This is a genomic window from Chryseobacterium sp. FR048, assembly GCF_056844665.1.
Genome location: NZ_JBXDSE010000012.1, coordinates 57672 through 113251, shown reverse-complemented (window position 1 = coordinate 113251; position 55580 = coordinate 57672). Strand labels below are relative to the sequence as shown.

Sequence of the window (55580 nt, the reverse complement as noted above, 5' to 3'; positions counted from 1 at the left end):
AGAAAAAGGAGGAGAAGAAAGCTTCAGCAAAAATGAAAGTGACAGCCAAAGAGTTAAACTGGTTTGAAAGAGCGAAAAATTTTTTCGCCCACGCTCCTCAGTAGATTTTTATCTATATGAGGAGCTGGATTGGATAAAGCTTGACCAAGAGTACAATAATTGTTGTATTCATTTAGCCAATCAAAAACAGCCCGATTGGGCTGACCTTTTAGCTGCTGACTTTGTTAGCCTTATTCGGGATGTGTACAAAGGAAGAGACATTCCGGAACATGGATATAGCAAGCCTATGGTTCAGAAAATGGCAGGCAAGTTTTCTGACAATATAGATACTACCATTGATTGGGACAGCCCAGATGAAGAGTTTAGGAAGATCCTGAAGAAAAATGTATGGAAATTCTCTGTAGCAAAGAACCATAATGATTGTATAAGACTATCCAATTTATTACTGGATGATAACGGTAAGCTTCGTTCATGGTCTGAATTTAAAAAGGCTGCTCAAAATGTTGTAGGAGATTCAAACCGCTATCTCAAAACAGAATACAACACAATTATTGCAGCAGCGCAAATGGCAAGGCTATGGCAGGAGATACAAAGGGATAAACATATTTTCCCATTTGTTCAGTTTGATGTGGTGGTAGATGGCCACACGTCTGATATATGCATCACTCTGGATAAAGTGATTATGAGTGTTGATGACCCAATGCTTTTGATTTATTTCCCCCCAAATCATTTTAACTGTAGAACTACTGTACGAAAATTAAGAAACGGAAAGCCCACTGAAAACGTTGTTTATCCTGATATACCGGAAGCTTTTAAAAATAATGTAGGGGTGAATGGTGAAATTTTCACTAATGACAATTCCTATATTGCCAATACACCCAAAGAAGTTTTTGCCTATTCAGAAAAACACGCTGAACGATGGTTTAAATATTATGAACTTCAGAAGGATAAAAACTATGAAGATGTTGCTTTCAATATGGATAATTTAGGAGTAAAAGCTACCCATAAAGATCACAGCTTCCGGGCAAAAACGGCAAGACATGAAAAAGAAGCAAGAGACGTTTTATTTGAGCATGGCAATGAAATTATTATGCTTTCTGAAAAGGCTGCCGAAGGAGTGAAAACCCCTGATGCCACACTCAATGGACATATTACTGATATTAAAACTGTTTTGGGGGAGAGCGGAGTCTTGGGAAAAAATAACATTATCAACAAAATTCGTGAAGGAAATAAGCAAGGATCTGAAATTATTGTTTTACAGTTCCCCAAAGAAAGCGTTCATTTCTATGCCAGCATAAATATGCGGCTTCAGATCTCCTCAGCTAAAAAATTGATGAAACAAAACAATCAGGAGATTGTAACAAAAGAAATTTGGGTAATGGTTGACCATGAAATAATAAAGTTCAGCCTTGATTAAAGACTGAACTTTGGAGGATACAACAGAAAGATTTCTGCTAAATCCTATGACAAATATACAACTTTTTTTAATATCATTTAAACAATGTTTAAAAATGGCTAAATCAGTAGAACAAAAGCTTCGTGAGATACAGCAGAACCTTGCTCAAACCTTCCGGGAGCTTCCGGCTATCATGGGTGAAGAAATGGTCAATTATTCATTAGATGCATTTGAAAAGGAAGCGTGGAATAATGAAAGTTGGCCGAAAAGAAAGAACCCTACCAAGTGGGGAAAACCTGACGATACTTCACGCAAAATTCTGGTAAAAACTTTAAAGCTGAAAAGGAGTATAAGAATATCGCAAATGGTAGAAGATAGGATCACAATGAGTGTGGGAGGAGCTGACATTGATTATGCACGGGTACATAATGAAGGATGGGCCGGCTCGATTACTCAAAATGTTGATGCACATATTCGAAGGGGTAAAAATGGAAAAATTACCAGAGTAAAAGAGTTTTCTCGAACTATTAATCAGAATATACCAAAACGTCAATACGTGGGAACAACACCGGAATTAAAAGCCCGGATCAAAAAAATAGTATTACACGAAATTTTTAAAAACTTAAAATGAAAACACTTTATTTAAAACTTATACAGCTACTTTCCGAAATACCGGAATTGAATTACATTGATCTGAATTGTGGACAGCTTCAGGAGGAGAAACCGCCAATATCTTATCCTGCGGTTCTGATCAATCTCAGCGCCAACAGTACAGATATTGACGGGCTATTTCAATTGTATACAGGAACAATTGAACTGACTATTGTCTGTAAGATCATTAGTGAAAGTAACAATAATGCACCGGAAGAAGTGAGAGAGAAATCCCTGAGATACCTGGAACTTACAGAGAATATCTGGAAGAAGTTACAAGGTTATAACGATGCTTATTTTGATAAAATAACACATTTGGCTGTGAGGGATCAAAACATAAGAAAAGGCTTGAAAACTTGCGTTCAAACCTTTGAGACAACCTGGAGGCAGAATGTTTAAAATATTGAATTTTGGCGAGGTTTGAATTGCCAATTTAAGAAAGGGTATTGCTGCTTGAGTTCATTCAAACCAATTTCTTTTCTTTCCAGTCCGGAAACTATCTCTGAATTTTCAGCGAGTAGGTCACAAATACGACTTTCAGAAATGTCAAATTCAGGAATAAGAAATTCAAGGCATTTAGAAAATTTAAGCCCAATAATACAACTGTAGAAGTAAAAACGTGCCGCTAATTTTTGATTGCGGTAGTTTATTAGTTCAGCATTTCTGCCTTTAGTTGTGTTATTTGGACTTATCATATATGCAAAAATAAAAAAACACCAGACTTTTTGCAAGTCGGTGTTTTTATTATTCTATTGATTCTACTGCACCTATTGTTTTTCCAACAGCATCTACAAGCAGTTTATATCTCCCTAAAACTTTATTACCATAGCTGTTGGCAGCGTACGTATCGAAGTAGACTCTGTAGCCAACTATAACTTTGCCATCATCCGTTGATAATTTAGAATATTCATCTGTGAGAGAGTCCTTTTTTTTCTTCCAATCGTCTCTCATACTTTTTGGAATGTTTTTATTATTTGCCACCAAATCTGCGGAGTTTATACTAACTCTCATATTCTCTTCCTTTGTGATAGGTTCTGACCATATTTTTTTTAACTCATAACTATATGGGTCTTTAAAATTATTTTGCACATAGTTGCTTTCAAAATAATTTCTTGCAATTCTTTCAATGTTCTCCTGGGATGACTGAGCGAATGAGTAAGAAGACAGAAGAAGGAAAAATAAGATCTTTTTCATAGTGAATAAATTATGATGTTCAAAATTAATAAAAAAGGATGTAAGTTTCATACTTACATCCTTGCCAAATTTTAAATGTAAAAGTACTCTAATCCTGTCCGGAGAAATATCCAATCCAAAAAATAAGATCAGGTTTCAGTTCTTTCCCTTCTTTTAAACTAAAATACAGTGTAGAGCCATACTCAAAATCTTTACGTTCAATATTCCAGTCTTCTTTGAAAGCAATACCTAAGGTGCAGGTTTCAATTGTTTCAAATATCTGGTCAATGATATGAGTTTGTGCATTTATTTTAAATATTGTCATACACAAATTTAAAGCAGAGTGAACAATAAAAAATACGGATTCCCTTACTCAGTTAAATTCTTTTAAAAGCTCTTTTAACTCTGTTTCAAATACCATTAAAAAAAGATTATTTGAGCTTTGCTCTTCCCCAGTTCTCGTGGCTGTGAAAGTCCACTGTTCATGAAGTGTGGTTCCATTCGGAAAGCTTGTATCTTCAAAAACATACAGCCAAGGCTTTATCTCATATCCTCTTTTCTGCAAAAATGCAAAAATACTATCATGAGGCAGGTGCATTTTGATTTCCATCTTTATGAGGTTTTCGTTTTCGTAACTTAGTCTTATCATTTTTAGTCTCTATTATTTCGGGATCATCTTCTGCCACAAATTTTGCCAGTCGGTTTTCAAATTCATTTTCCAGTATTTTATATACTTCCGGATGTGAATACTGAGAGGTGTTATCTAACATTGTTTTCAAGTGTTGATCGCTCATTTTCTTTGCAGCTTCTGGCAGGGTTTCGATATATGCCTTATAATCAAATAAAGGATTTCCCTCTCTCAGAACACCTGTATTTCGACTTATCGCGGTTATTTTGATACTTTTTGATAACTGCTCTAAATATTGCTTTGCCTTTTCGTTCGGAACGTGGTTTTTAACCGATTCATCCTCCTCTCTCTGCCGGATGTTCCTTTCGTTCTGTATTTCGTCCTCTCGGGCTGTTATTTTTAAGTCTAAATATTTATCGACCCATGACAATACTACAATAGAATCAAGACGGTAAAAATCCCCAAATTCGCCTGAACGTGCCATTTTGAAAAAGAGCATAATATCCTCCAAACTTTCGCCTCCGAAACGCTCGAATAAATCGGCAGATAGTGCGATCATCTGATCCTCATTCATTTTTTTTCCTACATTTACCAAATCATTGAATCGTTTTACGATTAGGAAAATAGATTTTATGAGTTCGGTTTCGTTCTCTTTTTGATTGACCAACAAAGGAGCAGACAGGCATTTTTCTACGGTGAGGCTGCGTTCTACCTGTAATACTGCAAATTTATCCTCGCTTGCTAAACATAGCATCAATTTTTGAGAACGCTCCGGCAGTGTCGTTTCCTGTGTAGATTTTATTAAGTTCTGCGTAGTAGGTTGCATATAGTTGAGGATTTTGTTTTACATTGAGCACCTGGTTAATATATTTATCAAAGTTACAATCCCTAAAAATCGTTACTGGGTTCAGATGATCGCTCATTTTTGCATCATTTTTCCACTGGATTGTCTTCAGTTGTATTACTTCCTGTATTTCATGCAGAGTATAGCCTTCTTTTAATACTCGTTTTATTCCAGTTAAATTCCCTTTTCCCGGGCGGTGTCGGTGTCCTGTGATCTGATTGAACAGATTAAGAACTTCTATTTCTGGTGTTATTGTTTCAGACTCTTCCATAGTAATTTTACTTATCGGTTTTATTCTGATTGCTTCACGCTCTGGGAAGAGAGCTCCTAAGGGTGATTTTCTCTTCCTAAGCATCAGTTCATATTAATATTTCCTTCTCCCTTTTTCCACCAAGCCTTTGTTAATGGTTTCTTTGCGCTCCTACTATTATTAAACTCAACCCCTCGGAGTTGAACATGTAACTGCTTAAGTTCTTCAATTGAATGAGCATTTAGATGTTTTTTAAACTTACTTTTGATATACATCCAGACGTTAAACTTTTCAAACCTTCCCACATCTTTAATTCCTGTAGTTTCGGCAAGTTTTAAAATTTTAGACACCCATTCATTTCTTACTAACTCCTCTTTAAGAACATTGTTTTCTTCTGCTATTTCTTTCTCGCTTGGAATATGTATGGAAAGAAGTTTGACTGCTTCATCATCAGTTAGCTCATCTACGACGGTGGTTCTGAAACCTGTAAAGCCGTTGATCTCTATTGCCAATTGTACAGGATTGCGCCCGGCAAATATTTTTTTTAATTCTTCTTTTGCTGTCATAATTATGTAAATTCTAATCGTTTGTCATTTTTCTTAATTGTAGTCTTGAAAGGAAATTTATCTTCAGGAACTTGACATATTAAATCCATCAGATTTTTTGAACCTGTGAATACCACTCTTTTATTTTCTTCTCTTTCTATTTGTAAAGTGAGATATTTCGTGCCTGCTTTTTTTGTTGAATCTTGAATTTTAAAGCCTTCAACTATAATTTCAATATTTAAAATATCATCGATCTCAATTTTCTTTCCTGTAAATATGTCCTGTTTGGGCTTTATTCCTAAATCTTTAAAATTGAACATCCTGCATTAGCTTTTTCATTAATTTTTTTGAATTACAATGTTTTGCCCAACCATAATAAGAAGCCATTGAACCTTTATTAGGATTCCGTTTCAACATTCTTGCAAACCTCTTTTTTATTGATTTTCTTAATAGTATATGTGAATGGTAATGTTTGTAGCCTACAAAGTCGATTCCTCGCTTTGATATTGGGAATACCTGCCAATTACTTTTAACCTCTAGTTCTAAATTGATTTTAAAATAGCTTTCAATACTATTTAAAAGCAAGTGCAAATAGGCTTTGTCGTGGTGTAGTATTACAATATCATCTGCATATCTGAAGTAATATTTAATGCTTAGTTTTTCCTTTATCCAATGATCAAAATAAGTCAGATAGAAGTTTGCTAGATATTGACTAAGATAATTTCCAATAGGTAGTCCAGGGGCACTATCAATTATTTCATCTAAAAGCCAAAGGAGATCAGCATCTTTAAATTTTCTACGTAGTAAAATTTTCAAAATCTCATGATTAACATTTGGATAAAACTTTTTTATATCCAGTTTTAGACAGTAAGTAGTTTCATTTTCCTTTTTTAATGCTTTTCTGAGATTGAAAGATGCTTTGTGAATTCCACGGCCTTTAATACAACTGTAAGAATCTGCTGTGAATACAGCCACGAAAATAGGTTCTAAAACGTTCATTATTGCATGATGGCATATTCTATCTGGAAAGTATGGGAGGCGGTAAACCTCACGTTCTTTAGGCTCAAAAACCTTGAAAATATCATATTGTGAAGTTTTATATGTTTTACTGATCAATAAATTGTGAAGCTTCAAAATATTTTCTTCTCTATTTTTATTATGAAGACCCACACCATACTGTCTTGATTTGCCTTTCTGCGCTTTTTCGTCAGCTTTCATCAGATTTTCTATACTGACGATCTGTGAGAATAAATTATTCAATCTTTTCATGGCCTTTGCTTTTAAAAAAGTCATTTTCGGAAATTCCTACCAATGCCCTTTGGAAAGTTTGTTATTTTTTACCAAGAGGTAAGGTTTGCAGTGTTTTTTATTTTTGCTACATAGGTGAGAGCTGCAATTCGAATTCGAGTTCTGATTATCGGAGTTGTTGAACGAGAACCGACCAGACGAGGACGAACTAAAACCCAAACACTGCACAACCGTATTTTTTTAATCTATTACGAAATACTCTTTGTAAAGTTCTTCAAATTGTGCCCCTGCATAGTCTGCCAATTCTTCAGACTTGAAGCAAAGGCGAGAGCCGCAATCCGAACCCGAGTCCCGAAAAGCGGAGCCGTCGAACGAGAACCGACCAGACGAGAACGAATCGTCCATATAAAACCAGGGATACCATTTATCCCACTCACCATTATTCCAATCATGTATATGACCTTCATTAAGTGCTTCACAAATTACAATAAGTTTATAATGTGCAATTAATGGTTTTCTGTCCTTTTCAGGAATCATACTGAAGTCCGGTAGCGTTGTTTCTCTGTTTAGAACCTTGCAAGCATCTTCGAAGCTTTTTACTCTTTCTATGATTGTTGACATAATGTTTATTATTTAATAATGAAAAATTCTCTATAAATATCTATGAAGGTTTTTGCTGCATACTCGCATAAGTCTCTTGATTTAAAGCAAAGGCGAGAGCCGCAATACGAACCCGAGAGCAGATAAGCGGAGTGGCCGAACGAGAACCGACCAGACGAGGACGAATCGTCCATATAAAACCAGGGATAATATTTCCACTGATCATCATTCTGCCAATCAGCCGTCCAATCTTCATTCAAAGCAGATACAATTAACTTTAGTTGTTTGTAAGCGATCTCATCATCTGTAAGCCCTTCACATTGTTTTTTGAATTGATCATTACTAATACCATGATATAATAAAACATCGTCGAAGTGCTTTATTCTTTCCTTGATATCCTTTGGTTTTGGTGCGAACTTTATTTCACCTGTGCTTTTATCAAAGCTGTCAATCTGAAATCCTTCCGGAATTTGAATTTTTACTGAATCCATGTTTGTATAATTTAAATTGTGAATGCTTTTTCATAAATATCAATGAATTGTTTAGCTGCATACTGTGCCAATTCTTTAGATTTGAAGCAAAGGCGAGAGCCGCAAACCGAAACCGAGCACAGATTAGCGGAGCCGTCGAACGAGAACCGACCAGACGAGGACGAACTCATATTGAACCAATTAAACCACTTATTCCAATTTCCATTGTGCCAATCCGGTGTCCAGTCTTCATTTAAGGCTTTTGTAATTACTACCAACATTTGAGTATGCAAAATGTGTCCGGAAATTCCGGCAGCTTCAAGCTTCAAATACTCAATAACATCAGGATCATTGTCTCCGAGTTCTTTTACTGCATCATCAATAGATTTAATTCGGTCTTGAATATTCGTCTGAAAAGTTTTTTTACCAAATAAGTTTTCCAGTAATGTTTTGCCTTTAATAGTGGCTTCATTGTGCGCTTTTAAAGCGGCTTCTTTAGTGATTTCTAATGTTTGCATAATATTTTTTTTTTTTAAATTGCCGAAAAGTTCAACTCAATTGCTTCATATTGTCCAGATTGGTTTTTAACCCAAATTTTATGATAGCTTTTACTTTTTGGTCGGGAAATGCTTTCATCAATCAGATTCATTGCTTCTTCCCATCCTTTTTTTATCTGTTGGTTTTTAATCCTGCTTGAGTGTTTCCGGAGACTTAATATCTTTTTAGCATCCAGTTTGCCTCTTGAGGTCTGAAAGGCATCTTCTACCAGAGATATGATAAAATCATCACCTTGAATATTATTTCTGATCAGATCCATAAGCTTCTCTTTGGCAGAAGCAATTTTTATATCATCAAACTTTATGGCTTCCTGAACATCTACCTGAATTTTGATTGATCTGTCAAAACTGAACCAAGTAAAATTTCCTTTGCCATCAAGTTTTACATTATTGGCCTCTCTTTCTGCGTTTAAAATTTCCTCTGTGGCTTCTGTCACTGCATTTTTAATATCCTGCAAAAACTCATTGACCTTTTGTGCTTTTTTTACGAGAGCAAAGGCAGATTTTTCTTTCTTTCGTTCTATTGTAGTGGTCCTATTATATGGGATCTTAACCCCTGCTTCATCTTGCCAGAACTGGTCCTTTGAAGTAAATTGTTTCATATTGTGAAATTTTTTATCGTTAATTGTTTTAGTTGATTTTCCCTGTATTTGATTTCCTTTATAATTTCATCAGAAATTGTATCATCAGGACTATACAATAATTGCTCTTTCAGGTCGGCAATCATAGTTTCCAAGTCGGTTTCATTTGGCTGTTCCATAGTATTGTAGTTTGTTTATTTGTTCGGTAACTTCAGGGTGATTTTTAGGATAATCTTCCATATCATGCCATTTTTGCTTTTCAAAATAATATCCCAATTTATCCTGTCCTGGCATTCGTTGAGGGGCTGACCATCCGCTTTTCGCTACAAAATTTGCAAGGGCTACAATTCGGGCGCTGGCATAATCATCAACCTTATCTATTCTGAGTAGGTGAAGCCAACAGCGCTCATACCAGCTTAAGTAGTTATAAAAGCTATCCAGAGCAAGTATATCGTTTATAAGATCTCGTTTCATATGTAAATATTTATGTTAGTTTTAGTTCTGCTGCTCTCGCTCCCTCTTCCCAGATAATGAAAGGCTCATTACCGCCGAATCTTGATTGAATATTAGCAACAAAGTTTTTGATATTGATTTTCACGTCTGCATCATATCGGATTGCATCTGCTACGGAGCCTTTTGGTTGACTTCCCTTTGCGTGGCTTATGAATATGAATAAAACATCACTGAAAGTGCTTAAAAGCTCTTTATATTGCTTCTCTGTGATTCTCAAATACTGAAGACTGTCTATGAAAACAATTTTTGCAGAACGCTTTTTGCTTAATCGTGCTTTCATCGTTTCAAAGTCCTCACTCTCAAAAGAAAACCGGGAGCCACAAGCTTCCATATTATTACGTATACATGCTAGTCTAAACGATTCCCTGCCTCTTTCCTCTAATGTGTTATAATGAACTTTTTGAAAGGTTGAGAAATATTTTGCCAATTGCAGTGAAAGATCTGTTTTCCCGTTTCCGGATTCTCCCCAAATTAACCAACAACCATTGGTTTCCGGTTCTCCAAAGCTTTCCCTGAAAGTACCTTTAAAATCAAATGTTTTAAAATTCTGCTTATACAGGTCAGTGATTGATTTTGCTTTTTTTACTTTGATCTCACTCATTAGGCAGCTCTTTTTTTCATGAAATACACCTGTACATCTTTTCTCACTCTTCTCAGATCTCCTTCACACATATTGTAGTACTGATTGATAAGCTCTTCGTCAGTTAGCCCATTTTCTCGGCATATAAGAGCAACATCATCAATGGTAATTGGATCTAGGTAAATAAACTTCTTACCTATGCGAGAGTAAAACTCTTTATATCCAGATTTATCACGTTGGCAACCTCTTAAAATGCGTTTTTTAAGTGCTGGAACCCCAGAAACCACAAAACCACAATAACCGTCAAGTACATTATAGAAATCCATAAATAGATCTAAAGAACTATCGTTTAGCTTATCCAACTGATCAATAATAACAAGCGGTTTTTCTAATCCTTCCAGGTGATTTGTCAATCTTTCAAACATTTCATCAATGCTCCCATCATTGGTAAGCCCAAAGCTTTGGAGGATATTTTTCATATATGCTTTACGAGTCCAGAATGTTTTACACTCTACATAAAATACATTATCAACAAGTCTTTCATAGTGAGTATATGCATGTGATTTTCCTGCACCTGCATCATGTGATACACCTACACTGATAGAAGTGGTTTTACAGTTGTCCAAAAGAGCCATCATCATTTTAAAATTGGTGGTTTCTGCTGTCTTCCAACTGAAATCTATTTTTAATGCCACAATCACTCTTCTCCACATTCTTTCAGCTATTAGAGACCAGTTATTATTGATCATTTGGGAAAGAGTAGCTGCTGAAATTCCACATCTAACAGCAAGACTGTTCTGGCTTTCGCCTTTTCTAATTCTGATTTTTAATTCGCCAACAATGGCTTTTTTTTCATTATCTTTCATATTGTAAATTTTAAAATCGGTTCAAAATTGACATTCCGGCATCCATTGCGATTGCTTCTCTCTTTGGAGCAGAACCTTTAAATTTAATTTCCATATCCTGATCCTCAATCAGCCTTTCTGGGGTTATTCCTGTTCGTTTTCTCAGCGCTTCTACGGCTGCGAGATCCCGTTTGTATTCTTCTTCTCTAACTTTGTAATCCATTGCCCAAACTTTCTTATCAATTTCATCCATCAGGATTGGGATATTCACCTGTTTACGTTTTGGCTCTGCATTGGCAATAAATACCTTTTGTTTATCAGCTGTAAGCTCATAGAGTTGTACAAATACATCCATATTTTCCGGATCGTAACGCACAATAAATTTTTTCCCAATGTTTTTCCTTCTAAACTCAGTATCAATACTGCGGTCTTGATTATATACCTCAAATTGATATTTTTCACCTTTCAGCTTCATTGTTAAACCATCATTTTTATACGTTATCGGCTTACTTTCATCAACCCACATATATGACAGTATCTCTGGAATGGTAATCTCTTCTTTGATAGTCATTGGATGGGCATATACAGCCGTTCTACTTTCATTAAAATGTGGATGCATTGCCGAATTCCATTTTTGTACAGCAGTTTCCCATGCGCGATATAGATCTTCTTTGGTCTTTAAGTGATGTTGATTTTCAAGGATAAAATCAGTATTTACCTTATTATCATCACGCTTTACTGTTATACTCTGACCATCAGAAAACCAAAACTTTGTTATAACCTCTTGCTGAAGCCTTTTAAATAGTCCTTCAGCAGGACTACTGTGACTTCTAGCTTTATGGGAGTAATGTGTTCCTTTTGATTCTTCATTCTGTGCAACTATATTACTGTACAGTTCCTGCATTCTTGCGGATTGGTGAGCGGACTGTTTATCATAAGTGAATAGATAGGGGCGGTAGCCTGCATGCTGAACTGCCATTTTAACTGCTTTGAAGTGGTCTGTATGATCTTCCGTTTCAGAGAGACTCCAGCCAATAATCTTTTCGCTGTAGACATCAAAAATTACGTTGATTCGTAGAGAAGCTCCCATTTTGTTTGATTTACTATCATCAAAATGTATCCAGTCAAGCTTAGTTCCGTCGATAGCCCAATAAATATTAGGAAACCATCCGCTTTTATCTATTGTAGTTTTGTGTTGGAACTTGTTTTTATAAGCTTCTTTCCCGTGTCTTGCAAGTGTCCAGATTCTTTCCTGCTCTGGCTCATATAACCATTTATAGGCAGCAGCTTCCGTAATTTCTGGGAAATTTCTTTCCTCTCGTATCTTGTTATACTCACTAATGACCATAGGAATTGTAAGTTTCACAGGAAGACTATAATAAGCCAGTAGAAAATCAGCTATTTCACCTTTAATCTTTGCTGTATACTGGTTACCTTCGTTTTTATGGATAAATATTTGGTATCCGTTTGTCAGATAATCATTATATCTTAATCTGAGATTTTTAGCTGCTGTCGGGAGCGTATGATCAAATTTTTTAAGATCTAGCTTATTGATAGCATCAGAAACGTTATCCCAGATCTTCATTTTACGCTTTCCAAACATTTTATTTGCTACCCCCTGATTTTTAAATATCGTTTGAACAGCATTTAAAATACAACAGTTCCATGTTCTTTGTCTCTGCTTTTCAGGACTTATTGATTTACCTTCTGGGGTTCTATGTTCAGAATAGAATTGAGCTGCTTTTTTATCAAATTCTATAAAAGGCTCAAGTAAGTTTATAACAGTAACATCTTCCGGCCTTCCTAACTTCTGAATACACACATCCTGTAAATCTGGAGGAAGGTGGTAAAAATTTAATAGTGCTTCATTACCTGCCCCCTTTCCTTCACGACTTCTTGTTAGCTGCCCTCTGTGACACTTTATATTATAATTCTTATAGCTCATTAATCCCCATTCTTTATATAAAAGACTGGCAGGAATAGAAAGTATATTGTTATGATATAAATAAGTTTTCATTTTAATATTAATTGTACAGAAAGTGGGATTCGAACCCACTTTGCAAGTATTTATCTTACATGTTCCCTGTGAACATTTTTCTGTGTTGGTTATTTACCTGTATTTGATTTTTAGAATAAACCCAAAAAACACACTATAAGTTGCTTTTTGCTTTTTACCTGTATTAGAATCTATAACATCAATAGTTACATGATAAAACAGGTACTGCTGAATAAATCTTCTTATCATTTTCATATTTATTTCATTAAAAGTTCTTTCCTTTTGTCTATAACTTGCTTTAATGCATCTACAACCTCAAAATGATGTTTCTGATAAACTCTAAAAAATGCCTGTTTTGCTGACATTGCCTTAATTCCAACTATTTCAGCTACCAGTGACCAATCACCACGCCTTTTATCTTTTAAAAGACCATCTAAAACCTCTAAATGCTTTTCTTCTTCTTCATTTTTTGGAGTGTAAGAAAACCTTGATATAGTAGGTATTTTTACGGTTTTTACGGTTTCGCTCATTATTTATATATTTTTTGTACTACTTTTGTCTCGTAATGAGTACAAATATCGAAACTTTTTTCGAATAAAAAAGAAAAATTCGAAACTTTTTTCGTTTAAAAACGTAATACATTGATAATGAGCACAATTAATTTTCGAATTAAACAAATGGTAGACTATTTTGCTAATGGAAACAACTCTGAATTTGGCAATTTAATAGGAGTAAATGAAGCAAATATTCGAAATTATATTAATGGGACAGAGCCGAAATTTAGCATTTTAGAGAAAATCGCAAAAAAATTCGAAATAAGTTTCGAGTGGCTTATTCTTGGAGTAGAACCAATGCTTCCTATTAAAGATCTTGTTAAGGTTACTAATCAGATAATTTCATTCGAAAATAAAATCCCTCAAGTTGTTACTATTGATGCTCATAATTCAGATAATATTGTATTAGTACCTGGAAAATTAAAAGCAGGGTATTTAGAGGGATATAATGACCCAGAGTTTATTAAAACCCTGCCTGCATATCGAATGCCTGGCTTGAATAATGGCGTTTTTAGGATGTTTGAGATGGAAGGAGACTCCATGTTTCCTACAATCCCTAATAAAAGTTACGTTGTGGGCCAATTTGTTGACAATTGGCTTACTGGAATAAAGGACAATCAAGTTTATGCAGTAATTTCTAATGAAATAAAGGATGGTTTACTAAAACGCTGTTTGAACAGAATTGACAAATACAATAATCTCATTTGTAAATCTGACAACAGAAGAGAATTTCCTACTCAAAATATCGATCCGGCCAGTATAAAAGAGATATGGGAAGTTAAACTACATCTTAACTTCAACCTTCCAGATCCAGCAGACATTTATGACAGAATGAACGATATTGAAGCTGAATCACAACAAATCAAAGAAGTTTTAAGGCAATTAGCAGTAAATCAGAATATTAACGTGAATTTATAGATAAAGCAAATGTCTTTACGGTCGCATTATAAGCCGTTTTTAATGCTTTAAGTGTACTTTTTAACGCTTAACAATTGTTTTTAATACGCTTTAAAATAGCTTTTTTGTAGTCCTTAATGTAGTTCTAATTGTAGTTTTAAGCAGTTTTTGATAATTATTTGCAATTTTAGAAAAAATAAGACAAAAACCCTTTACAATGCCTATGGATAGGTAACTGTAGTTACTTTATTATTTATACATTAATAAGACTTTAAAGCGGATTTAAATTTGGCTAAAATGGTATTTAAATAGTATTTTAGGGATATTATGTTTGGACACAAAAAAAGAGCCTTTTCAAGCTTTTTCTCTTTATTTATGGGCGTTTTCAGCCTTTTTTATTTTTCAAATTATTGCCCTTTTTGTTTTATGGGGGGTAAAACTTTTCATAATACAAAGATATATTTATTGATTAAAATTCAATTGAAAATATAAATCATTAAACAAAACACAATAATGATTTTAAAAAGAAGAGAATTAATTAAAAATAATTTTATTTTTATAAATATTTTTGATTGATATATTTAACAAAAATCAAAATTTTGTGAATTATTTTTTTCACTATGCAGTGCATTATAATGTAATCTCAAAAGATGATCTTCAAAAAAACCGTCTTTTTCTATTTTATGTTTCAATATGTGCTGATTATTTTGAAACAAAGCTCTGTAAACCTGTTAGGTTTGACTCTCCACATTTTATAGAATAAAAAATACTGTACTTAAAATATATCACAGGCCGTTTAGCCACTCATCCATTACATTCTCAACAATGATAAAAAAATGCTACCTCTCCAGAGATAGCATTCGTTTTTATTTAAATGTAAAATTATATAAGAATAAGCATCATTAACGTTTACTCGAAATCGGTGTTCTGAATTCTCCGTATCCTATCAGCCCATCGTAATTTCTCCCGAAAGGAGCATAATATAGAAATGCCTGATAAAGGTTTTCGGTCTGCCAGAAGTTTCCATTCACTTCTCCGAAATTTAAAGGTCCATTCCCTTCTTTGGTCACCAGAACATAGTTATAAAATCCCTGTTTAAGGAATATTTTGGCCACATACTGCTTGGTAGCGGCATCATACTGCATCTGATTTTCTTTACTTGGCAGGAAATTGTTGAATCCGCCCAAGACATAGATTTCTTTATCTACAGGATCAGATTCCAGATAAAAATGTACCCAGGAATAATCGGCTTCTCTTTCAGCATCTCTTTCTCTTCCCAGATCGTTTCGTCTGTAATACCAGGCACCGTTCACATCCGGCTGGTACTGATAATTTAAAGGAAATGCCCATACAGGGTGCAGATAAGTTTGGTTTACATCATCTTTAATCTCCGTGGCGCGCACCATATCTGCGGCCATATTCATATTCTTATTATCAAAATAATAGAATTCATTATCGCCTGGAAATACCAGATTCATCTGTTGGAAAAGCAGCTGATTTCCTAAAACTGAACTGGCCTTTTGATTGGTGATCACCATATTCGGGTTATTATTCTGCATAACATTCAACGTCATCGAATTGACATTGGAAGAAATATCTCCTCCTTTTGGCAATGCCTTCACTTCTACCCGCTGATTGATATTCGGATTTTTGGCGTCTGCGATTCTTGAAATATTCAATCCCAGAGAAACCATATCTTCTACCAAATAAAACCTTCTTTTGAAAAGAGGCTGATCAGCAGAATCTTTGTAAACGATCAATTCATAATTTCCTGAAATCTTCGGTTGAATCTTATCGTTAGGAAAGGTCAGTTTATAATGGGTATAAGCCTGTAATGTATTGAAGGAATACTGAAACTGATCAAGAAGTGCATTCATACTTCCTGTCGCAAATTCTGTATAAAACAGATTGTCATCATTCCAGTTTCTGTCATAATGTTTGATGGTGTACCGATAAATATCGCTTCTATTGGTAAGGTCATCAAAGCTTAACACCAATTGTTCACCGAATTTAATGACCGGAGTTTCATCATTGGTCTGGGGATTAAACAACTGGATACTCTGGATATTTTGTCCATAAACCAGTCCGCCTAAAGAGAGTAAGAGTATTCGCAAAGTTTTCATTATGACGAAGATAACGAAAAATAGCCATTTTCTTAATAATATTGTATTTTTGAAATAAAAATAATTCAGATATGCTTCAGATCCAAGGCTTCGTATTCAACTTTGCGAGCGAAAACACTTATATCATTTACAACGAAAATAAAAATGCATGGTTAATTGATCCGGGAAATATGAGTCCTCAGGAAACGCAGGCTATTGCCAACTTTATTACGGAGAAAAGTTTAAACATTCAGAAAATACTTCTGACTCACGCCCATATTGATCATGTATTTGGGCTTCAATGGGCTTTTGATACCTTTAAAGTACCTGTTAATATGCACCAGGAGGATCAGGAAGTATTGGATATGCTTCAGGCAAGCGGAGTAAGATTCGGAATGCAGATTGATCCTGTAAAAGTAGATGTAGAATATGTAAAAGAGGGAGATGAATTGGAACTGGATGGAGAAAAATTTAAAATTTACCATGTTCCGGGACATTCTCCGGGAAGTGTAGTCTATCATAACGAAAACCAGAAATTTATGATCTCCGGTGATGTCCTTTTTGAAGGCAGTATCGGAAGAACAGATTTGTATAAAGGAAATTATGATCAGCTGATCGATGGGATTAAAACCAAGCTTTTTGTTTTGGACAATGATACTCAGGTATTTTCAGGACATGGAAATCCTACTTCGATTGGGTTTGAAAAACAATACAATCCGTTTCTGAAGTAAAAAAATTTAAACGCCAAAGATTACAAATTTATATTTCCAAAAATTGAACCTTGTTGTGATGAAATATTATACATTTCTTTGAAACAAGGTTCTTTTGAATTATAATTTTGGAAATACAACCTACTACATAACCGTTCAATGGAAAATTCAATAAAAATAGGTAATCATGACTATGATAACAACAGCGAACATTTCTTGCTGAAATGGGGAGAATCTATAAGTAATATCAATGAGTTATCTTATCTGAATCAATTTCCTAATCTTAAATCGGCTACTTTTACCAGTACCAACCTCAACGATGAAGGTTTGGCCCATGTATCAAACTGCAGAGGGATTGAAAATTTAAATTTACAGGATACTGAAATTACGAATGACGGCTTAAAATATTTACAGAATCTGACACTACTGAAGTATCTTCGATTAAAAGAGAACTCACAACTTACAGACGACTGTATTCCCCATTTGATGGAATTGGATTATTTACAAAATCTGCAAATACAAGAAACATCAATTACTGAAAGTGGGCTGAAAAAATTAACGGTATTACAGTGTCTTGATATGCTTGTTGTTGACGTTTATAACAACAATTATACATTTGACGGTCTTTTACAAATATCTCGTGAACTTCCGGATTGTGAGATTTTAGCAAAAGGGAATGGATCATTCCGTAATGGTGAATTTAACGGAAAATGGAAGCATTAAAATTGGGGTTAGAAAAATAAAGTTGATGGATAAAGCATACAACATAAATCAGATTGATGCTGTATTTGATTTGCTGGTTTCAGATTCATCCTATTTGAAAAAAAATTGGGCTGAATATTACCATAAAGAATATAAAGACAATCGTGAACGACTTTTGTATTTTGATATGATGGCGATCAGTGCTTTCGTAATAAAGTTATTTCAAAAGAAAAAATCGAAAGACCTTCAATCATTTTTTGATAAAGTTGAGATTATTCTTAAAGACGCTGATTCCGAAGTTAAAAATTTAATTTTGGCAGGATTAATAGAGGGTATTCAACAAATATGTCCGTATGAAAATATTGATATGCGATACGAATTTGATACCTGGCTCTCACCTTTAACTAAAAAGAACTGGGATGAAATAACGGGCTTTTTTAAATTTGATTAAGCAGAATAATAGACTCATTCTGTATGCAACAAAGATTTTTACGCAAGACAATCTAGAAATCAAAAAACTTGTTCGAACAGACAAAATAAAACCGCCAGGGAAATCACTCCTGACGGTTTCGCGTTTATGAAGAAATAGAGTTTAGAAATCTAAAGTGATGGAAGCTCTGGCTGCAGCACCCATAATAGGTCTCGCCATTCTGATGTTTCCTACAGTGGAAGTTGATCTTGGGTCTCCTTCGGTAATTCCAATGGTATTAAAGATATTGGTTCCGTCTACAGCAAAACGGATTTTCCCCAGCTGATAAGACATTCCTGCTCCAAATTCGGTGAACGAAGGCAGAATATTATCATCGGTATTTCCTTCATTCTGGAAACGTTTTCCGTAATAGTTCATACTTACATAAGCTCTCCATTCTTTGGTAATATTCACAGCAGGAGAAATATTAAAATAGAACTTCGGCATTCTTCGTACTACATTTCCATCATAATCGAATGTAGAACCATCTGCATTTCTTCCTTTAAAATCTTTATACTTCGGATTCTGGATGGTCCCGTTAAAAGTAACTTCAAGAATATTGTTGAACAGTCTTGTGTATCCTTCAATCTCTACCCCGATATTGGTGGTATTGGCAAATTTATTTTCAGAAGTTCCGTCTGAGAAGACATCTGTGAATGAAAGATTCTTCAAAGTAGAGTAAAACGGAATAACGGCAATATCAAACGTACGGGAATAGTATTTATATCCTATTTCCAACTGATTGGTCAGTACCGGTTTGATCTGGCTCAGGTTGGTCATATTGTTGTAATACGCTTCTTCATTCGGGGATCTGAACCCACTGGAAAAACGGGCATATACCGCATTCTCTTTATTGATCTTATAATTCGTTGCCAATGTGTAAGAAACCTTGTTTACATCATAATACCAATACGTATACTGATTTCCCAAAACAGACATATTATCATCTGCTGTCGTCGTCGCAAAGCTATGCGTTCCGTCAGTGGTCAGCCCGGAATTATTAAGATTAGCCTTTGTGGTATTTACACCGTATCCTTTATAATAATCACGGCTGTAACGAATTCCTCCGTTAAAGCTCCAGGCATCTGTGATATTATAATCTAAATTCAGATATACATCGTTCAGACTTCCCTGAATTTGTGAATTTCTGAGCAGGAACGACATTGCTGTAACGCCGTTATATGTTTTGGAGTATCCTGTGCTTGACGGGGTAAGAGATGTATCTACCAGGTTCAGCAATTCCGGTCTGTCTGTTGCGGTAGTCAAAATATTACTCCAGTTCCAGTATTGGTTTGACTTCCAGTTTGATTTATAAAAACCGGCTGTCACATTTCCTTTATCAAATTTATAATTGAATTGAAGGTCATTGACGAAATTATTCATCTTCTTATCGATTGCCCAGAGCCCAAGTTCCTGTACAAACTGAGGGTTAACAATTCCCCCACCGCTTGCTAATGAATATTGATAATTACTTCCGGTAATGCCGCTTCGCTTCGCAAAATCTGAGGCTGTATACGGAGCTCCTGCAGGGAAGATCCCGGTGTAATTCATATCGATATTCGTATATCTTGTTTTGTTTAAAACTGTGAAATTGTTTCCGAGATCATATTTAAACTCTGCTCCTACCACATCCACTTTCGGATGAATTCCATTTTCCAGATCTCTGCTGAAAAATCCTCCCCCAGCCTGTGGAATGTTAAGCTGTCCGATATTTCTGTAGCTGTAAGTTCCGTAGTTTGCATCAAATCCGGGGAATTCTTTTAATGTGTTTCCATCCTGAAGCAAAGGGATAGGAAGATAGAATGTATTTCTGTCATCCAGTTTTTTATAGTAAACCTTCACATAGCCTTTATCAAAGACATATTTCAGATTCATTCTGATCTGTCCGCCATTATTGGCTTTAAAACCTGTCTTTCTGATCCCGTCATCAGTTCTGTAAAAACCTCCTACATTGAAGAACAATTTATCCTTCACTAAAGCACCTCCTACATTGAGATCTGTACGCATCAATCCATAGGTGCTGGTTTCAATTTTTGCAGTTCCTTTAAAATCATTTCCTCCTTCTTTGGTAATAAAATTGATAAGACCTCCCGGAGAATTGTTGGCATAAATAGAACCTGAGCCTCCTCTCAAAGCTTCCAAACGGCTCACTGAATTATCTACTCGGAAAAAGTTGTCTGCATTGGCAAACTGAAGTGCCCCGTCTTCAAAAACCGGAAGACCATCTTCCTGTACCTGCACAAATTCATAGGCACCGGCAGAAGGAATCCCTCTGGCAAACAGGTTATTTCCCACTTCACCTCCTGAAGTTTCTACCGCAAATCCGGGAACTCTCTGTAGTAAAGCAGCAGCACTTATCGGGTTCTGCTTCTGAATTTCCTTGGCACTGAATGTCGAAATTGCAGTACTGGATTCTATTTTTTTCTTCGGATTCGAATTTCCGGTGATGACAATCTGATCGATAGAAGAAACTTTGGCAGAATCCTGCGGAGTTTCCTGGGCATAAGCATTATTAAAATATAACGTAGCTGTAGCGGCGATTAAAAAGATTGATTTTTTTTTCATAGCCTTATTTTTTATTGTTAGTTTCAGTTTTGTTGTAATTGTAAATACACGCCATTCGTCCAACCGAATCCATCCTGATTGGGGTATTCCCCGCCGCCTGCTATTGTTTCTGTATCTAATGCATTGTATTTTTCCATCAGTTTTCCGGTGTTTTTGTAGACTCTTTCTACATTAGAACACCAGTTATTTTTAATTTTTTCTGCCAGCTCATGGAACCCGTAATTTTTCATGGCTTTGAAGCCCAGCCACTGATAAGGAGCCCAGGCATTGGGAAGATCCCATTGCTGACCTGAATTTTTGGTTGTTGTCACCAATCCTCCCGGATATAAAAACTTTTCAGAAAGACTCTGAGCTACCGCTTCAGCCTGTTCCTGATCTGCAATTCCGAGGAATAAAGGATAAAGAGCAGCAATATGTTCAGACGGTGTTGTTGTGTGTTTTTTAATATGATAATCTTTGTAAATCTCTATTTCTTCATCCCAGAAGTATTTCTTGATCATCTGTCTTCGCTTTGCTGCTCTTTCAGTAAAATAATTTTCTTTTTCGGTAAGATTCCGAAGCGCTGATGATTTTGCCAGTGTCATTTCCAAATGCCACAAAAGGCTGTTCAGGTCTACCTGTGCAAGGTTCAGCGTTTCTATAGTCTGTATATATTCGCCATCTGCAAACCATCGGCTGGAAAAATCCCATCCGGATTCGCAGGCACTTCTTATATTTCTGTAAAATTCTTCTCCAGAAGCATTTTCATGATCTTCAATATCGATCAGATAGCTTTCCGGACGGGGTACGTTTTCTGCATCATAATAACGGTTCAGAAGATCTCCATCCCCTGTTCTGATCACTCTTTTTATCTCTGAATTGTTTTGAAGCCCTTCTTCTCCATTCATCCAGAAAGCATATTCTTTTTCCAGAGTATCATGATATTGGATATAAATATCTTCCTTACCTGTGGTTTCAAAAAGAAGATCCAGCATCAGCGAAAAATAAGGCGGCTGTGAACGACTTAGAAAATGAGTTCTGCTGGCATTCGGGACAAACCCCTGTGTCTGAATCAGGTAAGAACAGTTTTCAATAATATTTTCCATCATCTCTATTCTGCCGGAAGCTTTTAACCCTAACATAATAAAGTAGCTGTCCCAGTAGAAAAATTCATTGAAACGGCCTCCCGGAACTACGTAAGGTTTTGGCAATTTCAAAAGTGTTCCTTTTTCTTCATAGGCTGTACGGGTCAGTTCGTCCCATAATTTTTCAATATGCTCCTCAATAGGAAGATGATCTTCTCTCTTAATAGAAACTTTTGCGCCCAGAAAATCAAAGTGAGCCATTACAAATTTTTTCAGATCAAACCCTTCCGTATTTTTGGCATTCTCATACTCTTCATTGATTTTGGTGATAGGAAACAGAGGAACTGCATCTGTCATCATTTTTTGATCTTCAAAAATCTCGGATCTCTGTACTGCATCAAAAAGATTCTGAATTTCGTTGATGTAAAGTTGATTACTCATTTTATTTCTTAGGATTAATTTTTAATTTATTCATGAAAACAGCTGACGTGATCAGTAATGAAAGCGGAATCAGGGAAAGGTAAAATGCCTGTTGCCCGCTGAATTCCTGAAATACAAAACCTGTGATAACCGACCCTATTGTTCCGCCAATCGCTGAGAAAACAACGATCAGTCCGGACATCGCACTATGCAGATATTTAGGAATGGAAGCCAGGATCACCGAATTGATACTCGGATAAATGGGAGCTAATAACCCACCCATCAAAGGAAATACATACACCACAAGAGGAGCATTCAGCCAGCTTGTATTGGCATCAATATGAATATTATGCGTCAGTGGTAAAACCAAAATCAGACTTATCGCAAAACCAATAACACAAAAGGAAACGACATAGATCCAGCTGAATGTCTTTGAGAAAAATCCGGATAAAAACCGCCCCAAAGCAAACGCTCCTGCCAGAACTGCCCCTGCCTGAATACTCATCGATGTAGGAACTTTTAAAATTTCTTTATAAAAAGTAGGAGTCCATGTCTGGAAGCTCTGCTCCACCAGCACAAAAAGAAAAGCACATAAGAGAAAGCACAATACTTTTTTATAACTGAACAGACTCACGCTATTTTTCAAATCACCAAGCAAGTCCGTTTTTTCACTTTTTGCTTCTTTTTCATTTAGTTTTGAAAAGAATAAAAATAAAAATGATAACGTTGAAACTCCGCCCAACACCCAATAAACGTTCAGCCAGTGGGTAGATTTCGGATTATGATCATCAATATATAAACTGAATAAAAGATTTCCAGCCAATACCCCGATCATGAAAAACCCTTCCAGAAATCCCATAAAACTGGAATGTTCTTTATCGGTTTCTGTCACCAGACCTATAGAAGTAAATACGGAGATCTTAATCAGTGCAAAGGAGATTCCTACAATCGCAAATAATAATTTGAAGAACCAGAAATCATTAGCAAACGGCATCACAAAGCACATACCGCTTACCAGAAACAAAGCCGTCAGCATTGAATTTTTGATTCCAATCTTTGGAAGAAAGGAAGCCAGAATGAAAGAACATATCGCAATAGGAAGATCTTTGAAGCCCTCCAGCACACTGGCAGAAGATTTTGAAATTCCAAAATTCTGCTGTACCTGCAGGATCACTGTTCCTACAGAATTCAGGAGAATGGCAAAGACAAAATAGTTTAAAAATAAAACTGCCTTGATGTTAATATTTTTCATTCAGGTTATTTCTTGTCGGCTAAGATAAAAGCAATTGTGTTCACAATAATTTAACACAGTAAATCAATATTTGAACTATATTAATATAATTAGTATTTTTAGTAATTAAATATGATTAATTAAATGAAAGTTACTTTTGAAAGAGTAATTCCTAATGATAAAAGCTCATTCCGCACGATTCACAATAACTCCCCTATTTCGGAATTCAAATGGGAGTATCATTATCATCCCGAAATCGAGCTGGTCTGTGTCATTTCCGGGAGCGGCACCCGCCATGTAGGCTATCATAAAAGTAATTACACCAACGGAGATCTTGTGTTGATCGGGTCCAATATTCCGCATTCGGGATTTGGCTTAAATTCTATTGATCCACATGAGGAAATTGTGCTTCAGTTCAAAGAAGAAATTCTTCAGTTTCCCCAGCAGGAAGTGGAAGCCAGATCCATCAAAAATTTACTGGAACTTTCAAAATATGGGATTCATTTTCATCATAAGGTAAAAAAACTCATGCTTCCCAAGCTGAAACTTATGCTTGAGTCGGAAGGCTACAAAAGGTATTTATTGCTCCTTGAAATTCTATTTGAACTTTCGAAATGTGAAGATTATGATCTTTTGAATAAAGAAATCATGCCCTACACCATTATTTCAAAAAATAAAACCCGCCTTGAAAATATTTTCACGTACGTAGAGCATCATTATGATAAGGAAATCGATATTGAAGAGGTAGCGCGTCTCGCCAATCTGACTTTACCTGCGTTCTGTAATTTTTTTAAAAAAGCGACCCAGATTACGTTTACGGAATTTGTGAACCGCTATCGGATCAATAAAGCCTGCCTGCTGATGGCTCAGGACAAATCTATTTCAGAATGCAGTTACAGCTGTGGCTTTAATAATGTGACATACTTCAATAGAATGTTTAAAAAGTATACTGGGAAAACACCTTCTGAATTTATCAGGAACTATTCGCACAATAAGGTGAATGTAGATTTAATGGTGGAAAAGGAAACTAAAACTAAGGTAAGTTTTTAATAATTAGTGGGGATTGTACTAAACGTTGTGTGTGTTCATACCGTGGGAATCCACAATTAGTTATAGACAACAATAAAAAAATAGCAATGTTGAGACTCCTACGGAGTGACAAAGTGTGTGAATAGACGATGCTTTCGTATTTGCCATTCTGTGGTAATCCAGACTTACTTATAGGAGTTTAAGGATTATAATAAAAAGACAACTACGCTGAAACTCCTACGGAGTGAAAAACTGTATGGATAATAGGTGAGCTATGTTGCGATCAACAAAAAAGCCACTCTAAAAGAGCAGCTCTATATTATAATGAGTAAAACCGGTAACTAAATAACCGGCAATTACTTATTTCCATTTAATATTACATCCCATGCTAGGTCTCTGAATTTCTTCCTGTGGTTCTCCAGCCAAAAGATTTTCAAAAGCAATAATTAAATCTTCTCCGGTCACATCTTTGTTATTTCCAGGTCTTGAATCATCCATCTGGCCTCTGTACACAAGGTCAAGTTTATCATCAAAGAAATAAAAATCCGGGGTACATGCAGCATCATAAGCTTTAGCTACAGCCTGGCTTTCGTCGAATAAATAAGGAAAATCAAATCTTCTTTCAATCTGGAATTCGATCATTTTTTCAGGAGAATCGGCCGGATATTTTTCAATATCGTTCGCATTGATGGCAATGAATTCAATTCCACGCTCGTTGTAATCTTCGTATAATTCATTGATCTTATCGATCACATGAAGAACAAATGGACAGTGGTTGCACATAAAGATCACCAATGTTCCTTTTTCTCCTTTCAGCTCTTCAAGAGACTGAAGTTCATTCGTTTTTGACGGATTAGGAAGTTCAAAAAATGGAGCTTTTGTTCCTAATGCCAGCATATTTGAGGGAGTATTCATATCCTATTTTCTTTAGTTCACAAAGATAAAGATTTCTTTGATTAATTAGAAAGAAGAGATTTTCATTTTTAATAGGGTAAGGAAGTCGGAAGCTGGAGGCGGGAAGATATTCAGGTCTCAAAAATAGTTATAGTCAAATTCTATTTAATTGTTTTTTTTACCTCAAATCAACTTTCAGCCCCTATTCTTTCAGCCTTTAGCCAAAAAGTTAAAGCTTCCCATAAACCTTCTTTTGAATTTAAATGTAGAATATCCTTTGGAAGTTATATTAAAAAGTTTGTAGTTTTGCTAACACTGTTAGTAAAAAAATATCATGGGCCTACATGAACGTCGTCAAAGAGAAAAAGAATCCATCCGTGCAAATATTTTGCAGGCGGCTTTTACTTTGGCGAAAACTGAGGGCTGGGGTTCGCTTTCCATTCGTAAGATAGCTGATGCTATTGAATACAGCGCACCGGTAGTGTATGATTATTTTGAAAATAAGGAAGCTATTTTATTTGAGATTTCTCTGGATGGCTTTCACAAGTTACATATAGAATTATTAAAAGCTCAGCAAAAGCATGATACTCCGGAAGAGCAACTGGTTGCCATTGTGGATGCGTACTGGAACTTTGCTTTTAACAACAAAGAATATTACCAGCTGATGTTTGGTCTTGGAATGCAATGTTGTGGAAAGGGGCAGATGAAAAAAGAATTTTCCTCTTTTCAGGAGTTGATCTATGAGTGTACTTATAATATTATTGAGAAAAACGGATCGAATACGGATAGTGCATGTCATATGTCTCATGCTTTGTTTTCAGCAGTTCATGGAATGATTTCCATTATGATGATGCGTACTGCAGATATTCCTTCTACGATGAACAAAACGACTTTGGACGAAACTGTTTCGGCTTTTATTAAGTCTTTATAAATTTTTTTTGAATTAAAAATTAACACTGTTAGGAAATTTAACACCAAATTAATTTAAAGAATTCTGTCAAACTGATAAAAAACTAAACCTGCTTATGCAAGATTTATACGCATTCAATTTTTAAAAGTACTCATTTTTTCTTTAAAAAATAACACTGTTAGCAAAATTAACACACCTTACACCTTCATTATATAGTCTTAAATTATTAAAAACATTGTCAATTATGGAAACAATCGACTTTATCGGACATTAAAAATTCTGTAATTTTTTTTGAACAATTCATTAACACTGTTAGGAAAAAAAACAGCATTTATCACAAAGAACATTACTTACAATCTAACACTTCATTAAAAAAATTAAACCAAAATGAAAATACCTGGAAAAACAAGGTTAATTGTACTTATTTCAAGTATCATTCTTTTACAGAGCTGCACCAAAGCTGCAGAAGGATCTAATGCCGCACCACCAGCTCCGGAACTTCCGGTTTATACCGTTATCACCTCACCCGCTACTACATATCAGGAATTCCCTACTGCCCTAGAAGGAAAAAGCAATGTGGAAATCAGATCTCAGGTAGATGGTTATCTTGACAGAATCTATGTGGAAGAAGGAGCTTATGTAAGAGCCGGGCAGCCATTATTCAAAATAGACTCCAGAAGCTATGGTGAACAGATGAATATGGCACAGGCTAATCTTCAGGCTGCCAACGCCAACATCCAGAAAGCAAGAGTAGAAGTAGACAGACTTCAGCCTCTGGTAGCTGCCAAAGTAGTTTCTGATGTACAACTGAAAACAGCAAAAGCCAATTATGAAGCTGCAGTAGCCGCCGCCGCACAGGCCAGAGCCTCTGTAGGAAGTGCAAAGATCAATGTAGGATTTACCACGATCACAGCTCCCGTAAGCGGTTATATCGGAAGAATTCCTTACAAAAAAGGAAGTCTGATCTCCAGAACAGACCCTAATCCATTGACATTGCTTTCAGACATCAGTGAAATCTATGCTTACTTCTCTTTAAGTGAACTTGATTTTATTGCTTTTCAGAATAAATACCCCGGGGCAAGTTTAGAAGAGAAACTAAAAAATATGCCTATGGTAGATCTTGTCATTGCAGACAACAGCACCTATCCTGAAAAAGGAAGACTGAGTATTGTAGACGGACAGTTTGACAAAACCACCGGAGCCATCAGCGTACGTGCGGTTTTCCCTAATGCCAACGGAACATTAAGAACAGGGAATACAGGAAGAGTCCGTATGCCTCAGCTGATCTCCAATGCCGTAGTTATTCCTCAGGAATCCACTTTTGAAATTCAGGATAAAACCTATGTATACGTTATGGATAAAAATAAGAAAGTAGCCGGAAGACCGATAAAAATATCTGGAAAAACAGACAGCTATTACTTTATTTCAGAAGGGCTTTCTCCTGGAGAAAAGATCGTATACACAGGAATCGGTAGCTTAAAGGATGGTGCATCGATCAATCCTAAGAATATCTCTTCTGACAGCTTGTTGAAAGCTAAACCTTTGTAATTCTTCAGTATACAGAAGACTTAAAAAAAAAACTTCTTATGTTAAAACAATTTATAGAAAGACCGGTCCTTTCAACGGTCATCTCCATAATACTTTTATTATTGGGAGCCCTGTCTCTCTTTAATTTACCGATTGCCCTCTTTCCCGATATTGCCCCTCCAAGTGTACAGGTAACGGCATTTTACCCGGGAGCTAATGCTGAGGTAGTGGCACGTTCGGTAGCCACTCCTATTGAGGAAGCTGTGAACGGAGTTGAAAATATGACGTATATGACTTCCAACTCCAGTAACGACGGAACCATGACCCTGAGTGTTTTCTTCAAACAGGGAGCCGATCCGGATAATGCAGCAGTCAACGTACAAAACCGTGTCTCAAAAGCCATGAGCCAGCTTCCTCAGGAAGTGGTACAGGCCGGGATTTCTACACAGAAGGTTCAGAACAGTATGATCATGTTCATGGGATTGACCAGTGAAGATGCCAAACAATATGACGAATTATTTCTTCAAAATTACCTGAAGATCAATGTTATTCCTCAGATACAGCGTATTCCGGGGGTTGCACAGGCTCAGGTATTCGGGACGAGAGATTATTCTATGAGAATCTGGCTGAAACCGGACAGGCTGGCGGCTAACAATCTTTCTCCTCAGGAAGTTCTGGGAGCCATCAAAGATCACAACCTTGAAGCTGCACCGGGACGTCTTGGACAAGGAAGTAAGGAAACTTACGAATACATCCTTAAATATAAAGGAAAGCTGAATAAGAATGAAGATTATGAAAATATCGCCATCAAAGCGAATAGTGATGGATCTTTCCTGAGATTAAGAGATGTGGCAAGAGTAGAATTCGGTTCTTATACGTATACTGCCACAAACAGAGTGGATGGAAAACCGGTAGCGGGATTTGCTATTTTGCAGACTGCGGGTTCTAATGCCAATGAGATTCTTACCGAGATTGAAAAACAGGTTGAGGTTATGGAAACAACCCTTCCAAAAGGGGTGAAACCTATTATCATGTACAATTCCAAAGACTTCCTGGATGCTTCAATCCATCAGGTAGTGGAAACCTTGGTCATTGCCTTTATACTGGTATTTATTGTAGTCTATATTTTCCTTCAGGATTTCAGATCTACCTTAATCCCGGCTATTGCGGTACCGGTTGCCATCATTGGAACCTTCTTTTTCCTGCAGTTATTCGGATTCAGTATCAACATGCTTACTTTGTTTGCTTTGGTTCTGGCCATCGGTATTGTAGTGGATGACGCGATTGTGGTGGTGGAAGCCGTCCATTCAAAAATGGAACAGACGGGAATGCCTGTAGAACATGCGACCATGAATTCTATGAGTGAAATTTCAGGAGCTATTATTTCCATTACGCTGGTGATGTGTGCCGTATTTATTCCGGTTGGGTTTATGCAGGGACCTGCAGGAGTTTTCTACAGACAGTTTGCCTTTACATTGGCTATTGCCATCCTGATTTCAGCAGTAAACGCGTTGACACTGAGCCCTGCCTTATGTGCAATGTTCTTAAATGATCCTCAGGGAGAACATGGTGAGCATGGTCATAAAAAAGGATTCGGAGCAAGATTCTTCAATGCTTTTAATGCAAGTTTCAACAACATGACGAGAAAGTATATCTACAGCCTTAAGTTTTTAATTAAAAATAAATGGGTAGCTATAGGAGGTCTTGTTGTGATTACTGCAGCCAGTGTCTTTCTGATCAAAAAAGCACCGTCAGGATTTATTCCAACAGAGGATCAAGGATTCGTATTATATGCGGTTAATACCCCTCCGGGAAGTTCATTGGAAAGAACCCACAGAGCAACAGAACAGATTGACAAGATCATCAACGGAGAAAAAGCGACCAATCACCTTTGGGTAGCAGACGGGATGAACTTTATCAGTAATGCCAATGCGTCTCCTTATTCTGCCGGATTTATTAAGCTTAAAGATTATGATAAACGAGGTGAAATGAAAGATCCGGACCAGATTGCCGCAACACTGACTGGGAAAGTAAGCCAGGTAAAAGATGCCAATGCATTCTTCTTCAACTTCCCTACGGTACAAGGTTTTGGTAACGTTTCCGGATTTGAATTCATGCTTCAGGATAAAACCAATGGTTCTTTTGAGCAATTGGGAACTACCACTCAGCAATTTATTGGAGAACTGATGAAGCGTCCTGAAATTGCTTTTGCCTTTACCACTTATGCCGCAGGAAATCCACAGTATACAATTGATGTAGATACTGATAAAGCCAATCAGCTAGGGGTTTCCGTTACAGAACTGATGCAGACCATGCAGATCTATTTCGGAAGTAGCTTCGTATCAGATTTCAACCGATTCGGAAAATACTACAGAGTAATGGCCCAGGCGGATGTTCCTTACCGTACGGATATTAATTCTTTGGAAGGAATTTATGTAAAAAATAAATTGGGAGAAATGGTTCCTGCCAAAACATTGGTAACTCTAAAAAGAACCTTTGGACCGGAAACTGTAACAAGAAATAACCTTTTCAACGCGGTAACGATCAACGGAACTCCAAAACCTGGTTACAGTACCGGGGATGCTATCAAAGCGGTAGAAGAAGTAGCCAAGCAATCGCTTCCAAGAGGATATGGATATGAATGGACAGGGATTACCCGTGAAGAGATCAAAACAAGCGGCCAGACTGCATTTATCTTCTTCCTGAGTATTCTGTTTGTATATTTCCTTCTGGCTGCACAATATGAAAGTTATATTCTTCCATTTGCGATTATTCTTACGATTCCTACAGGGATATTTGGGGTATTTGCCTTCACGGGATTAGCCGGTATTGATAATAACATCTATGTACAGGTAGGATTGATCATGCTGGTAGGGTTGTTGGCCAAAAATGCCATCCTGATCGTAGAATTTGCGGTACAGAGAAGAAATGCAGGAAAATCATTGATAGAGTCTGCGCTTCAGGCGTCAAGATTACGTCTGAGACCGATCTTAATGACCTCTTTCGCCTTTATCGTGGGAATGCTTCCATTGGTATGGACACAAGGAGCTTCATCAAAAGGAAATCACTCTATTGGTTACAGTACTGTAGGGGGAATGTTGACAGGAGTGATATTCGGGATCTTTATTATTCCGGTAATGTATGTAGTCTTCCAGTATCTGCATGAAAAAATGCCGAGCAGAAAAAAGAAAAGACTTCTGAAAAAACAGATGGAGGAAGAACTTTTAGCAACGACCCATTAATAAAAAAATGAATGACAAAATTTTGAGAAAATCTTAGAGCCATCCAATGATTTTAAACCATTAAGTGATCATTAAGATTTTAAGAATCGTAAGAGGAACTTCGTTGTTCAGTGCGGTTATTGATTGACCTTCCTTACTATTCTTAAGGGTTCAAAAGCAAGGTATTTTCTCCTACTAAAGACGGTCCTGCTTAAATGAAACCTTCTCAAAGTTTTGTATTCAATTAAAATTTAAAAACTATGAAAAGAGTAAAAAATATTATTCTAACATTTGCGATAGCTATAGGCTCTGTTTCATGTGTATCCAAATTGGCTTATACGGAGCCGGATCTGGCACTTCCTGAAAAGTTCCAGTATACTGCTACTGCCGACACAGCGAGTGTAGCCAGCCTGGAATGGAAACAATTTTTCAATGATCCTATTTTGCAGGAACTGATTGAGAAAGGAATCAAACATAATTATGATCTGCAAATTGCATTGAAACAGGTTGCTTCTTCACAGGAAAAACTGAAGCAGGCAAAATATATGCAATATCCGGATGTTGGTTTCGGGGTGGCAGCTCAGATTTCAAAACCTTCCAAAAACAGCATGAACGGGCAAAGCTTAAATTTATTTTTAGGACAGAGCCATGTTGAAGATTATAATGCAGCCTTCAATCTTTCCTGGGAAGCAGACATCTGGGGGAAAATAAAAAACCAACAGGAAGTTTCAAGAATGCAGTACCTTCAAACTTACGAAGGTTCAAAAGCCATCCAGACTCAAGTGGTAGCAGCGATTGCACAGGGGTATTACAACCTCTTGATGCTTGATAAGCAGCTGGCCATTGCCAAATCTAATCTGGAACTGAGCAGTAATACTTTACTGATCACACAAAAAATGTGGGAAAGTGGTGATACTACCTCTCTTGGAGTACAGCAGTCTACTGCCCAAAAGCAGGCCACAGAACTCCTGATCTCTCAATTGGAACAGAATATTGCCATTCAGGAGAATGCATTAAGCATCCTGATCGGTGAAATGCCTAATAAAGTGAACAGAACCATTGAAATGTCTGACACTTCTCTCCCTCAGAATATTGAGGCAGGACTTCCCGCAGCAATGGTAAGCCGCAGACCGGATGTACGCCAACAGGAATTGGTTCTATTGGAATCTAATGCCATGGTAGGAATTGCCCAGGCCAATATGTATCCGGCCTTGAAGATTACAGCCAACGGCGGTGTCAATTCATTCAAATTCGATAACTGGTTCCAGATTCCGGCCTCATTGTTTGGGTCTGTACTGGGTGGGCTTACGCAACCGATTTTCCAGAAAAGACAGTTGAAAACAGATCTGGAGGTAGCCAAAATTCAAAGAGAGAAAAACGTTCTGGCCTTCCGTCAGTCGGTATTGAATGCAGTAGGAGAAGTTTCTGATGCTTTGGTTTCTAATGAAAATTTAAAAGTTCAGGAACAAAAAGCAACTGAACAGGCTACTACTCTGAAAGACGGAATCAAAAGTGCACAGCTTTTATACAAAGGAGGTTCAGCCAACTACCTGGAAGTGATTACAGCACAGGGAAATTCCCTACAGGCAGAGTTGAATCTTGCTTCCATCAAAAGACAAAGATTGAGCAGCATTGTGGATCTATACAGAGCGCTGGGCGGCGGTTGGAAGTAGTAAATTTAATTATATTGTTTAGGAAATGCGGTCTTTAGGGACTGCATTTTTTTATTGAAATTAGTGCTAAGATTATATTACATTCGGTATGCAATAAAGTTAAAGATCCAATCAGATGATTATGATATTAAAAAAAAGATTACTTTTAAAGAAGCGGCATCCGAAAAGCTTATAGAGTAGGAAAACCAAAAAAACATTTTATGAAAAATTTAAAAAAAATTTCAAGAGAGCAATTACAATCCATTAAGGGAGGGGGCTTTATCAACAATTGCAAAGGAAAAGAAGAAGGAGCATTTTGCGACTGGGTAAGTGCATCCGGATACGGCACGGGCACCTGTGATGGAACAGGTCGTCTTTCAGGGTGTATACCGGATTAATGTTTAGAACCTACGGAATGATAAACTGTATGCTTAATTTATCCATACACTCTATCATTCCGTATAAATCTATATTTTTAAAGCTTCAAAGCTATTTAATAATGTAAATTTATTATTCCTGAAACTGCTCCGCAATCCACTGAAGCAGATCTTCATAGTCTTTTTCAGAATATCCCAACTGCAGATAATGAATATCATCCGCCTTTCTGTACCATGTCAGCTGGCGTTTTGCATATCTGCGGCTGTTCTTTTTGATTTCAGAAACGGCAAATTCCAAATCCCATTCCCCGTCAAAATATTTGAACAGTTCTGCATAGCCTACCGTATTTAATGCGGTCAGCCCTTTGAACTTCTCCAAACCTTTAACCTCATCCAAAAGCCCTTTCTCCATCATTATATCCACCCTGCGGTTGATTCGGTCATACAATTCTTCTCTTGGAGCTTCTATTCCGATCCTAATCGTATTAAAATCTCTGGAATCCTGAGAAACAGCAATCTGTTCCGAATATTTTTTATCGGTTTGCCAGATCACATCAATGGCCCGTAACAGTCTTCGGTGATTGTGAATATCTACCACTTCAAAATATTCAGGATCTAAATCTTTTAAAATCTCCTGAAGTTTTTCAATTCCCTCCTCTTCCATTATTTTCTGAAGTTTCTCCTGATTTTCAGGGTCAGCTTCAGGCAGGTCATTCAAACCTTCGATCACTGCTTTTTCGTACATCATGCTTCCGCCGACAAGAATGACCGTATCATGGGTCTTGAACAGTTCATGGAGTTTTTTCAGAGCATCTTCTTCATATTGCCCTATGGAATAATATTCTTCTACAGAAAGATTTCCGATAAAATGATGAGGTGCTGCAGCCAGTTCTTCCTCTGAAGGAGCGGCGGTTCCTATTTTCATTTCTTTAAAAAACTGTCTGGAATCACAGGAGACAATCTCTGTATTGAAATGCTGAGCCAGATCAATTGCCAATTTTGTTTTACCAATTCCGGTGGGGCCCACTACAGAAATTAAATTTTTCTTTTTCACTGTGCTAATTTACGAAAATGAGTTTATTTAATGTACTGGAAGACGGAAGCCTGATCCTGGAGGTTAAAATTAAATCTCATTTATATTCACAGCAATCTGCCCGCTTCCTGCCTCCATCTTCCAGCCATTCAACATTAGTTAAACTATAGACTTAAATGTTTATCTTTGTAGAACAATAAAAAACTATGATTTTATCAATGACTGGCTTCGGTAGAGCCGAAGATGTTTTTGAAGGAAAAAAAATAACAATAGATATTAAATCTTTGAACAGCAAGAGCTTTGATTTAAATATCAAAATTCCTTTACGTTATAAAGAAAAAGAATTTGAGATCCGAAAAATTCTTAATGATAGAATTATCCGTGGAAAAGTAGACTGCTACGTCAATATCGAAAATCTTGAGGAATCTAATGATGTAAAGATCAATAAAAATCTGATTGATTCTTATATCAATGAGCTTAAAAATATTGCTTCAGACGGCCCTCAATTCGAATATCTTAAAATGGCGGTTCGACTTCCCGATGCGATTACCTCAAGACCTGATGAACTTACGGAAGGAGAATGGGAATCATTGGCAAAAATCGTCAATGCAGCAGTAGACCGTTTCGAGGAATTCAGAAAAACAGAAGGTGGTATTCTTCATGAAGAACTGAACAGAAACATCGAAAATATTGAAAAATATCTAGGTGAGGTCATTCCTTTTGAAGAAGAAAGAATTGCGAGTGTAAAAGAGCGTTATCAAAAAGCTTTAAAAGAATTTGAAAACGTAGATGAAACCCGTTTCTACCAGGAAATGGCTTATTTCACAGAAAAACTTGATATTTCAGAAGAGAAGGTAAGACTTACCCAGCATTTGAAATATTATAAAGAAGTAATGGACAATGAATCTTTCAACGGGAAAAAACTGGGCTTTATTTCTCAGGAAATCGGAAGAGAGATCAATACATTAGGTTCTAAAGCCAATCATGCTGCCATCCAGAAACTGGTAGTGATGATGAAGGATGACCTTGAAAAAATAAAAGAACAAACGTTAAACGTATTGTAATGATAGGTACGAGATACGAGATGCGTGGTTGTCATTTCTAAAAAAGAAACCCGAAACTCGGATCTCGTAATCCGAAATTGTAAAAAATGGATAAAGTAATTATATTTTCAGCACCATCCGGGAGCGGAAAAACTACATTGGTAAAACATTCTCTGGAAACCTTTCCTGAGCTGGAATTTTCAATTTCTTGCACCACAAGACAGCCGAGAGGAAGCGAAGTACATGCAGTAGATTATCATTTTTTGTCACCTGATGAATTCAGACAGAAAATTTCTGAAGATGCTTTTGTAGAATATGAAGAAGTATATACTGACAAATATTACGGTACTTTAAAATCTGAAGTGGAAAAGATCTGGAAACAGGGAAAAGTTGTTATTTTTGATGTAGATGTAAAAGGAGGAATCTCTCTGAAAAAATATTTCGGAGAAAAAGCATTGTCTATTTTTATAGAACCCCCTTCCATCGAAGAATTGGAACGAAGATTGATTTCCAGAAATACAGATGATGCAGAAACCATCAAAACCCGTGTGGAAAAGGCAGAAGAAGAAATGACCTATGCCGGCGAGTTTGACAGGATCGTAATCAATACCGATCTTGATGTAGCTAAAAAAGAAATAGAAAGTTTAATAAAAAGTTTTATCAGTAATTAATGGCTGGAAGATGGAAGCAGGAGGATGGGAGTAAAATACGACCCTCAAAATCTAACTTCTAATTTCTAACCTCTGGCTTCTGATAATAAAAAATTGAGGTGGATATGAGTACCGAAACATTAGAAAAAGCTAAATCTGCAATTCCTGTAAGAGGATTTCTGGATATAAAAGATATTGCCATTCCTCAGGGAGAAGAATTGGTAAAAGCTATTCTTAAGCTTAAAGAAGAAAAAAATGCAGTAATCCTTGCCCATTATTACCAACCGGGAGAAATTCAGGATATTGCCGATTTTCTGGGAGATTCTTTACAGCTGGCGAGACAGGCGAAAGAAACGAATGCGGACATGATTGTATTCTGCGGAGTGCATTTCATGGCAGAAGCTGCTAAGATCCTGAACCCAACTAAAAAAGTAGTTCTTCCTGATACAATGGCCGGATGCTCTTTAGCAGACGGATGTTCAGGAGAAGGATTAAGAAAAATGCGTGAGCAGCATCCCAACGCTTTAATTGCGACTTACATCAACTGTAATGCTGAAACTAAGGCAGAAAGTGATATTATCGTAACCAGCTCCAATGCTGAAACGGTGATTGAAGCACTTCCGAAAGACAGACCTATCATTTTTGCACCGGATAAAAACCTTGGAAGATACCTTTCTAAGAAAACCGGACGTGATATGATCCTTTGGGATGGAAGCTGTGTAGTACACGAAGCCTTTTCAATGGAGAGAATTGCTCAACAACTGGCAGACAACCCGGATGCCAAACTGATTGCACACCCGGAAAGTGAAGAAGCTGTATTGAAACTGGCTCATTTCATTGGTTCTACTTCTGCTCTACTAAACTTTGTGGAACAGGACGACTGTCAGAAATTCATCATTGCAACAGAAGAAGGAATTCTGCACGAAATGAAAAAACGTGCTCCTCACAAAGAACTGATTCCTGCACTGGTTTTTGACGAAAGCTGCAACTGCTCAGAATGTTTCTATATGAAACGTAATACGATGGAAAAGCTCTATTTATGTATGAAATATGAGCTTCCTGAAATTCTTATTGATGAAGAATTAAGATTAAAAGCATTGAAACCGATTGAGGCCATGCTTGATCTTTCAAAAAGTATAAAATAAACAAAAAGCACTGTTTTCACAGTGCTTTTATTATTTCTTTAGGGATCAACTACTATTCCGCATTTCCGATCGAGAAAATACTGATTCTGACAGCAATTTGATAACATACGATAAGCTTCACATGTACGGGAGCCATAAATAGAGTATGTGGGACCATATCCTGTTCCTGCAGGATAAGGACAGCCACCAGGGCATGCCCCGCCATTAATGATTTTTAAATTTGATCTTGATAACTTTTTCATAATAATTTGTTTTCAGATAATTTATTCTAAGTGTTAATTATACCATTGGCGGATAACAGATCCCGCCCGGTTTTCTCCAACATCCCCAGGCTCCACCGCCACGGAAACATACTAATGCAGCACTTCCACATGCATCAATCTGGAAATCAGTAAAACCACCGTTTACTGTTTTCTGTTCTTCTCTTGAAAGTTTCTTCAGGTTTTTCATAATGAATGTATTATGTTTTTTAAACTTTTATTTAGAGATCGTACCATTTCCCGGATAAGGTATGAAGTCAAAGCAATTGACGCTCACATCTACACAATTCTTCAGATTTTCACACCATTTACGGTTTTTTCCACAATAGATCTGAGGCGTTCCTCCAATATCTCCGGCACCGCTCACAGTTTTTAATTCCTGTCTTGAAAGTTTTTTGATATTTTTCATAATAATGTAGTGTTTGATTATTTTATATTTACTCTACAAAAATGAAACACCTCTTACATAAAACAAAGCTTCAATTAACAGCTGTGGGTAGTTTTCAAATAAGTGTACCGTTTTATAAAACATGCGTAAAACAGATATAAACCTTTCCAATAAAAAAGGTCATCTCTAAGAGACAACCTTTTCAGATAAAAAATTTATTTTAATGTTCTTTTAGTTATAAAAATCGGAATAATCCGGACCATAGCAGTCTGCGCTTACATCTACACAATTTCTGCAGTTTGCCTGTAACCCCCAATAGTTCCAGCAATTGTAAGTGTACTCAGGGCCATCACCATAGTTTCCGGCTGTTGAGCATCCTGCACATCCTGCCATTCCTTTACCATTGATATTTTTCAATTTTGTTCTTGATAATTTTCTCATATTTCTCGATTTTAGTTTTATCATTCAATTTTAGAAACAACCTATAGCATGGGAGCATAGCAGGTTCCGCCCGGCTTTCTCCAGCACCCCCAGGCACCTCCGCCCCTGAAGCATACAAATTGTTCACCACCGCAAGCTTCAATCTGAATAGCAGTGAAGCCTCCGTTGACAGATTTCTTCTCTTCCCTTGATAATTTTTTAATTGTTTTCATGATTCATTGATTTTAAGATGATGAATAATTTTAGATCATTTTATTGCTTTCCCTTACTCAACGGGGATCGAAACATTCATAACTTACCAAAACTCTCATTTTGCAGCACTGAGGCAAATCATAATAATCGGCACATGACTTCGGCTGATCGGGTCCATAAGGTCCGGCAGGGCAATATTCAAAACAATCGTTGATGTCATGACCTCCGTTAATTGATTTTAAGTCTGTTCTGTTTAATTTTTTTGATTTTTTCATGATTAGTTAATTTTAATAGTAAAATAAAAAATGAAGATTCCTGTTATTTCTACAATATTCCTCTTTTAAGTCAAATTAATTGGTCATACACAGGACTTTCTCAATCTGGTTCTGCTTTCTAATCCTGAAGAACAAAGCAGCTCCCCGGAATGGAAGGATCATAAGGGTAAAGATAGAAGCAGACTTTACGACCTCTCAGGTCCGTACATCTGGCACAGCCTTTTGGTCCGCAATCAAGATCGACGGCACAACTGTCCATCAAACCTCCAGTAATAGCTCTTAAATTTTGTCTGTTTAATTTTTTTGAATTTTTCATAATAATCTGGTTTAGTTCACTTTATAAATATACCAAATTCTTTTTTTAAAAAACAAAAAATTAATCCCTATTGTAAGAAATAATAAAAAAAGCACTGTTGTCACAATGCTTTCCCTGATGATTTTTACCATTAAAAAACGTACAGCAAGCAGATCAGGTTCCGCCCGGTTCTCTCCAACATTCCCAGGCACCGTCGCTCCTGAAGCACAATTCTCCTCCTCGTACTTCAATTGGCATTGCTGTAAAGCCATCATTGATATTTATCTTTTTTTCTACAGAAAGATTCTCATTTTTTCATACTATTTAAATGTTTAATCATTTGTTCCACAAAAGTGAAATACTTCCTGATACCAGCAAAGTTTCAATTAGTAAGTGTAGCCGACTTTTACATAAGTGTAATCGTTTTAACAATTAAATAGTAAAACGAAGCAAAAAATTCATTCGAACACACAATATCAATGATTGTTTTAAACTTAAAAAAACACATCAAAAGTAAAAATTACAACTAAGCCTACTTCAAGCAACTGACTTTTAATTATTTAAATTTTTAAGAAAACTTGGCCATTTCAAAATTATTTGTACATTTGTTCCGTTACAATGAATGTATTGAGAAACATATCTGATATTTCTATCCTGAAGTCACCTATTTCAGGAGTATCTTCCGTTTCTACATTCACAACTACAACAACTACCCCATAACGGGGTAAATTTTCACATATTATTTCCGGTACCCGTACTCTTTTTTCGAAGAGTAAGCATTTCATTTTACCCAACCTCAAATCGATTATTGATGAAAGTTTTAAAATTCGGCGGAACCTCTGTCGCAAATGCCCAGAATATTCTTCTGGTAGAAAATATTATAAAAAAAGAATCCTTAAAGGACCATGTTGTAGTTATTGTATCTGCGCTTCACAGCGTTACCGATCAGCTGATCAAAGCAGCAGAATATGCCGCTGCTAAAGATGAAACTTATCTCCGGATCACTAAAGATCTTGAAGAAAAACATATTATACTGGTCAAAGAACTGATCCCGGTTCTGGCACAAAGCTCATGGCTGAGTTTCGTGAAAAAACATTTCAACGACATAGAAGATCTCTACAACGGAATCTTTGTCTTGGGCGAATTCACGGACAAAATAAAAGATAAAATTGCCTCTTATGGAGAATTCCTGTCTTCCAGTATCATTGCCGCAAGGCTTCAGCATCAAGGACTGGATTGCTTATGGATGAATTCTGCAGACCTGATCAAAACAGACAGCAACTTTACTCATGCAAAAGTAGATTTCAACAGTTCTGAAAACAACCTGAAAAATTACCTCAACGAAAATCGAAACCGCATCATCATTGGTCCCGGTTTCATAGCCAGTGATTTCAAAAACAACCCTACCACTCTTGGAAGAGGAGGCTCCGACTATACCGCAGCCATCATAGCCAGTGCTATTGATGCACAGGAATTGCAGATCTGGACCGATGTAAGCGGAATGATGACTGCCGATCCCCGTCTGGTGTCCAACGCTAAACCCATTTCAGAAATTTCTTACCACGAAGCCATGGAACTTTCTCATTTCGGAGCAAAAGTGCTCTATCCACCTTCCATACAGCCTGTCATGGTAAAGAATATTGACCTTTTCATTAAAAATACATTTGCACCTGATGCAGAAGGGACTTTGATCTCTCACCATTCCAAAGCAGCTGAACAGGAAAAGCAACAAATTGCTGTAGGAATTTCCAATATGAGCCATATTGCCCTTCTGACTTTAGAAGGCAGCGGAATGGTAGGAATTCCCGGAATTTCAGCAAAGCTGTTCCAGTGTCTCAGCCAGGAAAAGATCAATGTCATTCTTATTACTCAGGGGTCGTCTGAACATTCCATCACTATTGCAATCAATGAAAAAGATGCTTTTCACGCGGAAAACGCCATTAACTCAGCCTTTGCAGATGATGTCAGACTGAAAAGGGTTTATCCTGTAAAAATAGAAACCGGGCTTTCCATTGTAGCTCTGGTAGGAGAAAATATGAAAAGCAGAAGCGGAGTAAGTGCCAAAATGTTTAGCAGTCTGGGAAATAACGGAATCAATATAAGAGCCATAGCTCAGGGATCTTCTGAAAGGAATATCAGTATTGTGATCTCGGAAAAAGACAGTAAAAAAGCCGTCAATGTTCTTCATGAGGAATTTTTTGAATCAGAGATAAAACAAATTCACCTCTATATCTGCGGTATCGGAAATGTAGGCTCAAAGCTGATCCAGCAAATCTATGATCAGAATGCCTATTTACAGGAAAATTTCTCCATCAATCTGAGAATTGCAGGAATATCCAACAGCAAAAATATGCTATTTTCGGATCAGGGAATCTCCTATGAAAGGTATCTGAACTGGAATGAACAAAGTGAAAAAGCTTCAGTTCAGGAGTTCGCAGGTGAAATTATAGCCAGAAATTTAAGAAATTCCGTATTTGTAGATGTAACGGCAAGTCCTGACGTACCCGAAATTTATGAAAGTCTGCTGAAAAAGAGTATTAATATCGTGGCTTGTAATAAAATTGCGGCTTCTTCAGATTTCAAAAAATATAAAACTTTAAAAAATACCGCCAGAAACCACAACTGTAATTTTTATTTTGAAACCAATGTAGGAGCCGGACTTCCCGTTATAGGCACCATCAACGATCTGATCAAAAGTGGTGACAGGATCCTTTCTATCCAGGCCGTACTGAGCGGAACTTTAAACTTTGTTTTCAATGAGTATGATGGCAGCAGAACATTTTCCGAAGTTGTTGCCCAGGCGCAAAAAGAAGGCTATACAGAACCTGACCCAAGGCTTGACCTGTCCGGAACTGATGTAGCAAGAAAAATTCTGATCCTTGCCCGTGAAGCCGGATACCCGCTTCAGTTTGAAGAAATTGAAAATATAAGCTTCTTGCCTGAAGAATGCATGCAGGGAAGCGTAGAGGATTTTTATAATCAACTTACCCGATATGAAGATCATTTTAAAAGTCTGCTCAACAATGCTCAACAGCAAGGTAAAATATTAAAATACACCGCTGATTTTGAAAATGGAAAAGCAAAAGTAGGATTACAGCATGTAGCCTCAGACAGCGATCTGTTTCATCTTTACGGGAAAGACAATATTGTCATTTTCAAAACCCTGAGATATTCTGAGCAGCCTTTGGTGGTAAAAGGTGCCGGAGCCGGAGCAGAAGTAACTGCCAGTGGTGTTTTTGCCGATATTATACGTTCTATTTAAAAACAAAAATTATGAAAAATATAAAATTAAAAGTCCCTGCTACTGTTGCCAATCTGGTCTGTGGATTTGATATTCTGGGAATGGCCGTACATGAACCTTATGATGAAATGGAACTGAAATTACTGGATACTCCGGAAATTATCATCAGACATGAAGATCTGTTCGGGCTTCCGGAAGAACCCTCAAAGAATGTAGCCGGAATTGTATTATTAAAAATTCAGGAGCACCTTAAGTTGACTAACGGGTTTGAAATCACTATCCGAAAGCATATCAAACCCGGAAGCGGGCTCGGCTCCAGTGCGGCAAGTGCCGCCGGAGCCGCCTTTGGAGCCAACATTTTGCTGGAAAACATCTTTTCAAAAGACGAAATGGTCCATTTTGCCATGTTTGGAGAAGAGCTGGCTTCCGGTGTCCGTCATGCAGACAATATTGCTCCGTGTCTTTATGGAGGGATCACTTTAGTAAAATCTACAGATCCTATCGACATCATCCCCTTGAATTCTCCTGAATTATTTATCGCCGCCGTACATCCCCAGGTTGAAGTAAAAACTTCGGATTCCAGGCAGATTTTAAAGAAAAATATTTCTTTGAAGAGCGCAGTTGAGCAATGGGGAAATATTGCCGGGCTGGTAGCCGGAATTCAGAACAATGATTTTCCACTGATTGGCAGAAGTCTCAACGATGTTATTATAGAACCTGTCCGAAGTATTCTGATTCCGAAATTTGACGATATAAAACAAAAAAGCCTTGACATGGGAGCGCTTGGCGGAGGAATTTCAGGATCAGGTCCTTCTGTTTTTATGCTGACAGAGAAAAAAGAAACCGCTGAAAAAATTGCCCAGATGATGCAGTCAGCTTATGATGATATCCAAATAGAAAGTTTTGTCTATGTCTCTAAAATAAACCCTTCCGGAATTCAGATCATAGAAGAAGCCTAAATCACAAACCTTACAACACAACCGAAAATGATATACTATAATTTAAAAGACCATCAGGAAAAAATAGATTTCAAAAATGCTGCAATACAAGGCCAGGGAAAAGATAAAGGACTCTTTTTTCCGGAAAATATTCCTCAGTTTGATCAGGATTTCATTCAAAATATTGATCAATATACCCATGAAGAGATTGCTTACAGGTGTATGAAAGACTTTGTTGGAGAAGAAATTCCTTCAGAGATTTTATGGGAAATCGTTTCTGAAACAGTCAATTTTGAAATTCCTTTGGTAAAGATCAATGACCGAATCTCTGTTCTGGAGCTCTTTCACGGTCCTACTTTAGCGTTTAAAGACATCGGAGCCCGGTTCATGAGCCGCTGCCTTTCTTATTTTCTGAAAGATCAGCAGAAAAAAGTCACTGTACTTGTTGCCACTTCAGGAGATACCGGCGGGGCCGTTGCTCATGGATTTTACCAGGTTCCCGGAATTAGTGTCGTTATCCTTTATCCTAAAAATAGAGTAAGTCTTGTTCAGGAAAAACAACTTACAGCATTAGGAGCGAATATTTCTGCTCTGGAAGTTAACGGTAGTTTCGATGATTGTCAGGATCTCGTGAAACTCGCATTTGCAGATGAAAAAATTAATGAAAACCTACTTTTGACATCCGCCAATTCGATCAATGTGGCAAGGTGGCTTCCGCAGCAGATTTATTATCTTCTCGCTTATAAACAATGGCTTGCTCAACAAGATGAAAAGCCTGTAATCTGTGTTCCCAGCGGAAACTTCGGAAATATCTGTGCCGGGTTATTGGCTCATTTCAGAGGACTGCCTGTTGACCATTTTATCGCTGCCTGCAATGACAATCATGTTGTCCCTGAATATCTGCAAACCCAAAACTTTCAGCCACAAAAAGCGGTCCCTACCCTATCGAATGCAATGGATGTGGGGAATCCGAGCAATTTTGTAAGGATTTTAGAACTTTTCGGAGACCAGTTTGATGCTTTACAAAATACAGTATCTGCCTATTCTATTAATGATCGGGACACTCTGAATACGATCACAGAAGTATATCAAAAGAATCATTATCTCCTTGACCCTCATTCTGCGGTAGCATTTGCCTCTCTGGAGCTGTATCTGAAAGAAAATCCGGGTAAAAAAGGCTTTATCTTGGGCACTGCACATCCGGTAAAATTCCCTGATGCTGTAGAAAAAGCAATTAATACCTCTATCGAAATCCCCGAATCCCTGAATGATCTGATGAAAAAGGAGAAAAAAACTGTTGAAATAAATTCAGATTTTGAAGAATTAAAGCGATTTTTGCTTCATAAAATTTGAAGCAATGAGCAAAATATATCTTGAAGATGTAAAAATATATGCCTACCATGGCGTTCTTCCTGAAGAAAATATTATCGGGACTTATTATATCCTGAATACAGAACTTCATACCGATCTGTGGAAAGCTGCCGGATCTGATGATCTGCATGATACGATAAGCTATGCCGACATCAACGAAATTCTCCACCATGAAATGAAAATAAAATCTAAACTGCTGGAACATGTAGCAGGAAGAATTATTTCCAAAATTCATGACCGTTTTCCACAGATTGATTATATTAAATTAAAAATTACCAAAACCGCTCCACCAATGCAGGGAGAAATGAAAGGAGCCAGCATTGAACTGGAAAAAAGTTTTAAACCGGAAAATTAAAATTCTTATTTTCACCCAAACAAAAAAAACATAAAAATTGAAATTCGTTAAAATATTATTTCTAGTACTCTTTATCAATGCTTTTGGTCAGACAGGTGTTGATAATCAATTGGCAAGCTATAACTTTCCAAAGATCAAATCCAGCATCACAATGCCGGTAACCATTCCATTGTCCGAATTAAGCAATATGATCAACGCCTCCGTAAAGGACCTCGTGTATCAGGATGATTCATATACAGACAATAATAATGATCAGTTTAAAGTAAAGGTATGGAAGACAAGGCCAATCCGGCTTGTTGGCGGTACCAATCAGAACCTGCTCATTGAAGTTCCTTTGAAAATATGGGCAGAAAAAGGAATCGGAACCTTAGGCGTATACACCTATCAGAATACAACCTTTGAAACGGTAATGTCTTTTAATACGACCGTTAATTTTAAAAATAACTGGACAATTACCACCAATACACAACCCAATGGATTCAGATGGGTAACTAAACCGGTGCTTGATTATGGAAAGATCCAGATTCCGATCACCTCTATTGTTGAAAAAAGTTTAAAAGAACAACAGGAAAAATTCTGCAAAACCATCGATCAGCAAATGGCTACTCAGCTGAATTTTCAGCAATACGCTTTAATGGCCTGGAATACGTTTCTGCAGCCTTTCAATATTTCCGAGGAATATAATACATGGCTGAAGGTAAGTCCCGTGGGAGTCAATATCACCCCTTTGAAATTTTATGCCAACCAGATCAATGCAACCCTTGGAGTTGACATTTATTCGGAAACCTTTACTGGAAATAAGCCGACAGCGTCCTCACCGGTAACTTCTGTTGCCAATTTTAATTTCAGTCCTACGGTTGCAGATAAGTTTGTTTTACAGACTACAGCCAATATTCCTTTTACCGAAGCGAGTAATATGGCCAGAAAAACTTTTTTAAACAAAGAATTTGATATTCGGGATTCTAAAGTGAAGGTAACCGACGTAAGAGTTTATGGAGTCGACAACAGAGTGGTCATCGAAGCTCAGACAGATGGATACATCCATGGAACTTCCATTATTTCCGGGATCCCTGTTTATGATGATGCAAAAAGAAAAATTGTCTTATCAGAAACCAAGTTTAAGCTGAAAACAACCAATATTCTTCACAAAACTGCTTCTGTACTTTTTCAGGGAAAGATCGTAAAAATGATTGAAGAGGAATATGGAATTCCCACTCAGGAACTGGAAGAAACCTCCAGAAAAAGCATTGAAGAGGCATTCAATAAAGAATATTATAAAGGTTTAAAGATGAACGGAAAAGTATTCAACCTTAAGCCAAGTAAAATTCTGCTCAGTAACACGGGAATCACGGCCGTTATTGACACCAATGCCTCATTAAAACTCCTTGTGAATGGATTTTAACATTAAAACTAAAAACTAAACTTTAAAAAACTAATACCTAAACCATGAGAAAATATTTAGTAGTTGTGGATAAAAACAGATCCCAAAAATTAATAAGATTAGCCAATCTTGTCATCGACAGAATTGTTGTAGTATTTATATTTATGGCTTTTGGATTTGTTTCGTCTTTACTATTCAAGCTGACAAACATTGATTTTTTCATCGAAATTCCTCAAAAAATGGCACAAGTCAACAGGCTGGTGGATATACTGATGACCTCCACGGTGTATTTCATCTATATTCTGCTTATTGAATACTTTACCAAAGGTAGATCTATCGGTAAATACATTACAGGAAGTAAAGTCATTTGTATAGATGGTACTGAACCAACATTCAAGGATTATTTTATCAGGAATATTTCCAGGTTTGTACCTTTTGATGCCCTTTCTTTCCTGGGGGAGAACGGATGGCATGACGGATGGAGTGAAACAAGAGTGGTAGACCTTAAAAAATATATCGCTGAAACTCAAGCAAAAAGCGAAATAGACAACCTTGGAGCAAAAGAAATTGCTTAAAAACTTTTGATCATAAAGAATTTTTACTATATTTGCACACCTCAAAAATGGTAAGAATGGTACTTTGGCCGAGCGGCTAGGCAGTGGTCTGCAACACCATCTACAGCGGTTCGAATCCGCTAGGTACCTCGGAAAAAACCTCTAATATATTTAGAGGTTTTTTTGTTTTTTGACTTCCTGCTTTCTCCGCTTATTTCTATCCATAAAAAAGGGATCACGAATATTCTTTATTATCGGATGAAGTACAAAATGAATCAGTCACAAAAATCCTTTATACGAAAGAACTTCATGTATTAAAAAGTTTTCCATAAAAAAAGACCATCTAGTAGACGGTCTAAAATTTATATTCAATTTATTTTATGTATATAATTGGTTATTATACACAAACTTGGTCATTCGGTATACATACATAAGGTTTTCCTTTAATGCAACATTTCTTGTATCCTTCTTGCAAACAGGTTCGAATACATGTTTCTATTCCTCCTTGAATTGATCTCAATCCGGCTCTTGTAATTTTTCTTAAATTTTTCATGATCATTAATATTTTTTGTGTTGTTAATTTAAACAATTATTTTGAATAACTTCAATTTTTGTTTCAAAAAGGAGACTCTATAATATCAATATCAAAAGTTAGGGAAATAGAGCATTGTTTATATTGGACTTATTGAAATGTATAAAACAATCATTTTTCTATTCAGATAAATTATGTTTTCCTCCCAAAGGAACTCACTCTCCAGAATTGCTGATTTTAATCTGTAAAAAAATATTTTTGCTATCCGGATTACCCAAACATTTTGCACCCCCTCCACTTTTGCACTTAATCGATCATTTTACCTTTACAATTTCCTTCTGCATTTGAATAAAAAAGCTCCTTTCAAACAGGAGCCATTATTTTTATATTTGAAAATGCTTACAGTAAGAGGATTCTATAGGTCTGCATGTATTCCCTGAGCAACACCATCCTTCTGCACAAAGTTCCTCACTATTACAATATCTAAGTCCGCCTTTGATAACTTTCAAATTTTCTCTTGAAATTTTCTTTAAATTTTTCATAATTATTGATTTTATAAATTGGATAACTAATATATGAAATTTGGGTAAGCACAAAATATTTATTTTATTTTCAAATACACTTCCCTACTTCTAAGAAAAACCAGACAACCACACAACAACTCATCATAAATAAAAAATCACCTTAATGAAATGTATCAGAATGATAAATTCCGGACAAATTAAGGCATAAAAAAAATCCTCGGAAATTCCGAGGATAAAAACTAATAACCATGAAAACTCAAATTAAACATGAGTTACATAACTACATTGAAAAATCGTGCCAAGAATTCAAATTTTCGAAAAAAAAATTAAATTATTCTTCAACGCTACTTTTTTATCATTTAATCATTTTATTCCATTTTTATTATATTTATAAAAACAAGATCATAATTATTTATAATTAATTAAAATAAGTTCAACTATGAAACAGTATTCTTACCAATGAAATAATTAACCTTCAGTTAAAAAAAAATTCACATTCAGAAATAAAAACTTATTTCCAACGAAGAAACCTGGCAAATCGAAAGTATAAATCCAAAATTGACATAATTTATTCTGCAATTAACCTCATCCACAAAATTTAATATCGTAGTAAAAAAATTCCAACAAAGAAGATTTCATTCAAAATAATGAAAGACAACATCACATTGAATTTAAAGTTCGTGAAATAGGAGAAGGCATCAATCTTATGGCAGAAAGACTAAATGAGAAGGGAGCATATGAAATGATTCAGACTCCGGTAAAAAGATTCAATGAAAGTATATTCATTGTTTGTGATCATCCATTTGATGGCAGAATAGTTTTCGCTGTATAATCTAACGAAAGTCTGCATAAAAAAAGCCCCCAGAAGGAGGCCTCAAAAAACACAAATGATGAAAAAAAATTTTATATCAGAAATAAAAAATTATTTTATCTCTTAATAGATTACCAAATTTATACCAGTCTATCTTTTTATTTTATGAGTAGAATCATAAAAACTGTTTTTATTTTCAACGATAAGAATAAGACATTAAAGGCTTGAAATCCTGATTGAATCAATCAAAAAACTCCTCAATTGAGGAGCCCTTTTATCATCTGGATAAAATATATGGAAATTAAAATGCTTCTGTTTTCATCTGAAAACACATCCAGTGAATAAACAACCCGTCTCATTGTAAATAAAACAGGCTCGGATTCAAAAATAGTCAGTATGCTGCTTATATTTTATGAGCAGAATCATAAAATGTCATGAGATCAGAGTATCTAAAAAAGAAACGACCTCCTTACGGAGGCCTAAAAAACACAAATGATGAAAAAAATCTATTTAGAAAAATCCAAACAGAAATATTGTTATGCTGCTATTGCATTCTTGTGTTGCCAACAATAGACAGCCATTAATAACTTGATCCTAAAATTGAAGGGATGTAAATGTAGGATAAATATTTGTTTCTACAAAGTTATTCTTCCCATGTAATCGGAACATATATCGTAATATATCCATCCGCATCCAATTTATCATCAGAAATAGTAGCAACAACCGTTCCATAACCTACCCAGCCTCCCTGGCCCTGAATTCCTGAAAACTCATAAGTTCCTGCCGGCAAATCCTCCTCAGAAAACTGCGGAAGCGCGCGGTCATGGTATCTGTCGCTGAAATATTCCTCACCTGTAACAATATTTTTTGCCACAAAACCTCCCAAATCAAAGCCTGAACCGGAAAGCATTTTTGTTCCGTCTTTTGCCAGAAGTCCATAACGAACCGGAAAGGTTTGCGTTTTTGCATCTTTATGAGATACTTCAGTACAAACTTTAGCTGGAACTTCCACTCCATCGATGGAAGTAAATGAAGTAGTAACAGCCAATAATCCTAACACAGCTGATACTGTAAAAATTGATTTTTTCATATTAAAAGTAATTTAGTATCTCAAAAATAGCCAACCCAGATGAATTCAACAAAAATTATGGATTAACTATATTTTACAATTGCTTTTCATCAGACATTACCTCCCGGAACAGAGGACGATGACGAATCTGAGATTAATTTTCTTAGAATTACAAAAATTCTGATCCATCACAAAATCTGTGCTAAGCTTTTGGAATCTCCCATCAATAGTATAAAATTTATCAGGATTTATAATTCATAATTCTTTTTACTGTCAATTTTAACGTTCATTAACTAAAATTTGGCTTCATAATTGAAAATAAAAATAGAACTAAAGTCGTTTTGGCTTAAGCTTATTAAAATTTGAGTTATGAAAAAGATAGTATTAGCAGGTTTTTTATCCGTTTTTTTAATGACGGCCTGCAAGAAAGATGACGCGGTTGCAGAAAAATCGCTGGAAGCACAAAAACTGGAATTCCAGGCAAGACAACTTGAAATAGAAAAACAAAAGTTGGCTATTGAAAAAGAAAAGCTTGTATTTGAAGCTCAGAAAAAAGCAGATAGTATCTCTGAAAGCAAAACCGCAAAAGCTGCTGCCATCAATAATTCAAAACCACAGGTTATAAGAGAAACCAGAACCGTATATAGAGATAGAAACTCCAATTCAGGAGGTGGTAATGGTACCTATGCTGATAACGGAAGCAGTGCTTCACAGGGAACTACCAAGAAAAAAGGAATGAGTAAAGCCGCAAAAGGAACCATCATCGGTGCCGTAGGGGGTGCAGCTGCCGGAGCAATCATTGCGAAGAAAAACAGAGGACTTGGAGCTGTAATCGGCGGAGTTGTAGGTGGAGCTACAGGTTATACCATCGGTAGATCTCAGGATAGAAAAGATGGCAGAGTACAGCCTCGATAATAATATTTTTAACCATAAGATATAAAGATTGCTTATTTTTAAGCAATCTTTTTTTATGATACTGATCCTTATTTCCACTGTTTTTATGATTCCGGTCCTGATGGGCTGGGGAAAGATCATGGAAAGTCTCTTTGGAAACGGGTTCGGAGGAATTTCAGGAAAAATACTTTCAGGAATCTTAGGAATCAGCCTTGTATGGGCACTTCTTTCTTTTTCTGTTCCATTGAATATCTACGTCGAGATACCTTCTATTCTACTAGGACTATTCTTTTTTTTTAAAGATCAACTGTACCGGGAACTGTACAAGTTTTCAAAAAGAGATTATGGGCTGGCTGGTATTGTTTCGTTGATCATTTTACTGGCTGGTTCTTACGCTCCTTATATATTAGATCATTTCGGGTATTATGTCCCAACAGTCAAATGGCTTACAGAATATGGGTTGGTCAAAGGGATTTCCAATCTGGACCTTACGCTTGGGCAGATGTCTCTCTGGCATATTTTTCAGGCCGGGTTTTCCGGTTTTTCAGATCCTTTTCTGAGAATCAACACCGTTTTACTGATCATTTATTCCATTTATAGTATAGAAAGGAAACATTGGATTCACCTGTGTTTTTTACCTGTACTGTTTTTATTTTCTCAATCTCCCAGCCCGGACCTGCCTGTTATTATCTTTTCGCTGATTATTTTAAATGAAATTGTCATAGGATGTAAAAACACTACTCTCCTTTTCGCATTCTCTATATTTGTTTTTGCTGTAAAGCCTACCATGATATGGCTTCCGATATTTGTTTTCCTCCATTCCTTTCTCATTCTTAAGCCCAATGTACGGAAACTGTTTTTCGGGATTGCTATTCTGCTTTTATTCTTTATTAAAAACATATGGACATTCGGCTACCCTATCTTTCCGGTAGCTATTGGAGATATGGAAGTATCCTGGAAACCTAATCCGGAAGTTTTAAAAATTTCTTCACAATATGCAATTCTTAAGACCTATGACATGCAGTATTCTTATGAAGAAATTCAACGGTTTTCAACAGCTGATTATATTAAAAACTGGCTTTTCCTCAAAGGGATCAAGTCTAAGATCAACATTCTGTTCATCCTCAGCCTTATTCTGTTCTCCATACTGGCTTGGGTCAAAAAAAGAAAAATCCTCACCTTAGTCTGTATGTCAATATTAATAAAAAGTGTACTGGTATTGATATTTTCAGCACAATACCGATTTTTCATAGATGTATTCTTTGTCATCTTTTTTATGATATTCTATGGGTATTTTGATAAAAGAAAATCAATAGCCGTATTCTCAGTATTCAGCATACTCATCATTTCAATATTATCTTTTCCCGGCATCATTCAAAAATATATTCCTAGTTTCAGAGTAGGCGGATTTATGATAGGGATAAAAAAAGAACAGCTTTACAAACCGGCAACTTATGAATACAGAAAGTTCAAGTCTTTTAAAGTCGGAAATCTGAAATTTAATGTATCAAAAAACTACCCTTATAATTTTGACACTCCCTTGCCTGCCATTTCCACTGGCTATATTTTTGATGATGTTAAAGCCGGAATTTTCCCTCAGCTTATTGATGAAAAAGACCTTGGTAAAGGATTTATCTGGAAAAAAATGAATTCTGACGAAAAACAGGAAGGGCAAAAAGTGATCAATAATATCGAAAACACTGATAAATAGAACAAATCCTGAAACTTTATTATATGGAGAAAAAAAGGTAATTTTGTACTATGTTCAACACATTAGGTAATCTTCTTAGTCTTACAACATTTGGAGAAAGTCACGGAGTGGCTTATGGCGGTATCATCAATAATTTTCCGGCAGGTTTAACGGTAGATCTCGATAAGGTTCAATATGAACTGAACCGAAGAAAACCCGGCCAGTCTGCTATTGTTACGCAAAGAAAGGAAAGCGACACAGTAAAGTTTCTTTCCGGGATCTTTGATGGAAAAACAACAGGTACCCCAATCGGTTTTATCATTGAAAACGAAAATCAGAAATCAAAGGATTATGACCATATCGCAGGAGCATATCGTCCGAGTCATGCTGATTTCACCTATGATCAGAAATTTGGTTTCAGAGATCATCGTGGCGGCGGGAAATCTTCTGCAAGAGAAACGATGAACTGGGTAGTGGCCGGAGCTTTTGCCAAACAGCTTTTACCCGAAATCGAAATTAATGCTTACGTTTCTTCCGTAGGTGATATTTTCTGTGAAAAACCTTATCAGGCTCTTGATTTTTCTAAAACGGAAAGCAATGATGTACGTTGCCCGGATGCTGAAACGGCTGAAAAAATGATTTCCAGAATCAAGGAAATCAAAAAAGAAGGGAATACTATTGGAGGAACCATTACCTGCGTGATCAAAAACGTTCCGGTAGGAATTGGTGAACCTATATTTTCCAAACTTCAGGCAGAACTTGCAAAAGCGATGCTGAATATCAATGCCTGCAAAGGTTTTGAATACGGAAGCGGTTTCTGTGGTGCCAAAATGACAGGAAAAGAGCACAATGATGCTTTCAACACTGATTTTACTACAAAATCAAACCTTTCCGGGGGAATCCAAGGTGGAATTTCCAACGGAATGGATATTTATTTCCGTGTAGCATTCAAGCCTGTAGCAACCATTCTGAGACCTCAGGACAGTATTGACAAAGATGGAAATCCTGTTGTGGTAGAAGGGAAAGGGCGTCATGATCCTTGTGTGGTTCCTAGAGCCGTTCCTGTAGTGGAAGCTCTTGCTGCATTTGTGCTAGCAGACCTGTTTCTGATCAATAAAACAAGAAATATCAATCATTTTTAACATAAATATTTTTGGTAATGAAAAATTACTGGGATAAGGGAATTTCTTTCGAAGAATACCTTCAGATTGCAAAAGAAAGATTAGAGCATCCTGCCAATCAGCAGGAAGCTGAATATAAACAATATTATGAACTGGGCCTTCAGAGAATGGACAGAACGGTAAAAAAATACGTTCCGGATGAAGATCAGCTGAAAGAGCTTGCTGCAAAAAATTTTGACGGGAAGATCCTTATTATTTCTGAAGCATGGTGTGGTGATGCCAGCGCAACTGTTCCTGCATTATTCAGATTTTTTGAAGGACATAACGACGTAAGAGTTTTCCTGAGAGACAGTGATAAGAGCCTGATCAACCAGTTCCTGACCAACGGTACGGAATCTATTCCTAAAGTTTTGATCCTGGATAATGAATTTAACGTTAAAAATTCATGGGGCCCGCGTCCGAAATACGGATATGAGCTTCTGATGAAATATAAGGCAGATCCGGAAGGGTATCCAAAAGATACATTCTATAATGATCTGCAGATATATTATGCCAAAAACAGAGGTAAGGATGCTGTTCAGGAAATTTTAGATCTGCTATAATAAAAAGACATGAAGAAAAATATCATTTATCTTGTATTGATCGTCATTATCGGCGTTGTTGCTTTCGTACCGGGAATCAGAAATTTCCTGAAGGATACATTCTTTCCGGTGGCAACCATTGAGAAGGCGGTACATGTAGGTGAAGAGGATTATGATGTTGACCTTAAGGGAATCAATGTACCAAGCACTAACCTTAAAAACTTTAAGAACAAAGCTGTTTTTCTTAATTTCTGGGGAACCTGGTGCCCGCCATGCAGAAAAGAATGGCCTTCTATTCAAAAGCTGTATGATTCAAGAAAAGATCATGTAGACTTTGTACTGATTGCTATGAATGATAAAGAAGAGGACGTAAGAAAATTTTTGAAGGAAAATAATTATAACGTTCCTGTCTATATTGCGCAAAGTCCTATTTCGGAAAAAATACTTCCTAAAGTATTTCCTACCACTTTTCTTCTGGATAAGACCGGTAGAATCCTTATCAAGGAAGATGCTTCAAAGGATTGGAACTCAGAGACTGTGCATCAGTTCATTGACAATATTATCAAATAGTTTTTTTAACTAAATTTTATAATTTGTTGGTACAGGATTTGTGAAATTTATAGCATTGAAAAATTTATTTAAATCCAAACACAAAATGAAATATTCAAAATTAAATCTTGCAAAAGAAGCTATCAATCACAAGGGCTTTATAAAAAAGATCCCTGATATTTTCAGAATGGTCAGAATGTGGAGAAAAGGAATCTATCCGATGAAATCCATTGACATTATTCTTCCTTTACTGGGAATTCTATACGTCATCTCCCCTATCGACCTGCTTCCTGAGTTTGCCATACCGGTTCTTGGAGTCATGGATGACCTGGCAGTTCTGTCACTGACGATTCCTAAGCTCATCAAAGAGGTAGACAAGTTTTTACTTTGGGAAACTGAACAAAAATACAAAGGCACTCAAATTATTGATGCTGAAATCGTAAAATAATAGTTTATTATATTTTTCAAACCATCCTGGTCAATCCGGGGTGGTTTTTTATATACAAATAGGCGATAAATTTTTAGGCCTTATTTCAATTCCTTAAATTTGCAACATCTAATAAAAAATAATGGAAAGTAAAAAAGAATTCTTCCTAGAGTGCTACAAACTAGGCATCATCAAATTCGGAAGGTTTACTCTTAAAAGTGGTATCGAAAGCCCTTTTTATGTAGACCTGAGGCCTTTGGCTTCTGATCCTAAAATTTTAAAAAATCTTGCTAATTATTTATTGGAAATGCTTCCGTTAGATAATTTCGATTTAATCTGTGGAGTTCCTTATGCTGCGCTTCCTATGGCTACTGCGATGTCTCTGGAAAGCTATATTCCATTAATTATTAAAAGAAAAGAAGCGAAAAGCTACGGTACCAAAAAACTGATCGAAGGAATTTATCAGAAAGGACAGAATTGTCTTTTGGTAGAAGACGTGATCACTTCAGGAAAATCTTTGCTGGAAACCATTCCTGAGATAGAGCAGGAAGATCTTAAGGTTTCGGATATTGTAGTGGTTCTGGACAGAGAGCAGGGCGGAAAGCAACTATTGGAGGGG

General features: G+C 36.5%; 68 protein-coding genes and 1 tRNA gene (2 of these 69 cut by a window edge). 33 read left to right on the top strand and 36 right to left on the bottom strand.

Annotated features, from left to right (window positions below; all coding sequences use genetic code 11):
- The 4 genes from AC106K_RS25500 to AC106K_RS25485 all read left to right on the top strand — a co-directional run.
- A protein-coding gene (locus AC106K_RS25500) for a phage portal protein family protein (protein ID WP_482448399.1) crosses the window boundary here: on the top strand, nt 1–104 show its end. The gene continues 1168 nt to the left of window position 1, outside the view; 104 of the gene's 1272 nt are visible here — the last part of the coding sequence; the start codon falls outside the window, past its left edge; its stop codon occupies nt 102–104.
- A 137-nt stretch (nt 105–241) separates the two neighbouring features.
- Nucleotides 242–1417: a phage minor head protein gene (locus AC106K_RS25495; protein WP_482448398.1), complete on the top strand. Its 1176-nt coding sequence runs from the start codon at nt 242–244 to the stop codon at nt 1415–1417.
- A 94-nt stretch (nt 1418–1511) separates the two neighbouring features.
- Nucleotides 1512–2027 carry a phage virion morphogenesis family protein gene (locus tag AC106K_RS25490; RefSeq protein WP_482448396.1) on the top strand — a complete coding sequence of 172 codons (516 nt, stop codon included), beginning with the start codon at nt 1512–1514 and terminating at the stop codon, nt 2025–2027.
- On the top strand, nt 2024–2446 hold the full coding sequence (locus tag AC106K_RS25485) for a hypothetical protein (protein ID WP_482448395.1): 423 nt from the start codon (nt 2024–2026) through the stop codon (nt 2444–2446). The genes AC106K_RS25490 and AC106K_RS25485 overlap by 4 nt, the downstream gene beginning before the upstream one ends.
- Here AC106K_RS25485 and AC106K_RS25480 read toward each other — a convergent pair.
- The 19 genes from AC106K_RS25480 to AC106K_RS25390 all read right to left on the bottom strand — a co-directional run bounded on the left by AC106K_RS25480 (nt 2443) and on the right by AC106K_RS25390 (nt 13407).
- Nucleotides 2443–2778: a hypothetical protein gene (locus AC106K_RS25480; protein WP_482448393.1), complete on the bottom strand. Its 336-nt coding sequence runs from the start codon at nt 2776–2778 to the stop codon at nt 2443–2445. The genes AC106K_RS25485 and AC106K_RS25480 overlap by 4 nt on opposite strands.
- 13 nt (nt 2779–2791) lie before the next feature.
- Nucleotides 2792–3241 carry a hypothetical protein gene (locus AC106K_RS25475; protein ID WP_482448392.1) on the bottom strand — a complete coding sequence of 150 codons (450 nt, stop codon included), beginning with the start codon at nt 3239–3241 and terminating at the stop codon, nt 2792–2794.
- Nucleotides 3242–3329: 88 nt separating this feature from the next.
- Entirely contained in the window at nt 3330–3545 is a 216-nt protein-coding gene (locus AC106K_RS25470; protein WP_482448390.1) for a hypothetical protein, read from the bottom strand.
- Nucleotides 3546–3593: 48 nt separating this feature from the next.
- Complete coding sequence (locus tag AC106K_RS25465) at nt 3594–3830, bottom strand: hypothetical protein (RefSeq protein ID WP_482448388.1); 237 nt, start codon at nt 3828–3830, stop codon at nt 3594–3596.
- Nucleotides 3802–4602: a hypothetical protein gene (locus AC106K_RS25460; protein WP_482448387.1), complete on the bottom strand. Its 801-nt coding sequence runs from the start codon at nt 4600–4602 to the stop codon at nt 3802–3804. Before AC106K_RS25460 ends, AC106K_RS25465 begins: the two co-directional genes overlap by 29 nt.
- Nucleotides 4577–5047 carry a conserved phage C-terminal domain-containing protein gene (locus AC106K_RS25455; RefSeq protein WP_482448385.1) on the bottom strand — a complete coding sequence of 157 codons (471 nt, stop codon included), beginning with the start codon at nt 5045–5047 and terminating at the stop codon, nt 4577–4579. Before AC106K_RS25455 ends, AC106K_RS25460 begins: the two co-directional genes overlap by 26 nt.
- Nucleotides 5047–5508 (bottom strand): hypothetical protein, encoded by a 462-nt coding sequence (locus AC106K_RS25450; RefSeq protein ID WP_482448383.1) that lies wholly within the window; start codon nt 5506–5508, stop codon nt 5047–5049. The genes AC106K_RS25455 and AC106K_RS25450 overlap by 1 nt, the downstream gene beginning before the upstream one ends.
- Before the next feature lie 2 nt (nt 5509–5510).
- Nucleotides 5511–5807 carry a hypothetical protein gene (locus tag AC106K_RS25445; protein ID WP_482448382.1) on the bottom strand — a complete coding sequence of 99 codons (297 nt, stop codon included), beginning with the start codon at nt 5805–5807 and terminating at the stop codon, nt 5511–5513.
- Nucleotides 5794–6756 (bottom strand): reverse transcriptase domain-containing protein, encoded by a 963-nt coding sequence (locus tag AC106K_RS25440; RefSeq protein WP_482448380.1) that lies wholly within the window; start codon nt 6754–6756, stop codon nt 5794–5796. The genes AC106K_RS25445 and AC106K_RS25440 overlap by 14 nt, the downstream gene beginning before the upstream one ends.
- Before the next feature lie 219 nt (nt 6757–6975).
- Complete coding sequence (locus AC106K_RS25435; RefSeq protein WP_482448378.1) at nt 6976–7356, bottom strand: hypothetical protein; 381 nt, start codon at nt 7354–7356, stop codon at nt 6976–6978.
- An 8-nt stretch (nt 7357–7364) separates the two neighbouring features.
- Nucleotides 7365–7826, bottom strand: a complete 462-nt coding sequence (locus AC106K_RS25430; RefSeq protein WP_482448377.1) for a hypothetical protein — start codon at nt 7824–7826, stop codon at nt 7365–7367.
- Between the two features lie 11 nt (nt 7827–7837).
- Nucleotides 7838–8323 carry a hypothetical protein gene (locus AC106K_RS25425; RefSeq protein WP_482448376.1) on the bottom strand — a complete coding sequence of 162 codons (486 nt, stop codon included), beginning with the start codon at nt 8321–8323 and terminating at the stop codon, nt 7838–7840.
- A gap of 14 nt (nt 8324–8337) precedes the next feature.
- On the bottom strand, nt 8338–8964 hold the full coding sequence (locus AC106K_RS25420) for a DUF3164 family protein (RefSeq protein ID WP_482448375.1): 627 nt from the start codon (nt 8962–8964) through the stop codon (nt 8338–8340).
- Nucleotides 8961–9122 (bottom strand): hypothetical protein, encoded by a 162-nt coding sequence (locus AC106K_RS25415; RefSeq protein WP_482448374.1) that lies wholly within the window; start codon nt 9120–9122, stop codon nt 8961–8963. The genes AC106K_RS25420 and AC106K_RS25415 overlap by 4 nt, the downstream gene beginning before the upstream one ends.
- Complete coding sequence (locus AC106K_RS25410) at nt 9106–9417, bottom strand: hypothetical protein (RefSeq protein ID WP_482448373.1); 312 nt, start codon at nt 9415–9417, stop codon at nt 9106–9108. Before AC106K_RS25410 ends, AC106K_RS25415 begins: the two co-directional genes overlap by 17 nt.
- Nucleotides 9418–9427: 10 nt before the next feature.
- Complete coding sequence (locus AC106K_RS25405; RefSeq protein ID WP_482448372.1) at nt 9428–10057, bottom strand: hypothetical protein; 630 nt, start codon at nt 10055–10057, stop codon at nt 9428–9430.
- Nucleotides 10057–10902, bottom strand: a complete 846-nt coding sequence (locus AC106K_RS25400) for an AAA family ATPase (RefSeq protein WP_482448371.1) — start codon at nt 10900–10902, stop codon at nt 10057–10059. The genes AC106K_RS25405 and AC106K_RS25400 overlap by 1 nt, the downstream gene beginning before the upstream one ends.
- 10 nt (nt 10903–10912) lie before the next feature.
- The gene (locus tag AC106K_RS25395; RefSeq protein WP_482448369.1) at nt 10913–12898 is read right to left on the bottom strand and encodes an integrase catalytic domain-containing protein; all 1986 of its coding nucleotides are present in this window, start codon (nt 12896–12898) and stop codon (nt 10913–10915) included.
- Between the two features lie 236 nt (nt 12899–13134).
- The gene (locus AC106K_RS25390) at nt 13135–13407 is read right to left on the bottom strand and encodes a hypothetical protein (protein WP_482448368.1); all 273 of its coding nucleotides are present in this window, start codon (nt 13405–13407) and stop codon (nt 13135–13137) included.
- Between the two features lie 117 nt (nt 13408–13524).
- Between AC106K_RS25390 and AC106K_RS25385 the strand changes: the two genes are divergently transcribed.
- Complete coding sequence (locus AC106K_RS25385) at nt 13525–14349, top strand: LexA family transcriptional regulator (protein ID WP_482448367.1); 825 nt, start codon at nt 13525–13527, stop codon at nt 14347–14349.
- A gap of 881 nt (nt 14350–15230) precedes the next feature.
- On the opposite strand, the gene AC106K_RS25380 is transcribed toward AC106K_RS25385, so the two are convergent.
- Nucleotides 15231–16451 (bottom strand): type IX secretion system plug protein, encoded by a 1221-nt coding sequence (locus AC106K_RS25380; RefSeq protein ID WP_482448365.1) that lies wholly within the window; start codon nt 16449–16451, stop codon nt 15231–15233.
- Between the two features lie 71 nt (nt 16452–16522).
- Between AC106K_RS25380 and AC106K_RS25375 the strand changes: the two genes are divergently transcribed.
- The 3 genes from AC106K_RS25375 (at nt 16523) to AC106K_RS25365 (ending at nt 18293) form a co-directional block, all read left to right on the top strand.
- Nucleotides 16523–17161 carry an MBL fold metallo-hydrolase gene (locus AC106K_RS25375; RefSeq protein WP_482448364.1) on the top strand — a complete coding sequence of 213 codons (639 nt, stop codon included), beginning with the start codon at nt 16523–16525 and terminating at the stop codon, nt 17159–17161.
- A gap of 138 nt (nt 17162–17299) precedes the next feature.
- Nucleotides 17300–17863, top strand: coding sequence for a hypothetical protein (locus AC106K_RS25370; RefSeq protein ID WP_482448363.1), 564 nt, complete (start codon nt 17300–17302; stop codon nt 17861–17863).
- Between the two features lie 25 nt (nt 17864–17888).
- A complete protein-coding gene (locus AC106K_RS25365; RefSeq protein ID WP_482448361.1) occupies nt 17889–18293 on the top strand; it encodes a DUF7674 family protein in 405 nt (134 codons plus the stop codon).
- A 141-nt stretch (nt 18294–18434) separates the two neighbouring features.
- On the opposite strand, the gene AC106K_RS25360 is transcribed toward AC106K_RS25365, so the two are convergent.
- From AC106K_RS25360 to AC106K_RS25350, 3 genes are read right to left on the bottom strand one after another with little or no spacing between them, the layout of a single operon-like run.
- Nucleotides 18435–20876, bottom strand: a complete 2442-nt coding sequence (locus AC106K_RS25360) for a TonB-dependent receptor (RefSeq protein ID WP_482448359.1) — start codon at nt 20874–20876, stop codon at nt 18435–18437.
- Between the two features lie 23 nt (nt 20877–20899).
- On the bottom strand, nt 20900–22381 hold the full coding sequence (locus tag AC106K_RS25355) for a trehalase family glycosidase (protein WP_482448357.1): 1482 nt from the start codon (nt 22379–22381) through the stop codon (nt 20900–20902).
- A 1-nt stretch (nt 22382) separates the two neighbouring features.
- Entirely contained in the window at nt 22383–23612 is a 1230-nt protein-coding gene (locus tag AC106K_RS25350; protein WP_482448355.1) for an MFS transporter, read from the bottom strand.
- A 123-nt stretch (nt 23613–23735) separates the two neighbouring features.
- Here AC106K_RS25350 and AC106K_RS25345 point away from each other — a divergent pair, with 123 nt between their 5' ends.
- Nucleotides 23736–24641: an AraC family transcriptional regulator gene (locus AC106K_RS25345; RefSeq protein ID WP_482448353.1), complete on the top strand. Its 906-nt coding sequence runs from the start codon at nt 23736–23738 to the stop codon at nt 24639–24641.
- A 339-nt stretch (nt 24642–24980) separates the two neighbouring features.
- On the opposite strand, the gene AC106K_RS25340 is transcribed toward AC106K_RS25345, so the two are convergent.
- The gene (locus AC106K_RS25340) at nt 24981–25535 is read right to left on the bottom strand and encodes a thioredoxin family protein (RefSeq protein WP_002976725.1); all 555 of its coding nucleotides are present in this window, start codon (nt 25533–25535) and stop codon (nt 24981–24983) included.
- A gap of 313 nt (nt 25536–25848) precedes the next feature.
- Between AC106K_RS25340 and AC106K_RS25335 the strand changes: the two genes are divergently transcribed.
- From AC106K_RS25335 to AC106K_RS25315, 5 genes are all read left to right on the top strand, one after another.
- Nucleotides 25849–26445: a TetR/AcrR family transcriptional regulator gene (locus AC106K_RS25335; protein WP_482448351.1), complete on the top strand. Its 597-nt coding sequence runs from the start codon at nt 25849–25851 to the stop codon at nt 26443–26445.
- A 366-nt stretch (nt 26446–26811) separates the two neighbouring features.
- On the top strand, nt 26812–27972 hold the full coding sequence (locus tag AC106K_RS25330; RefSeq protein WP_482448350.1) for an efflux RND transporter periplasmic adaptor subunit: 1161 nt from the start codon (nt 26812–26814) through the stop codon (nt 27970–27972).
- Nucleotides 27973–28010: 38 nt separating this feature from the next.
- Nucleotides 28011–31193 carry an efflux RND transporter permease subunit gene (locus AC106K_RS25325; protein ID WP_482448348.1) on the top strand — a complete coding sequence of 1061 codons (3183 nt, stop codon included), beginning with the start codon at nt 28011–28013 and terminating at the stop codon, nt 31191–31193.
- A gap of 239 nt (nt 31194–31432) precedes the next feature.
- Nucleotides 31433–32845 (top strand): efflux transporter outer membrane subunit, encoded by a 1413-nt coding sequence (locus AC106K_RS25320; protein WP_482448347.1) that lies wholly within the window; start codon nt 31433–31435, stop codon nt 32843–32845.
- Nucleotides 32846–33045: 200 nt separating this feature from the next.
- Nucleotides 33046–33222, top strand: a complete 177-nt coding sequence (locus tag AC106K_RS25315; protein ID WP_482448345.1) for a bacteriocin-like protein — start codon at nt 33046–33048, stop codon at nt 33220–33222.
- Between the two features lie 112 nt (nt 33223–33334).
- Here the strand turns inward: AC106K_RS25315 and miaA are convergent, their stop codons facing one another.
- A complete protein-coding gene (gene miaA / locus AC106K_RS25310; protein WP_482448344.1) occupies nt 33335–34255 on the bottom strand; it encodes a tRNA (adenosine(37)-N6)-dimethylallyltransferase MiaA in 921 nt (306 codons plus the stop codon).
- Between the two features lie 17 nt (nt 34256–34272).
- On the opposite strand from miaA, the gene AC106K_RS25305 reads away from it, so the two are divergent.
- The 4 genes from AC106K_RS25305 to nadA all read left to right on the top strand — a co-directional run bounded on the left by AC106K_RS25305 (nt 34273) and on the right by nadA (nt 37072).
- Nucleotides 34273–34404, top strand: coding sequence for a hypothetical protein (locus AC106K_RS25305; RefSeq protein ID WP_482448343.1), 132 nt, complete (start codon nt 34273–34275; stop codon nt 34402–34404).
- Nucleotides 34405–34440: 36 nt separating this feature from the next.
- The gene (locus AC106K_RS25300; protein WP_482448342.1) at nt 34441–35298 is read left to right on the top strand and encodes a YicC family protein; all 858 of its coding nucleotides are present in this window, start codon (nt 34441–34443) and stop codon (nt 35296–35298) included.
- 86 nt (nt 35299–35384) lie between these two features.
- Nucleotides 35385–35948 carry a guanylate kinase gene (gmk, locus tag AC106K_RS25295; RefSeq protein ID WP_482448341.1) on the top strand — a complete coding sequence of 188 codons (564 nt, stop codon included), beginning with the start codon at nt 35385–35387 and terminating at the stop codon, nt 35946–35948.
- 104 nt (nt 35949–36052) lie between these two features.
- Nucleotides 36053–37072, top strand: coding sequence for a quinolinate synthase NadA (gene nadA / locus AC106K_RS25290; protein WP_167022991.1), 1020 nt, complete (start codon nt 36053–36055; stop codon nt 37070–37072).
- A gap of 52 nt (nt 37073–37124) precedes the next feature.
- On the opposite strand, the gene AC106K_RS25285 is transcribed toward nadA, so the two are convergent.
- From AC106K_RS25285 to AC106K_RS25250, 8 genes are all read right to left on the bottom strand, one after another.
- A complete protein-coding gene (locus tag AC106K_RS25285; protein ID WP_482448340.1) occupies nt 37125–37277 on the bottom strand; it encodes a hypothetical protein in 153 nt (50 codons plus the stop codon).
- Between the two features lie 74 nt (nt 37278–37351).
- On the bottom strand, nt 37352–37522 hold the full coding sequence (locus AC106K_RS25280) for a bacteriocin-like protein (RefSeq protein ID WP_482448339.1): 171 nt from the start codon (nt 37520–37522) through the stop codon (nt 37352–37354).
- 27 nt (nt 37523–37549) lie between these two features.
- On the bottom strand, nt 37550–37741 hold the full coding sequence (locus AC106K_RS25275) for a bacteriocin-like protein (RefSeq protein ID WP_482448338.1): 192 nt from the start codon (nt 37739–37741) through the stop codon (nt 37550–37552).
- Nucleotides 37742–37951: 210 nt separating this feature from the next.
- The gene (locus tag AC106K_RS25270) at nt 37952–38161 is read right to left on the bottom strand and encodes a hypothetical protein (protein WP_185287704.1); all 210 of its coding nucleotides are present in this window, start codon (nt 38159–38161) and stop codon (nt 37952–37954) included.
- Nucleotides 38162–38202: 41 nt separating this feature from the next.
- A complete protein-coding gene (locus AC106K_RS25265) occupies nt 38203–38373 on the bottom strand; it encodes a bacteriocin-like protein (protein WP_482448336.1) in 171 nt (56 codons plus the stop codon).
- A 57-nt stretch (nt 38374–38430) separates the two neighbouring features.
- Entirely contained in the window at nt 38431–38628 is a 198-nt protein-coding gene (locus AC106K_RS25260) for a bacteriocin-like protein (protein WP_185287706.1), read from the bottom strand.
- 118 nt (nt 38629–38746) lie between these two features.
- Nucleotides 38747–38944, bottom strand: a complete 198-nt coding sequence (locus AC106K_RS25255; RefSeq protein WP_482448335.1) for a bacteriocin-like protein — start codon at nt 38942–38944, stop codon at nt 38747–38749.
- A 572-nt stretch (nt 38945–39516) separates the two neighbouring features.
- Nucleotides 39517–39708 (bottom strand): hypothetical protein, encoded by a 192-nt coding sequence (locus tag AC106K_RS25250; RefSeq protein ID WP_482448333.1) that lies wholly within the window; start codon nt 39706–39708, stop codon nt 39517–39519.
- A gap of 26 nt (nt 39709–39734) precedes the next feature.
- On the opposite strand from AC106K_RS25250, the gene thrA reads away from it, so the two are divergent.
- From thrA to AC106K_RS25215, 7 genes are all read left to right on the top strand, one after another.
- The gene (gene thrA / locus AC106K_RS25245; RefSeq protein ID WP_482448332.1) at nt 39735–42185 is read left to right on the top strand and encodes a bifunctional aspartate kinase/homoserine dehydrogenase I; all 2451 of its coding nucleotides are present in this window, start codon (nt 39735–39737) and stop codon (nt 42183–42185) included.
- Between the two features lie 11 nt (nt 42186–42196).
- Nucleotides 42197–43123 carry a homoserine kinase gene (locus AC106K_RS25240; RefSeq protein ID WP_482448331.1) on the top strand — a complete coding sequence of 309 codons (927 nt, stop codon included), beginning with the start codon at nt 42197–42199 and terminating at the stop codon, nt 43121–43123.
- Between the two features lie 27 nt (nt 43124–43150).
- On the top strand, nt 43151–44455 hold the full coding sequence (thrC, locus tag AC106K_RS25235) for a threonine synthase (RefSeq protein ID WP_482448329.1): 1305 nt from the start codon (nt 43151–43153) through the stop codon (nt 44453–44455).
- Nucleotides 44456–44459: 4 nt separating this feature from the next.
- Nucleotides 44460–44828: a dihydroneopterin aldolase gene (gene folB, locus AC106K_RS25230; RefSeq protein WP_482448328.1), complete on the top strand. Its 369-nt coding sequence runs from the start codon at nt 44460–44462 to the stop codon at nt 44826–44828.
- A gap of 37 nt (nt 44829–44865) precedes the next feature.
- Entirely contained in the window at nt 44866–46230 is a 1365-nt protein-coding gene (locus AC106K_RS25225; RefSeq protein ID WP_482448327.1) for a DUF4403 family protein, read from the top strand.
- A 44-nt stretch (nt 46231–46274) separates the two neighbouring features.
- The gene (locus AC106K_RS25220; protein WP_482448326.1) at nt 46275–46784 is read left to right on the top strand and encodes an RDD family protein; all 510 of its coding nucleotides are present in this window, start codon (nt 46275–46277) and stop codon (nt 46782–46784) included.
- 58 nt (nt 46785–46842) lie between these two features.
- A tRNA-Cys gene (locus tag AC106K_RS25215) sits at nt 46843–46913 on the top strand.
- A 247-nt stretch (nt 46914–47160) separates the two neighbouring features.
- Here AC106K_RS25215 and AC106K_RS25210 read toward each other — a convergent pair.
- Nucleotides 47161–47316 carry a bacteriocin-like protein gene (locus AC106K_RS25210; protein WP_482448325.1) on the bottom strand — a complete coding sequence of 52 codons (156 nt, stop codon included), beginning with the start codon at nt 47314–47316 and terminating at the stop codon, nt 47161–47163.
- 362 nt (nt 47317–47678) lie between these two features.
- A complete protein-coding gene (locus AC106K_RS25205; RefSeq protein WP_482448324.1) occupies nt 47679–47837 on the bottom strand; it encodes a bacteriocin-like protein in 159 nt (52 codons plus the stop codon).
- A 688-nt stretch (nt 47838–48525) separates the two neighbouring features.
- Here AC106K_RS25205 and AC106K_RS25200 point away from each other — a divergent pair.
- Nucleotides 48526–48651 (top strand): hypothetical protein, encoded by a 126-nt coding sequence (locus tag AC106K_RS25200; RefSeq protein WP_482448323.1) that lies wholly within the window; start codon nt 48526–48528, stop codon nt 48649–48651.
- A gap of 622 nt (nt 48652–49273) precedes the next feature.
- Here the strand turns inward: AC106K_RS25200 and AC106K_RS25195 are convergent.
- A complete protein-coding gene (locus tag AC106K_RS25195) occupies nt 49274–49720 on the bottom strand; it encodes a hypothetical protein (RefSeq protein WP_482448322.1) in 447 nt (148 codons plus the stop codon).
- A 348-nt stretch (nt 49721–50068) separates the two neighbouring features.
- Here AC106K_RS25195 and AC106K_RS25190 point away from each other — a divergent pair, with 348 nt between their 5' ends.
- From AC106K_RS25190 to pyrF, 7 genes are all read left to right on the top strand, one after another.
- On the top strand, nt 50069–50614 hold the full coding sequence (locus AC106K_RS25190; RefSeq protein ID WP_482448320.1) for a YMGG-like glycine zipper-containing protein: 546 nt from the start codon (nt 50069–50071) through the stop codon (nt 50612–50614).
- A gap of 55 nt (nt 50615–50669) precedes the next feature.
- The gene (locus tag AC106K_RS25185; RefSeq protein WP_482448319.1) at nt 50670–52304 is read left to right on the top strand and encodes an LIC_10190 family membrane protein; all 1635 of its coding nucleotides are present in this window, start codon (nt 50670–50672) and stop codon (nt 52302–52304) included.
- 50 nt (nt 52305–52354) lie between these two features.
- A complete protein-coding gene (gene aroC / locus AC106K_RS25180; protein WP_482448318.1) occupies nt 52355–53425 on the top strand; it encodes a chorismate synthase in 1071 nt (356 codons plus the stop codon).
- A gap of 17 nt (nt 53426–53442) precedes the next feature.
- Nucleotides 53443–54006 (top strand): thioredoxin family protein, encoded by a 564-nt coding sequence (locus AC106K_RS25175; RefSeq protein ID WP_482448316.1) that lies wholly within the window; start codon nt 53443–53445, stop codon nt 54004–54006.
- Nucleotides 54007–54015: 9 nt separating this feature from the next.
- Nucleotides 54016–54555: a TlpA family protein disulfide reductase gene (locus AC106K_RS25170; RefSeq protein WP_482448315.1), complete on the top strand. Its 540-nt coding sequence runs from the start codon at nt 54016–54018 to the stop codon at nt 54553–54555.
- An 85-nt stretch (nt 54556–54640) separates the two neighbouring features.
- Complete coding sequence (locus AC106K_RS25165) at nt 54641–54982, top strand: YkvA family protein (RefSeq protein ID WP_482448314.1); 342 nt, start codon at nt 54641–54643, stop codon at nt 54980–54982.
- Nucleotides 54983–55103: 121 nt separating this feature from the next.
- Nucleotides 55104–55580 carry the start of an orotidine-5'-phosphate decarboxylase gene (pyrF, locus tag AC106K_RS25160; protein ID WP_482448313.1) on the top strand. 903 nt of this gene lie beyond the right edge of the window, so 477 of the gene's 1380 nt are visible here — the first part of the coding sequence; the start codon lies at nt 55104–55106; its stop codon lies off the right edge, out of view.

What these genes read in the sequence shown, in the direction of transcription:
- AC106K_RS25490 (WP_482448396.1), top strand. Translation starts at nt 1,512, where the DNA reads ATGGCTAAATCAGTAGAACAAAAGCTTCGTGAGATACAGCAGAACCTT.
- AC106K_RS25485 (WP_482448395.1), top strand. Translation starts at nt 2,024, where the DNA reads ATGAAAACACTTTATTTAAAACTTATACAGCTACTTTCCGAAATACCG.
- AC106K_RS25475 (WP_482448392.1), bottom strand. Translation starts at nt 3,241, where the DNA reads ATGAAAAAGATCTTATTTTTCCTTCTTCTGTCTTCTTACTCATTCGCT.
- AC106K_RS25470 (WP_482448390.1), bottom strand. Translation starts at nt 3,545, where the DNA reads ATGACAATATTTAAAATAAATGCACAAACTCATATCATTGACCAGATA.
- AC106K_RS25465 (WP_482448388.1), bottom strand. Translation starts at nt 3,830, where the DNA reads ATGGAAATCAAAATGCACCTGCCTCATGATAGTATTTTTGCATTTTTG.
- AC106K_RS25460 (WP_482448387.1), bottom strand. Translation starts at nt 4,602, where the DNA reads ATGCTATGTTTAGCAAGCGAGGATAAATTTGCAGTATTACAGGTAGAA.
- AC106K_RS25455 (WP_482448385.1), bottom strand. Translation starts at nt 5,047, where the DNA reads ATGCTTAGGAAGAGAAAATCACCCTTAGGAGCTCTCTTCCCAGAGCGT.
- AC106K_RS25450 (WP_482448383.1), bottom strand. Translation starts at nt 5,508, where the DNA reads ATGACAGCAAAAGAAGAATTAAAAAAAATATTTGCCGGGCGCAATCCT.
- AC106K_RS25445 (WP_482448382.1), bottom strand. Translation starts at nt 5,807, where the DNA reads ATGTTCAATTTTAAAGATTTAGGAATAAAGCCCAAACAGGACATATTT.
- AC106K_RS25440 (WP_482448380.1), bottom strand. Translation starts at nt 6,756, where the DNA reads ATGAAAAGATTGAATAATTTATTCTCACAGATCGTCAGTATAGAAAAT.
- AC106K_RS25435 (WP_482448378.1), bottom strand. Translation starts at nt 7,356, where the DNA reads ATGTCAACAATCATAGAAAGAGTAAAAAGCTTCGAAGATGCTTGCAAG.
- AC106K_RS25430 (WP_482448377.1), bottom strand. Translation starts at nt 7,826, where the DNA reads ATGGATTCAGTAAAAATTCAAATTCCGGAAGGATTTCAGATTGACAGC.
- AC106K_RS25425 (WP_482448376.1), bottom strand. Translation starts at nt 8,323, where the DNA reads ATGCAAACATTAGAAATCACTAAAGAAGCCGCTTTAAAAGCGCACAAT.
- AC106K_RS25420 (WP_482448375.1), bottom strand. Translation starts at nt 8,964, where the DNA reads ATGAAACAATTTACTTCAAAGGACCAGTTCTGGCAAGATGAAGCAGGG.
- AC106K_RS25415 (WP_482448374.1), bottom strand. Translation starts at nt 9,122, where the DNA reads ATGGAACAGCCAAATGAAACCGACTTGGAAACTATGATTGCCGACCTG.
- AC106K_RS25410 (WP_482448373.1), bottom strand. Translation starts at nt 9,417, where the DNA reads ATGAAACGAGATCTTATAAACGATATACTTGCTCTGGATAGCTTTTAT.
- AC106K_RS25405 (WP_482448372.1), bottom strand. Translation starts at nt 10,057, where the DNA reads ATGAGTGAGATCAAAGTAAAAAAAGCAAAATCAATCACTGACCTGTAT.
- AC106K_RS25400 (WP_482448371.1), bottom strand. Translation starts at nt 10,902, where the DNA reads ATGAAAGATAATGAAAAAAAAGCCATTGTTGGCGAATTAAAAATCAGA.
- AC106K_RS25395 (WP_482448369.1), bottom strand. Translation starts at nt 12,898, where the DNA reads ATGAAAACTTATTTATATCATAACAATATACTTTCTATTCCTGCCAGT.
- AC106K_RS25390 (WP_482448368.1), bottom strand. Translation starts at nt 13,407, where the DNA reads ATGAGCGAAACCGTAAAAACCGTAAAAATACCTACTATATCAAGGTTT.
- AC106K_RS25385 (WP_482448367.1), top strand. Translation starts at nt 13,525, where the DNA reads ATGAGCACAATTAATTTTCGAATTAAACAAATGGTAGACTATTTTGCT.
- AC106K_RS25380 (WP_482448365.1), bottom strand. Translation starts at nt 16,451, where the DNA reads ATGAAAACTTTGCGAATACTCTTACTCTCTTTAGGCGGACTGGTTTAT.
- AC106K_RS25375 (WP_482448364.1), top strand. Translation starts at nt 16,523, where the DNA reads ATGCTTCAGATCCAAGGCTTCGTATTCAACTTTGCGAGCGAAAACACT.
- AC106K_RS25370 (WP_482448363.1), top strand. Translation starts at nt 17,300, where the DNA reads ATGGAAAATTCAATAAAAATAGGTAATCATGACTATGATAACAACAGC.
- AC106K_RS25365 (WP_482448361.1), top strand. Translation starts at nt 17,889, where the DNA reads ATGGATAAAGCATACAACATAAATCAGATTGATGCTGTATTTGATTTG.
- AC106K_RS25360 (WP_482448359.1), bottom strand. Translation starts at nt 20,876, where the DNA reads ATGAAAAAAAAATCAATCTTTTTAATCGCCGCTACAGCTACGTTATAT.
- AC106K_RS25355 (WP_482448357.1), bottom strand. Translation starts at nt 22,381, where the DNA reads ATGAGTAATCAACTTTACATCAACGAAATTCAGAATCTTTTTGATGCA.
- AC106K_RS25350 (WP_482448355.1), bottom strand. Translation starts at nt 23,612, where the DNA reads ATGAAAAATATTAACATCAAGGCAGTTTTATTTTTAAACTATTTTGTC.
- AC106K_RS25345 (WP_482448353.1), top strand. Translation starts at nt 23,736, where the DNA reads ATGAAAGTTACTTTTGAAAGAGTAATTCCTAATGATAAAAGCTCATTC.
- AC106K_RS25340 (WP_002976725.1), bottom strand. Translation starts at nt 25,535, where the DNA reads ATGAATACTCCCTCAAATATGCTGGCATTAGGAACAAAAGCTCCATTT.
- AC106K_RS25335 (WP_482448351.1), top strand. Translation starts at nt 25,849, where the DNA reads ATGGGCCTACATGAACGTCGTCAAAGAGAAAAAGAATCCATCCGTGCA.
- AC106K_RS25330 (WP_482448350.1), top strand. Translation starts at nt 26,812, where the DNA reads ATGAAAATACCTGGAAAAACAAGGTTAATTGTACTTATTTCAAGTATC.
- AC106K_RS25325 (WP_482448348.1), top strand. Translation starts at nt 28,011, where the DNA reads ATGTTAAAACAATTTATAGAAAGACCGGTCCTTTCAACGGTCATCTCC.
- AC106K_RS25320 (WP_482448347.1), top strand. Translation starts at nt 31,433, where the DNA reads ATGAAAAGAGTAAAAAATATTATTCTAACATTTGCGATAGCTATAGGC.
- AC106K_RS25315 (WP_482448345.1), top strand. Translation starts at nt 33,046, where the DNA reads ATGAAAAATTTAAAAAAAATTTCAAGAGAGCAATTACAATCCATTAAG.
- AC106K_RS25305 (WP_482448343.1), top strand. Translation starts at nt 34,273, where the DNA reads ATGAGTTTATTTAATGTACTGGAAGACGGAAGCCTGATCCTGGAGGTT.
- AC106K_RS25300 (WP_482448342.1), top strand. Translation starts at nt 34,441, where the DNA reads ATGATTTTATCAATGACTGGCTTCGGTAGAGCCGAAGATGTTTTTGAA.
- gmk (WP_482448341.1), top strand. Translation starts at nt 35,385, where the DNA reads ATGGATAAAGTAATTATATTTTCAGCACCATCCGGGAGCGGAAAAACT.
- nadA (WP_167022991.1), top strand. Translation starts at nt 36,053, where the DNA reads ATGAGTACCGAAACATTAGAAAAAGCTAAATCTGCAATTCCTGTAAGA.
- AC106K_RS25285 (WP_482448340.1), bottom strand. Translation starts at nt 37,277, where the DNA reads ATGGCGGGGCATGCCCTGGTGGCTGTCCTTATCCTGCAGGAACAGGAT.
- AC106K_RS25280 (WP_482448339.1), bottom strand. Translation starts at nt 37,522, where the DNA reads ATGAAAAACCTGAAGAAACTTTCAAGAGAAGAACAGAAAACAGTAAAC.
- AC106K_RS25275 (WP_482448338.1), bottom strand. Translation starts at nt 37,741, where the DNA reads ATGAAAAATATCAAAAAACTTTCAAGACAGGAATTAAAAACTGTGAGC.
- AC106K_RS25270 (WP_185287704.1), bottom strand. Translation starts at nt 38,161, where the DNA reads ATGAGAAAATTATCAAGAACAAAATTGAAAAATATCAATGGTAAAGGA.
- AC106K_RS25265 (WP_482448336.1), bottom strand. Translation starts at nt 38,373, where the DNA reads ATGAAAACAATTAAAAAATTATCAAGGGAAGAGAAGAAATCTGTCAAC.
- AC106K_RS25260 (WP_185287706.1), bottom strand. Translation starts at nt 38,628, where the DNA reads ATGAAAAAATCAAAAAAATTAAACAGAACAGACTTAAAATCAATTAAC.
- AC106K_RS25255 (WP_482448335.1), bottom strand. Translation starts at nt 38,944, where the DNA reads ATGAAAAATTCAAAAAAATTAAACAGACAAAATTTAAGAGCTATTACT.
- AC106K_RS25250 (WP_482448333.1), bottom strand. Translation starts at nt 39,708, where the DNA reads ATGAAATGCTTACTCTTCGAAAAAAGAGTACGGGTACCGGAAATAATA.
- thrA (WP_482448332.1), top strand. Translation starts at nt 39,735, where the DNA reads ATGAAAGTTTTAAAATTCGGCGGAACCTCTGTCGCAAATGCCCAGAAT.
- AC106K_RS25240 (WP_482448331.1), top strand. Translation starts at nt 42,197, where the DNA reads ATGAAAAATATAAAATTAAAAGTCCCTGCTACTGTTGCCAATCTGGTC.
- thrC (WP_482448329.1), top strand. Translation starts at nt 43,151, where the DNA reads ATGATATACTATAATTTAAAAGACCATCAGGAAAAAATAGATTTCAAA.
- folB (WP_482448328.1), top strand. Translation starts at nt 44,460, where the DNA reads ATGAGCAAAATATATCTTGAAGATGTAAAAATATATGCCTACCATGGC.
- AC106K_RS25220 (WP_482448326.1), top strand. Translation starts at nt 46,275, where the DNA reads ATGAGAAAATATTTAGTAGTTGTGGATAAAAACAGATCCCAAAAATTA.
- AC106K_RS25210 (WP_482448325.1), bottom strand. Translation starts at nt 47,316, where the DNA reads ATGAAAAATTTAAGAAAAATTACAAGAGCCGGATTGAGATCAATTCAA.
- AC106K_RS25205 (WP_482448324.1), bottom strand. Translation starts at nt 47,837, where the DNA reads ATGAAAAATTTAAAGAAAATTTCAAGAGAAAATTTGAAAGTTATCAAA.
- AC106K_RS25200 (WP_482448323.1), top strand. Translation starts at nt 48,526, where the DNA reads ATGGCAGAAAGACTAAATGAGAAGGGAGCATATGAAATGATTCAGACT.
- AC106K_RS25195 (WP_482448322.1), bottom strand. Translation starts at nt 49,720, where the DNA reads ATGAAAAAATCAATTTTTACAGTATCAGCTGTGTTAGGATTATTGGCT.
- AC106K_RS25190 (WP_482448320.1), top strand. Translation starts at nt 50,069, where the DNA reads ATGAAAAAGATAGTATTAGCAGGTTTTTTATCCGTTTTTTTAATGACG.
- AC106K_RS25185 (WP_482448319.1), top strand. Translation starts at nt 50,670, where the DNA reads ATGATACTGATCCTTATTTCCACTGTTTTTATGATTCCGGTCCTGATG.
- aroC (WP_482448318.1), top strand. Translation starts at nt 52,355, where the DNA reads ATGTTCAACACATTAGGTAATCTTCTTAGTCTTACAACATTTGGAGAA.
- AC106K_RS25175 (WP_482448316.1), top strand. Translation starts at nt 53,443, where the DNA reads ATGAAAAATTACTGGGATAAGGGAATTTCTTTCGAAGAATACCTTCAG.
- AC106K_RS25170 (WP_482448315.1), top strand. Translation starts at nt 54,016, where the DNA reads ATGAAGAAAAATATCATTTATCTTGTATTGATCGTCATTATCGGCGTT.
- AC106K_RS25165 (WP_482448314.1), top strand. Translation starts at nt 54,641, where the DNA reads ATGAAATATTCAAAATTAAATCTTGCAAAAGAAGCTATCAATCACAAG.